General features: G+C 44.0%; 54 protein-coding genes and 1 rRNA gene (1 of these 55 running past the window's edge). 41 read left to right on the forward strand and 14 right to left on the reverse strand.

The genetic code is table 11. The features are described from left to right. The 8 genes from FQV26_RS00050 to dnaA all read right to left on the reverse strand — a co-directional run. Window positions 1-397 (reverse strand): 16S ribosomal RNA (locus tag FQV26_RS00050); the annotation flags it as partial. Between the two features lie 830 nt (window positions 398-1,227). Continuing rightward, entirely contained in the window at window positions 1,228-3,810 is a 2,583-nt protein-coding gene (gyrA, locus tag FQV26_RS00055; RefSeq protein WP_146555338.1) for a DNA gyrase subunit A, read from the reverse strand. Window positions 3,811-3,840: 30 nt separating this feature from the next. Beyond that, window positions 3,841-5,769, reverse strand: coding sequence for a DNA topoisomerase (ATP-hydrolyzing) subunit B (gene gyrB, locus FQV26_RS00060; protein WP_146555340.1), 1,929 nt, complete (start codon window positions 5,767-5,769; stop codon window positions 3,841-3,843). Window positions 5,770-5,813: 44 nt separating this feature from the next. Further along, a complete protein-coding gene (locus FQV26_RS00065; RefSeq protein WP_146555342.1) occupies window positions 5,814-6,023 on the reverse strand; it encodes a hypothetical protein in 210 nt (69 codons plus the stop codon). A 6-nt stretch (window positions 6,024-6,029) separates the two neighbouring features. Further along, a complete protein-coding gene (recF, locus tag FQV26_RS00070) occupies window positions 6,030-7,142 on the reverse strand; it encodes a DNA replication/repair protein RecF (protein WP_146555344.1) in 1,113 nt (370 codons plus the stop codon). After that, complete coding sequence (gene yaaA, locus FQV26_RS00075) at window positions 7,132-7,371, reverse strand: S4 domain-containing protein YaaA (RefSeq protein ID WP_146555346.1); 240 nt, start codon at window positions 7,369-7,371, stop codon at window positions 7,132-7,134. Before yaaA ends, recF begins: the two co-directional genes overlap by 11 nt. A gap of 106 nt (window positions 7,372-7,477) precedes the next feature. Then, on the reverse strand, window positions 7,478-8,614 hold the full coding sequence (gene dnaN / locus FQV26_RS00080; RefSeq protein ID WP_146555347.1) for a DNA polymerase III subunit beta: 1,137 nt from the start codon (window positions 8,612-8,614) through the stop codon (window positions 7,478-7,480). A 173-nt stretch (window positions 8,615-8,787) separates the two neighbouring features. Continuing rightward, window positions 8,788-10,131 carry a chromosomal replication initiator protein DnaA gene (gene dnaA, locus FQV26_RS00085; RefSeq protein WP_146555348.1) on the reverse strand — a complete coding sequence of 448 codons (1,344 nt, stop codon included), beginning with the start codon at window positions 10,129-10,131 and terminating at the stop codon, window positions 8,788-8,790. A 490-nt stretch (window positions 10,132-10,621) separates the two neighbouring features. Between dnaA and rpmH the strand changes: the two genes are divergently transcribed. The 15 genes from rpmH (at window position 10,622) to FQV26_RS00160 (ending at window position 23,892) form a co-directional block, all read left to right on the forward strand. Next, entirely contained in the window at window positions 10,622-10,759 is a 138-nt protein-coding gene (gene rpmH / locus FQV26_RS00090; protein ID WP_146555349.1) for a 50S ribosomal protein L34, read from the forward strand. A gap of 80 nt (window positions 10,760-10,839) precedes the next feature. Beyond that, window positions 10,840-11,181, forward strand: a complete 342-nt coding sequence (rnpA, locus tag FQV26_RS00095) for a ribonuclease P protein component (protein ID WP_146555350.1) — start codon at window positions 10,840-10,842, stop codon at window positions 11,179-11,181. A gap of 61 nt (window positions 11,182-11,242) precedes the next feature. Next, window positions 11,243-12,025 (forward strand): membrane protein insertase YidC, encoded by a 783-nt coding sequence (gene yidC, locus FQV26_RS00100; RefSeq protein ID WP_146555351.1) that lies wholly within the window; start codon window positions 11,243-11,245, stop codon window positions 12,023-12,025. Further along, window positions 12,022-12,771, forward strand: coding sequence for an RNA-binding cell elongation regulator Jag/EloR (jag, locus tag FQV26_RS00105; protein WP_146555352.1), 750 nt, complete (start codon window positions 12,022-12,024; stop codon window positions 12,769-12,771). Before yidC ends, jag begins: the two co-directional genes overlap by 4 nt. A gap of 323 nt (window positions 12,772-13,094) precedes the next feature. After that, entirely contained in the window at window positions 13,095-14,480 is a 1,386-nt protein-coding gene (gene mnmE, locus FQV26_RS00110; protein WP_146555353.1) for a tRNA uridine-5-carboxymethylaminomethyl(34) synthesis GTPase MnmE, read from the forward strand. Window positions 14,481-14,502: 22 nt separating this feature from the next. Further along, entirely contained in the window at window positions 14,503-16,392 is a 1,890-nt protein-coding gene (mnmG, locus tag FQV26_RS00115) for a tRNA uridine-5-carboxymethylaminomethyl(34) synthesis enzyme MnmG (RefSeq protein ID WP_146555354.1), read from the forward strand. A 164-nt stretch (window positions 16,393-16,556) separates the two neighbouring features. Then, complete coding sequence (rsmG, locus tag FQV26_RS00120; RefSeq protein WP_146555355.1) at window positions 16,557-17,270, forward strand: 16S rRNA (guanine(527)-N(7))-methyltransferase RsmG; 714 nt, start codon at window positions 16,557-16,559, stop codon at window positions 17,268-17,270. A gap of 87 nt (window positions 17,271-17,357) precedes the next feature. Continuing rightward, the gene (gene noc / locus FQV26_RS00125; RefSeq protein ID WP_146555356.1) at window positions 17,358-18,224 is read left to right on the forward strand and encodes a nucleoid occlusion protein; all 867 of its coding nucleotides are present in this window, start codon (window positions 17,358-17,360) and stop codon (window positions 18,222-18,224) included. A gap of 155 nt (window positions 18,225-18,379) precedes the next feature. Further along, on the forward strand, window positions 18,380-19,141 hold the full coding sequence (locus tag FQV26_RS00130; protein WP_006830554.1) for a ParA family protein: 762 nt from the start codon (window positions 18,380-18,382) through the stop codon (window positions 19,139-19,141). Then, a complete protein-coding gene (locus FQV26_RS00135; RefSeq protein WP_146555357.1) occupies window positions 19,134-19,967 on the forward strand; it encodes a ParB/RepB/Spo0J family partition protein in 834 nt (277 codons plus the stop codon). Before FQV26_RS00130 ends, FQV26_RS00135 begins: the two co-directional genes overlap by 8 nt. Window positions 19,968-20,127: 160 nt before the next feature. Next, complete coding sequence (locus tag FQV26_RS00140; protein WP_146555358.1) at window positions 20,128-20,841, forward strand: DUF554 domain-containing protein; 714 nt, start codon at window positions 20,128-20,130, stop codon at window positions 20,839-20,841. A gap of 18 nt (window positions 20,842-20,859) precedes the next feature. Next, on the forward strand, window positions 20,860-21,750 hold the full coding sequence (locus FQV26_RS00145) for a mechanosensitive ion channel family protein (RefSeq protein WP_146555359.1): 891 nt from the start codon (window positions 20,860-20,862) through the stop codon (window positions 21,748-21,750). 17 nt (window positions 21,751-21,767) lie between these two features. Then, the gene (locus FQV26_RS00150) at window positions 21,768-21,968 is read left to right on the forward strand and encodes a DUF951 domain-containing protein (protein WP_146555360.1); all 201 of its coding nucleotides are present in this window, start codon (window positions 21,768-21,770) and stop codon (window positions 21,966-21,968) included. Window positions 21,969-22,056: 88 nt separating this feature from the next. After that, window positions 22,057-23,157: a redox-regulated ATPase YchF gene (gene ychF / locus FQV26_RS00155; RefSeq protein ID WP_146555361.1), complete on the forward strand. Its 1,101-nt coding sequence runs from the start codon at window positions 22,057-22,059 to the stop codon at window positions 23,155-23,157. Window positions 23,158-23,511: 354 nt separating this feature from the next. Next, window positions 23,512-23,892 carry a gamma-glutamylcyclotransferase family protein gene (locus FQV26_RS00160; protein ID WP_146555362.1) on the forward strand — a complete coding sequence of 127 codons (381 nt, stop codon included), beginning with the start codon at window positions 23,512-23,514 and terminating at the stop codon, window positions 23,890-23,892. A 15-nt stretch (window positions 23,893-23,907) separates the two neighbouring features. Here FQV26_RS00160 and FQV26_RS00165 read toward each other — a convergent pair whose 3' ends face one another. Beyond that, entirely contained in the window at window positions 23,908-24,465 is a 558-nt protein-coding gene (locus FQV26_RS00165) for a DUF3267 domain-containing protein (RefSeq protein ID WP_146555363.1), read from the reverse strand. 178 nt (window positions 24,466-24,643) lie between these two features. Here FQV26_RS00165 and rpsF point away from each other — a divergent pair, with 178 nt between their 5' ends. The 16 genes from rpsF to rlmH all read left to right on the forward strand — a co-directional run bounded on the left by rpsF (window position 24,644) and on the right by rlmH (window position 40,870). Continuing rightward, window positions 24,644-24,931, forward strand: coding sequence for a 30S ribosomal protein S6 (gene rpsF, locus FQV26_RS00170; RefSeq protein WP_106533339.1), 288 nt, complete (start codon window positions 24,644-24,646; stop codon window positions 24,929-24,931). A gap of 50 nt (window positions 24,932-24,981) precedes the next feature. Then, window positions 24,982-25,455, forward strand: a complete 474-nt coding sequence (gene ssb, locus FQV26_RS00175) for a single-stranded DNA-binding protein (RefSeq protein WP_008427713.1) — start codon at window positions 24,982-24,984, stop codon at window positions 25,453-25,455. 49 nt (window positions 25,456-25,504) lie between these two features. Beyond that, on the forward strand, window positions 25,505-25,741 hold the full coding sequence (gene rpsR, locus FQV26_RS00180; RefSeq protein WP_006830564.1) for a 30S ribosomal protein S18: 237 nt from the start codon (window positions 25,505-25,507) through the stop codon (window positions 25,739-25,741). Window positions 25,742-25,999: 258 nt separating this feature from the next. Next, window positions 26,000-26,959 carry a YybS family protein gene (locus FQV26_RS00185; protein ID WP_146555364.1) on the forward strand — a complete coding sequence of 320 codons (960 nt, stop codon included), beginning with the start codon at window positions 26,000-26,002 and terminating at the stop codon, window positions 26,957-26,959. A gap of 14 nt (window positions 26,960-26,973) precedes the next feature. Further along, on the forward strand, window positions 26,974-28,950 hold the full coding sequence (locus FQV26_RS00190) for a DHH family phosphoesterase (RefSeq protein WP_146555365.1): 1,977 nt from the start codon (window positions 26,974-26,976) through the stop codon (window positions 28,948-28,950). Further along, window positions 28,947-29,396, forward strand: coding sequence for a 50S ribosomal protein L9 (gene rplI, locus FQV26_RS00195; protein ID WP_146555366.1), 450 nt, complete (start codon window positions 28,947-28,949; stop codon window positions 29,394-29,396). Before FQV26_RS00190 ends, rplI begins: the two co-directional genes overlap by 4 nt. A 12-nt stretch (window positions 29,397-29,408) precedes the next feature. Beyond that, window positions 29,409-30,764 carry a replicative DNA helicase gene (gene dnaB, locus FQV26_RS00200; protein WP_146555367.1) on the forward strand — a complete coding sequence of 452 codons (1,356 nt, stop codon included), beginning with the start codon at window positions 29,409-29,411 and terminating at the stop codon, window positions 30,762-30,764. Between the two features lie 131 nt (window positions 30,765-30,895). Then, window positions 30,896-32,182, forward strand: coding sequence for an adenylosuccinate synthase (locus tag FQV26_RS00205; RefSeq protein WP_146555368.1), 1,287 nt, complete (start codon window positions 30,896-30,898; stop codon window positions 32,180-32,182). Between the two features lie 561 nt (window positions 32,183-32,743). Then, window positions 32,744-33,451 carry a response regulator YycF gene (gene yycF / locus FQV26_RS00210; RefSeq protein ID WP_146555369.1) on the forward strand — a complete coding sequence of 236 codons (708 nt, stop codon included), beginning with the start codon at window positions 32,744-32,746 and terminating at the stop codon, window positions 33,449-33,451. A gap of 4 nt (window positions 33,452-33,455) precedes the next feature. Then, entirely contained in the window at window positions 33,456-35,282 is a 1,827-nt protein-coding gene (gene walK, locus FQV26_RS00215) for a cell wall metabolism sensor histidine kinase WalK (protein ID WP_146555370.1), read from the forward strand. Next, window positions 35,273-36,607, forward strand: coding sequence for a YycH family regulatory protein (locus FQV26_RS00220; protein WP_261384231.1), 1,335 nt, complete (start codon window positions 35,273-35,275; stop codon window positions 36,605-36,607). Before walK ends, FQV26_RS00220 begins: the two co-directional genes overlap by 10 nt. Continuing rightward, on the forward strand, window positions 36,594-37,403 hold the full coding sequence (locus tag FQV26_RS00225; RefSeq protein WP_146555372.1) for a two-component system regulatory protein YycI: 810 nt from the start codon (window positions 36,594-36,596) through the stop codon (window positions 37,401-37,403). The genes FQV26_RS00220 and FQV26_RS00225 overlap by 14 nt, the downstream gene beginning before the upstream one ends. Before the next feature lie 12 nt (window positions 37,404-37,415). Then, window positions 37,416-38,204: an MBL fold metallo-hydrolase gene (locus FQV26_RS00230; RefSeq protein ID WP_146555373.1), complete on the forward strand. Its 789-nt coding sequence runs from the start codon at window positions 37,416-37,418 to the stop codon at window positions 38,202-38,204. Between the two features lie 198 nt (window positions 38,205-38,402). Next, the gene (locus FQV26_RS00235) at window positions 38,403-39,611 is read left to right on the forward strand and encodes a S1C family serine protease (RefSeq protein ID WP_146555374.1); all 1,209 of its coding nucleotides are present in this window, start codon (window positions 38,403-38,405) and stop codon (window positions 39,609-39,611) included. A 525-nt stretch (window positions 39,612-40,136) separates the two neighbouring features. Further along, on the forward strand, window positions 40,137-40,301 hold the full coding sequence (locus FQV26_RS00240; RefSeq protein WP_146555375.1) for a CxxH/CxxC protein: 165 nt from the start codon (window positions 40,137-40,139) through the stop codon (window positions 40,299-40,301). An 89-nt stretch (window positions 40,302-40,390) separates the two neighbouring features. Further along, entirely contained in the window at window positions 40,391-40,870 is a 480-nt protein-coding gene (rlmH, locus tag FQV26_RS00245; protein WP_142830272.1) for a 23S rRNA (pseudouridine(1915)-N(3))-methyltransferase RlmH, read from the forward strand. 151 nt (window positions 40,871-41,021) lie between these two features. On the opposite strand, the gene FQV26_RS00250 is transcribed toward rlmH, so the two are convergent. From FQV26_RS00250 to fdhA, 3 genes are all read right to left on the reverse strand, one after another. Beyond that, window positions 41,022-41,864 carry a hypothetical protein gene (locus tag FQV26_RS00250; RefSeq protein WP_146555376.1) on the reverse strand — a complete coding sequence of 281 codons (843 nt, stop codon included), beginning with the start codon at window positions 41,862-41,864 and terminating at the stop codon, window positions 41,022-41,024. Between the two features lie 508 nt (window positions 41,865-42,372). After that, entirely contained in the window at window positions 42,373-42,792 is a 420-nt protein-coding gene (locus tag FQV26_RS00255; RefSeq protein ID WP_146555377.1) for a GlcG/HbpS family heme-binding protein, read from the reverse strand. Between the two features lie 42 nt (window positions 42,793-42,834). Continuing rightward, a complete protein-coding gene (gene fdhA, locus FQV26_RS00260; protein ID WP_146555378.1) occupies window positions 42,835-44,052 on the reverse strand; it encodes a formaldehyde dehydrogenase, glutathione-independent in 1,218 nt (405 codons plus the stop codon). Window positions 44,053-44,268: 216 nt separating this feature from the next. Between fdhA and FQV26_RS00265 the strand changes: the two genes are divergently transcribed. Then, on the forward strand, window positions 44,269-44,640 hold the full coding sequence (locus tag FQV26_RS00265; RefSeq protein ID WP_146555379.1) for a winged helix-turn-helix transcriptional regulator: 372 nt from the start codon (window positions 44,269-44,271) through the stop codon (window positions 44,638-44,640). Between the two features lie 252 nt (window positions 44,641-44,892). On the opposite strand, the gene FQV26_RS00270 is transcribed toward FQV26_RS00265, so the two are convergent. Continuing rightward, on the reverse strand, window positions 44,893-45,990 hold the full coding sequence (locus FQV26_RS00270; RefSeq protein WP_146555380.1) for a hypothetical protein: 1,098 nt from the start codon (window positions 45,988-45,990) through the stop codon (window positions 44,893-44,895). Window positions 45,991-46,230: 240 nt separating this feature from the next. Between FQV26_RS00270 and FQV26_RS00275 the strand changes: the two genes are divergently transcribed. From FQV26_RS00275 to FQV26_RS00285, 3 genes are all read left to right on the forward strand, one after another. Continuing rightward, window positions 46,231-46,530, forward strand: coding sequence for an NAD(P)H-binding protein (locus FQV26_RS00275; RefSeq protein WP_261384232.1), 300 nt, complete (start codon window positions 46,231-46,233; stop codon window positions 46,528-46,530). A 161-nt stretch (window positions 46,531-46,691) separates the two neighbouring features. Beyond that, a complete protein-coding gene (locus FQV26_RS00280; RefSeq protein ID WP_146555381.1) occupies window positions 46,692-47,174 on the forward strand; it encodes a nucleoside deaminase in 483 nt (160 codons plus the stop codon). Window positions 47,175-47,326: 152 nt separating this feature from the next. After that, entirely contained in the window at window positions 47,327-48,523 is a 1,197-nt protein-coding gene (locus tag FQV26_RS00285; protein ID WP_146555382.1) for a DUF4317 domain-containing protein, read from the forward strand. 91 nt (window positions 48,524-48,614) lie between these two features. On the opposite strand, the gene FQV26_RS00290 is transcribed toward FQV26_RS00285, so the two are convergent. Beyond that, a complete protein-coding gene (locus FQV26_RS00290) occupies window positions 48,615-49,583 on the reverse strand; it encodes a sugar phosphate isomerase/epimerase family protein (protein ID WP_146555383.1) in 969 nt (322 codons plus the stop codon). Between the two features lie 199 nt (window positions 49,584-49,782). On the opposite strand from FQV26_RS00290, the gene FQV26_RS00295 reads away from it, so the two are divergent. The 6 genes from FQV26_RS00295 to katG form a co-directional block, all read left to right on the forward strand. Further along, window positions 49,783-50,772: a LacI family DNA-binding transcriptional regulator gene (locus tag FQV26_RS00295; protein ID WP_146555384.1), complete on the forward strand. Its 990-nt coding sequence runs from the start codon at window positions 49,783-49,785 to the stop codon at window positions 50,770-50,772. A gap of 118 nt (window positions 50,773-50,890) precedes the next feature. Continuing rightward, window positions 50,891-51,874 carry a substrate-binding domain-containing protein gene (locus tag FQV26_RS00300; protein ID WP_146555385.1) on the forward strand — a complete coding sequence of 328 codons (984 nt, stop codon included), beginning with the start codon at window positions 50,891-50,893 and terminating at the stop codon, window positions 51,872-51,874. Window positions 51,875-51,938: 64 nt separating this feature from the next. Beyond that, window positions 51,939-53,453 (forward strand): sugar ABC transporter ATP-binding protein, encoded by a 1,515-nt coding sequence (locus tag FQV26_RS00305; protein WP_146555386.1) that lies wholly within the window; start codon window positions 51,939-51,941, stop codon window positions 53,451-53,453. After that, on the forward strand, window positions 53,446-54,420 hold the full coding sequence (locus tag FQV26_RS00310) for an ABC transporter permease (protein WP_146555387.1): 975 nt from the start codon (window positions 53,446-53,448) through the stop codon (window positions 54,418-54,420). Before FQV26_RS00305 ends, FQV26_RS00310 begins: the two co-directional genes overlap by 8 nt. An 11-nt stretch (window positions 54,421-54,431) precedes the next feature. Beyond that, complete coding sequence (locus FQV26_RS00315; RefSeq protein ID WP_146555388.1) at window positions 54,432-55,490, forward strand: Gfo/Idh/MocA family protein; 1,059 nt, start codon at window positions 54,432-54,434, stop codon at window positions 55,488-55,490. Between the two features lie 329 nt (window positions 55,491-55,819). Continuing rightward, window positions 55,820-57,671, forward strand: the 5' portion of a protein-coding gene (katG, locus tag FQV26_RS00320; protein WP_146555389.1) for a catalase/peroxidase HPI. Its footprint extends 395 nt past the window's final position; only the first 1,852 of its 2,247 coding nucleotides appear in the window; the start codon lies at window positions 55,820-55,822; its stop codon lies beyond the right edge, outside the window.

The following is a 57,671-nucleotide window of genomic DNA, read 5'->3' on the forward strand; positions in this document are numbered from 1 at the left end:
CGTCAGACTTTCGTCCATTGCGGAAGATTCCCTACTGCTGCCTCCCGTAGGAGTCTGGGCCGTGTCTCAGTCCCAGTGTGGCCGATCACCCTCTCAGGTCGGCTACGCATCGTCGCCTTGGTGGGCCATTACCCCACCAACTAGCTAATGCGCCGCGGGCCCATCCTGCAGTGACAGCCGAAACCGTCTTTCCGTGGCTCCCCAGGAGGGGAACCAAACTATTCGGTATTAGCACCGGTTTCCCGGAGTTATCCCGATCTGCAGGGCAGGTTGCCCACGTGTTACTCACCCGTCCGCCGCTAAACTCTTGGAGCAAGCTCCAAGGGTTCCGCTCGACTTGCATGTATTAGGCACGCCGCCAGCGTTCGTCCTGAGCCAGGATCAAACTCTCCATTATAGAGAACATTTGACTGCTCTGTACTTGCTGGCGTATCGCCGTCCGAAGACGCGCGATTCGCTTTGATCTGTTTGCACTGATCAGTAAGTTTTGCGCGGGCCGTTTGCGCGGCCGTTGCTGTTTGTTGACGTTTTGCTGTTCAGTTTTCAAGGTTCAGTTGGTGTGTCGCGCTCATTGGCGACTCAATTAATATACCATGCTGAAATATAAGAGTCAACAGTTTATGCAAAAAAACTTCACTTTAATAAAATAAGCTTCTATATGAAATGAATAAAGAAGAAAACATGTCTGTACTTAGTTATAAACTTCTTCTAATAGAAGCTTGATTTATCTTGCAAGGAGCCTCTCCCGAATCAAGCGCTCGGTTCGGAGGTTACATGTTTTATAATATAAAATCCCGAAGCCAATTGATTAGAACCAATCTACTCGATTTGAAATCAAGCCTGGCAGATAAATAACGCTGCACTCGATTTCTTAAAATGTTTAAGGCATCTTCCTGCTCAACTGAACGGAACTTTCTGGGCTTATATATTTTTTAGAAGCTGGACAGTATTCGTTCCTAAACAGATGGGACAAACGCTTTCGAGACATTCATTAAACTTTCTCATGAAAACGAATAGGCCATATTGATGAGGCTGAAGGTTTCAGAACTTCCTTGAGCAATGCAGATGGTCACAAAATCATCCTGCCGCTCCATCGTGTTCCTTTGCGACGTAGAACTTTAAGAGACTCTATCCATTTAAAAATGTCTATGGTCCTGCATCGATTGGTTGCTGAATTCGCTCATAAAAAAACCAGCTGAATTTAATCAGCTGGCTGCAAGTTTATTCTTATTCTTCGTCTTCTTCTAGCGTTTCTTCTACATCATCGATCTTTTCATTAGCAACAACATCTTCGTCTACATAGACATCTGCTTCTGCACTTTCTTCAATCAATGTTTTTTCGATATCGCCATCCATTTCTTCCAGATCTTCAGGGATATCGATGTCTTTCTTCACTTTAGCCACAGTCGCCACAATTTCATCTTCGCCCAATCGAATCAAACGAACACCTTGCGTGCTTCGACCAGTTGTAGAAATATCATTGACGTCCATACGAATCAAAATACCATTGACGGTGATTAGCATAATATCTTCTGTACCATTGACAGTTCGTACGGCAACAAGCGGTCCGTTTTTATCTGTGATTTGGCAAGTCTTGATACCCATGCCGCCTCGGGATTGAACACGGTACTCAGCTTCTTTCGTCTGTTTTCCGTATCCTTTCTCCGTAATGACCAATACATTGTCGTTAGGATCTAAAATCTCCATGCCGACCACTGCATCGCCTTCACGAAGACGGATGCCCCGGACACCACTGGCTGTTCGGCCCATGCTGCGAATGTCCGTTTCAGGGAATCTGATCAATGCACCATTACGTGTACCAATGACCATTTCTTTATTGCCATCTGTCAGCTTCACTGAAATCAGCTCATCTTCTTCCCGAAGACTGATCGCAATCAACCCATTTTGGCGGATGTTGGCGTAATTCGTCACAGGCGTCCGTTTGCTGATCCCTTCACGGGTCGTGAAGAAGAAGAAAGCATCTTCCTTGAACTCATCGACACGTATAACCGCGGTGACTTTCTCTTCCTTGCTGATCTCCAAAAGATTGACCAGCGGCAAGCCTTTAGCAGTCCGTCCGTATTCAGGAATCTGATATCCTTTTTTGCGGTAGACTTTCCCTTTATTGGTGAAGAACAGAATGGTGTCGTGAGTAGACGTGTACAGCAGGTGTTCCACAAAATCGTCTTCGTTGGTACCCATTCCCTGTACGCCTCGCCCGCCGCGTTTTTGGCTGCGGTAAGTATTGGCCGGCAAACGTTTAATGTAGCCATTATGAGTTAACGTCAATACTGAAGCTTCTACTGGAATCAGATCTTCATCTTCAAACATTTCCGCTCCGCCGGTCGTAATTTCCGTTCTCCGTTTATCGCTGAAGCGTTCTTTTATTTCAAGCATCTCTTCTTGGATGATTTCAAGAATTCGATGTTCGTTTGCAAGAATATCTCTAAGTTCATCAATCAATTTCACTAGGCTTTGGTATTCTTCTTCAATCTTGTCTCTTTCCAGTCCAGTCAAACGCTGTAAGCGCATGTCTAAAATTGCTTGAGACTGGCGTTCTGACAAATTGAAGTCGGACATTAACCCGTTGCGTGCTTGTTCAGCCGTTTGTGAGCCACGAATCAAGGCGATGATTGCGTCAATATGATCCAAGGCAATACGCAAGCCTTCGAGAATATGCGCACGGTCTTCTGCTTTATTCAGCTCGAACTGTGTACGGCGGCGAATGACCACTTTTTGGTGCTCCAAGTAATGGAACAGAACTTCTTTTAACCCCAAAACTTTTGGGTGGCCATCTACAAGTGCCAGCATATTGATACCGAAGCTTGTTTGCATCGCTGTTTGTTTGTATAAATTATTCAATAAGACACTTGCGCTAGCATCTCTGCGAACTTCGATGACGATGCGCATGCCGTTACGGTCAGATTCATCCCGCAAATCAGTAATGCCATCAATTCGCTTGTCTCTCACAAGTTCAGCAATCTTCTCGATCAATCGGGCTTTATTTACTTGGTACGGAATTTCATTGACAATAATGACTTCTTTGCCATTCGCTTTTGTTTCAATATCAACAACTGAACGAACCAACACCGAACCTTTACCTGTTTCGTAAGCACGGCGAATGCCGCTGCGACCAAGAATAATGCCGCCTGTCGGAAAATCAGGACCTGGGATATATTCCATCAGTTCTTCAGTTGTAATAGCCGGATTTTCAGCTAGCGCTAAAACTGCATCAATGGTTTCACCCAAATGATGTGGGGGTATATTGGTAGCCATACCGACTGCAATACCAGAAGTTCCGTTTACCAGTAAGTTAGGAAACCGGCTTGGCAAAACAATTGGTTCTTTTTCCTGGCCATCGTAGTTATCTCTATAATCAATTGTATTCTTATTTAAATCACGGAGTAATTCCATGGAAATCTTTGACATTTTAGACTCGGTATAACGCATTGCTGCAGCCGAATCTCCGTCAACAGACCCGAAGTTCCCATGTCCGTCCACCAGCATATAGCGGTAGCTGAAATCCTGTGCCATACGGACCATGGTTTCATAAACAGCTGTGTCACCGTGAGGATGATATTTACCAATAACATCGCCAACGATACGCGCTGATTTTTTATAAGCTTTGTCTGAAGTAATCCCCAAATCATACATTGCGTAAAGAATGCGGCGATGGACAGGTTTTAATCCGTCACGTACATCCGGTAAGGCACGGGATACAATAACGCTCATTGCATAATCCAAAAATGAAGTCCGCATTTCCGTACTTATGTTTATTTCTTCAACACCACTGCTCGGCCGTTCAGCCATATCCGCAGCCTCCTCTCAACTCTACATCACTTAAACGTCTAGATTTTTAACGTATTTCGCATTTTCTTCGATAAAGTTACGGCGTGGTTCGACGTCGTCTCCCATTAAAATATGGAAAGTTTCATCCGCCACCATCGCATCGTTTAATGTGACCTGCAACAAAGTCCGGACATCCGGATCCATTGTTGTGTCCCATAACTGTGTAGCATTCATTTCTCCCAAACCTTTATAGCGCTGAATATTTGGCTTCGGTGTTGGAGATAGCTTTTCAAGTGCCACTTTTAATTGCTCATCTGTATAGACATAGTCCACATGCTTGCCTTGTTTGATTTGGAACAATGGCGGCTGGGCAATATAAATATAGCCAGCTTCAAGCAATGGACGCATGTAGCGGAAGAAGAACGTCAACAGCAAGGTGCGGATATGGGCACCATCAACATCGGCATCGGTCATGATAACGACTTTATGGTAGCGCGCTTTTTCCAAATTGAATTCTTCGCCAATCCCTGTACCGAGCGCTGTAATAATGTTACGGATTTCAGCATTGGTAAGGATCCGGTCAAGTCGGGCTTTTTCAACGTTCAGGATTTTCCCCCGAAGCGGCAAAATGGCCTGGAAATGGCGGTCACGGCCTGATTTTGCTGAACCCCCGGCAGAGTCACCCTCAACAATATAAATTTCACTGATTTTAGGGTCACGTGACGAACAATCGGCAAGTTTACCCGGAAGACTCGATACTTCCAGTACAGACTTGCGGCGCGTAAATTCACGAGCTTTTTTAGCAGCCATCCGTGCATGCGAAGCCATGATTCCTTTTTCAACAATTTTTCGCGAAACAGATGGATTCTCCAATAAGAACCGATCAAATCCGCCAGAGAATAAATTATTGACGATAGTGCTGACTTCTGTATTGCCCAACTTGGTTTTTGTCTGGCCTTCAAATTGTGGATCCGGGTGCTTAATGGAAATGATTGCAGTCAATCCTTCACGCACATCGTCGCCAGTCAAATTCAGGTCCTGCTCTTTCAGCATGCCATTTTTGCGGCCATAGTCATTGACTACGCGTGTCAAAGCCGTTTTAAAACCGGATTCGTGCGTCCCGCCTTCGTGGGTATTGATATTATTGGCAAAAGAAAAGATATTTGCTGCGTAGCCGGCATTGTATTGCATCGCTACTTCAACTGTAACGCCTTCTCTTTCTGCTTCAACAAAGATTGCTTCTTCATGAAGTGGATCTTTTGTTTTATTCAAATGCTCGACATACGACTTGATGCCGCCTTCGAAGTGATAGACTTTCTCTTTTTCTTCGCCTTCGCGCTCATCTCTCACGACAATTTTTAATCCGCGGTTCAAATAAGCAAGTTCGCGTAAGCGATGATCTAGAATATCAAATTCATAAACAGTGGTTTCTTTAAAGATTTCCGCGTCGGCTTTGAAACGGATAGTAGTACCCGTATGATCTGAATCACCGATTACATGAAGATCTTCTGTTACTGCACCACGCTCAAATTTGATGTAATGTCTTTTTTGATCACGGTTGACGAATACTTCTGTCGTTTCGGACAGGGCATTCACTACTGAAGCACCAACGCCATGAAGGCCACCGGATACTTTATAACCGCCGCCGCCGAATTTACCCCCTGCGTGCAATACTGTCATAATGACTTCAACTGCGGGACGTCCCATTTTTTCCTGCATGCCAACGGGGATGCCGCGGCCATTGTCTTCTACGCGAATCCAGTTGTCGGATTCAATGGAGACTTTAATTTCTGTACAATGACCTGCTAATGCCTCATCTATACTATTATCGACGATTTCCCATACCAAATGGTGAAGTCCTCTTGAACCCGTAGAACCGATATACATCCCTGGTCTTTTACGGACGGCTTCTAATCCTTCCAACACTTGAATCTGACTCGCTTCATATGATTCCTGTAGACCTTTTTCTTCCATAGCCATTCCATTCACCTGCTCTTTCTTACGCATTTCTTCATATTACATCTTCACAATCTGTTTTCTTCTATTTTCTTCAGGAGCGCCTGTGTCCGGTAAGGCGAACCGTAAGTGAAATCTTCAGTGACAACCAACGATTTCACGGATTCCTTAGGGACAAGCAGCCGCACAAAAGCAGCCGGCATCTTATTTTCATATTGAATGACGGCTATAATTTCAGCTATTCGGAGGATTTGTGCTGCTCCAATCTGGATATACACGTATTTTCACTCCTTGACTGTCCCGTGAGAAACCTCAAAAAGACGAGCGTTTTGAATCGTTTCATGCTGGATTCCTTCAACACTTGTCGTAGTGACAAAAGTCTGGACGGATCCTTTGATCGTATTCAATAAATGAGACTGCCTGTAATCATCCAATTCAGAAAGTACATCATCCAGCAGCAGCACTGGCGCTTCTCCGACTTCCTGCTTGATCAGCTCAATTTCTGCTAATTTTAAAGACAGTGCCGTTGTGCGCTGCTGCCCCTGCGAACCATAAGTTTGAACATCGTAGCCGTTAACGAAAAACTGAAGTTCGTCGCGGTGCGGACCTACAAGCGTCACACCCCGTTCAATCTCCCGTTTGCGTACCTCTATCAGTTTCTGCTCTAAAAAAGACGCCATTTCTTCAGGCGTCCATTCAGGCTTTAAACCGCTGATCGGTTGATAGCGGATTTGAAGTTGTTCCAGCCCTCGGGAAATGCCGTGATGGATCGGTTCAGCCCATTTCTGCAAAAGTTCCATGAACTGATACCGCTTGCGGATGATTTTGACAGCCGATTCGATAAATTGTTCTGTGTATACATCGAACATGACGTCATTGATTGTTTGTTTTCCATAATGTTGCTTTAATATATGATTTCTTTGTTTGAGGAGTTTTTGATAAGTGACTAAATCATGCAGATAAACCGGTGAGATTTGTCCAATTTCCATGTCAATGAACCGTCTGCGTACTTGTGGACTCCCTTTGACAAGATGCAAATCTTCAGGGGCAAACATGACGACATTCAATTGGCCAATATAATCACTCAACCTGCGTTGCTCTAGATGATTTACTTTTGCTTTTTTTCCTTTTTTTGACAAGGTAATTTCAAGGGGCAGTTTACCGTATTTCCGATAAACATCAGCTTTTATTTTACCATAATCAGCTTCCCAGCGTATCAATTCCTTGTCATTGGAAGTCCGATGCGATTTCGCCATGGATAAAACATACAAAGATTCCATAACATTGGTTTTCCCTTGTGCGTTTTCTCCTATAAAGACGTTGATCTCTGGAGAAAAATCCAGTTCTAACGATTCGTAGTTCCGATAATTGACAAGCTCAAGGCGGTCAATCCGCATCGAAGCTCATGCCTTCAGCCGTCACGATACGAAAATCTCCAAACCCTGGAATATTTACGAGATCATCTGGACGCAACTTCCGACCTCTCCGATTTTCAGCTTCACCGTTTACAAAAACTTCATGTTCACCTAAAAACCATTTGGCCATTCCGCCTGAACTTATTGTATCCGTCATTTTCAACAATTGCCCAAGTGTTATATATTCAGTCTCAATCCCGATTTCTCTCAAAATGCACTCATCCTTCGATTCATAGTCTATCCCTCTATTTTACCCTATTTTAGCTAAAAAGTAAAAAGGATAGCCTATATGGCTATCCTGAGGGTCTGTTTTAATTTTAATATGTTCGGACAGGAAGAATCAGTTGCAAAATAGAGTCATCCAATGCCGATTTCAAGATGAATGGGCGCATGGCTCCAGTAAACTGGATGACGACATCTTGTCCATCAATTGCTTTTAGCGCGTCCATCATAAATTTGGCGCTGAATGAAATTTTCAGTTCTTCTCCTTCGATGCTATGAGCCTGCAGCTGCTCTTCTACTTTCCCGACTTCCGGTGAATTAGAAGAAACTTCGACTTCATTGCCTGCATTTGCCGAGAAGCGGACGACATTATTGCGTTCTTCTCTGGCCAATAGAGACGCTCGATCAATCGCCTGCAGAAGCGAACGGCCATTTACAGTAACCGTAGTCTTATATTCTGCAGGGATCAGACGGGTCGTGTCCGGATAGTTTCCTTCTAATAGACGGGAGAAGAATAGAATGTGTTTGGATTTGAATAAAACCTGCTGGTTGGTCATGACGATTTCGACCGCTTCAGAAGTATCGTCCAGAATTTTGTTCAATTCAGTCAAACTTTTCCCAGGAATTACAACACTGTACTCCCCCTCAGGCAAAGTTTCCAATTTGGTTTTCCGACGTGCCAAACGGTGGCTGTCGGTTGCTACGCAAACCAATTCTCCGTCTTTTACTTCCCAATGAACGCCTGTCAGTACAGGACGTGTTTCTGAACTTGATACAGCAAATACGGTTTCACGGTTAATGGTTTTCAATAGATCAGCTGGAATGGTAAACAACCGATCATCTTGAATATCCGGTAGTTGTGGATAATCCATTGCATCCAAGCCGATTAAATGAAACTCGGATTTTCCTGAGCGGATATGCGTCTGGAAATTTCCTGTGATTTCAATCTCCACTTCATTAGTAGGCAATTTACGGATGATTTCCCCGAAAACTTTTGCTTGAAGAACAATACTTCCTCCATCTGTTACCTGGATGATCTGTTCTCCATCTTCTTCTGCTGGAATGAAGGTTTGGATCGTGATGTCAGAATCACTGCCAGTCAACCTCATTCCATCAGAAGTAACATCCATTTTAATCCCCGTTAAAATCGGAATGGTGGTTTTTGAACTTACTGCTTTCATTACATCGTTTAATCCTTCAACTAGTCGCTCACGTTTTATCTCGAATTTCATTCTCGAACCTCGCTTATATATATATTTTATTTAAAGGCTTTTAAAGTAATAGTAGTAGTAGGGCCTGTGAATATGTGGATAAGCCCTTTAAAGTCAATAAAAGCAGCTTATCCACATGTAGACAGTCTGTGCATAAACTGCTTGCTAATTTATTGGTTTATCCACAGTCTTTTTTACTTGCCAAGCGCACTTTTAATGTCCTTGACGTCCTGCTGCAGCTGCTGATTGTCTTTCAGCATTTTTGAAATTTTATCATGGGCGTGAATAACAGTTGTGTGATCGCGTCCCCCGAATTCCTCGCCGATTTTAGGCAAAGAGAAATCGGTCATTTCACGTGACAAGTACATCGCGACCTGGCGTGGATAAGCAATATCCTTGGTGCGGCGCTTTGTCTTGAAGTCTTCCAGTTTTACATTGAATTGTTCGCCGACAGCGTTTTGAATATCTAAAATCGTAATAACTTTCGGTTTCGAATTCGGCATGATGTCTTTTAAGGCTTCTGCAGCCAATTCTGCGCTCATATCACGGTTGATCAAAGAGGAATAAGCCACAACACGGATCAGGGCCCCTTCAAGTTCGCGGATATTCGAGTCAATGGAATTGGCGATATAGGTCATGACATCGTTCGGTATATCCAGTCCATCAGCTTTTGCTTTTTTACGTAAAATAGCGATCCGTGTTTCCAGATCAGGTGGTGTAATATCCGTGATCAGGCCCCATTCAAAACGGGAGCGGAGCCGATCTTCCAATGTCGGAATCTCTTTTGGCGGCCGGTCACTCGAAATGATGATCTGCTTGGATTCTTCGTGCAGCGTATTGAACGTATGAAAAAATTCTTCCTGCGTCTGTTCTTTGCCCGCTAAAAACTGAATATCATCGATCAGGAGGATATCGACACCCCTGTATTTGTCACGGAATTCCCCAGTTTTATTGTCACGGATTGAATTGATGAATTCGTTCGTAAATTTTTCCGAAGACAAGTAAACTACTTTGGCGTTCGGATTGTGTTCGAGGACATAATGTCCGATTGCATGCATTAAATGTGTCTTACCAAGTCCTACTCCCCCATAGATAAACAGCGGGTTATAAGCTTTTGCTGGCGCTTCGGCCACAGCCAAAGAAGCGGCATGGGCGAAGCGGTTGCCTGAACCAATTACAAAGGTATCGAAAGTGTATTTAGGATTCAGCATGCCAGGCAAAAACTCTTGCTGCTGGTCTTGTCCCGGTTTAATACGAGGCGCAGGGAGTTGAAAATCATCCATATCCTGATCTTTGGGCACAACAAATTTAATCATCATATCGTCGCCAGTGGAATCTGATAGAATTCCGGTAATCAAATGCACATAATGGTTTTCCAACCAATCACGGGCAAAGGAATTCGGCGCTGAAATAGTGACAGTATCATCCTGGTAGGATAAAAGTTTTGTTGATTTTAACCACGTTTCAAAACTTGGTTTGGAGATTTTAGTTTCAACTTGGGCTAAGACACTCGACCAAAGTTCGTCTAAGTGTTCCAATAGCTCTTCTCCTTTATATGTAACTATATTTTAAAGTATATCATACACAAAATCACAGCTTGTGGATAACATTCATAAACAAGGTGGTGAATAACTATCCACACCTTACCCACAATTTGTGGATAACTTATTTAGGGTGAAAACTATTAACAAGTGAAAACAAGTTAATGTTACCAAAAAAGAATAGACAATACAAGAAGTTCTTTAAGTTATCCACATAATAATTTTTGTTCACATTGGAACTATCCACAAGGGGTTTGTATGTTAAAAAACTGTAGATAAGGCATGTGGATAATTATTTTTTGAAAAAAAACAGTGCACAGGCCATCAAGGGATAATTAAACAAACTGTGTATAACTTGAGCAGCGTGAAGGAAGGAGATCTGGAGGTGTTTTTTAATAAGACATTGACATTTATACCTTTACGCCTTTATAATAGTCGAGACTGTCTTTAGAAAAATAGTTAACTCTTATTATAGGAGGTGTCATATATGACATTGCGCACATATCAACCAAATACACGTAAACACAGCAAAGTACACGGCTTCAGAGCACGTATGAGCACAAAAAACGGACGCAGAGTATTAGCTGCACGCCGTCGTAAAGGAAGAAAAGTATTATCAGCTTAAGTCCACTGACCGCATCAGTGGTCTTTTTTTCTTTTCTGCTGCATTTTAGCGGAAATGTATTAAATTAAGCAGGTGAAAGAATGAACAAGCACCAACGGATCAAGAAGAACAAAGAGTTTCAGCAGATCTTTAAAAAAGGAAAATCTTTTGCGAATCGGCAGTTTATCGTTTATGTATTAAAGGTTGAGCAGCCTGAATTTCGCCTTGGATTATCCGTCAGTAAAAAAGTAGGAAATGCAGTAGCACGCAATCGCGTTAAACGTTATATCCGGCAAACTTTCCTGGAATTGAAAGACGATTTATTGCCGAATGCGGACTACATTATCATCGCCCGACCACAGGCGGCCACAATGGATTTTCACGAAAGCAAGAAAAGTCTTGAACACGTATTGAGAATCGCACGTGCATTGCCAAAGAAGTAGAAGGCAATGCAGAATAGATGTTATTATAGAAGTAATTGAAAATTAGTTTGGGGGAAGAAGGGTGAATAAGAAATTAGTTTTGCTTATTTCACTGATCGCAGTAACGTTGCTGCTTTCCGGCTGTACGGAGTTTGACAAGCCGATCAGTGACCAGAGTGAAGGATTTTGGAATGAATTTATCGTTTGGCCATTAGTATCCGCCATCACATACTTCAAAAATTTGCTGGGAACTTACGGTTTCGGGATTATTGCCGTCACTGTCATTATCCGGTTAGTGATGCTGCCATTGATGATCAAACAAACGAAAAGTTCGAAACGCATGCAGGAAGTGCAGCCTGAACTTGTTAAACTGAAAGAAAAGTACAAATCGAAAGACGCTGTTACGCAACAGAAATACCAAAAAGAAATGATGGCTTTGTTCCAGGAGAAAGGCGTCAACCCAATGGCGGGTTGTTTGCCGGTCTTGATTCAAATGCCGGTCTTGATCGGTTTTTATCACGCGATCAGCCGCATGAACAGTACGCCTGAAATCGATTTGGGAGCATTTCTTATTTTCCCGCTGGCAGAACCAAGTATTATCCTAGCAGTCATCGCCGGGTTGATGCAGTTTGTTGTATTGCGGACTGGACCAGCTATGGACAATCCTCAAATGAAGATCATGATGTATTTCATGCCGGTAATGATCATCGGATTCGGTGTTGTATTGCCATCTGCCTTGACGCTTTACTGGGTCATCGGGAACATTATTTCACTTATTCAAAATCTGTTTATCTACCGTCCATGGGAGAGAGAAAAAGTACAGCAGCAACCTGTTAAAACGAAAGCAGGAGGGGTTAAAAAGTGAAACAGATTACGCAGACGGGTACAACTGTTGAAAACGCGATATCTGAAGCATTAGAAAAACTCCAAGTTAAACGTGAAGAAACCCACATCAAGATCATTCAGGAAGAGAAAAAAGGTTTTTTCGGTTTTGGGGCCAAAAAAGCAGAAGTTGAAGTTACTGTAATTGAAAAAACACCGCTTCCTGAAAAAGAAAAAACGGATAAAACAGCTGAGACAGCTGCTGAAATCAAGGAAACATCTCAAATGCTCCCTGAAAAAGAGGGAGAAGAGGAAGAAATTCCTGCAGTCTCGAATGAACAAGCGATTCAAGAAACAAAAAATTACATTCAATCGATTGCCAAAGGCATGAAAATTGAAGATTTGTCGATTACCCATGAGCAACGCGGCAAAAAAGTGGATTTTTACTTGGAAAGCGAAAAAGTAGCCATGCTGATCGGCAAACGGGGACAGACTTTGAATTCTCTTCAGCAATTGGCCCAGCTTGTCGCCAATAAATACTCGAATCAATTCATGATGGTTCAATTGGACGCTGAAAATTACCGGGAACGCCGCCAGGAAACATTAGAGCAATTGGCAGACCGGATGGCGGACAAAGCGATTCGGACCGGTGGACGGGTTCAATTCGAACCAATGCCGTCATACGAGCGAAAGGTCATCCATCAGGCTTTATCAAGACGTTTGGACATTGATACGTATTCCGAAGGGAAAGATCCCAACCGCTATCTTGTCATTGAACCGCATAAATAATTGAAAGTCCGCCAATATGGCGGGCTTTTTTTGTGCCCAATTGATGAAATTTAGGAAAATGAAGCACTGTGTCTTTTGATTTCGGATGCTTTATGCTATTGTAGTATGTTAGAAAGCCATGTGCATTTACTGGTTGTCCACATGTGGACAACTTTTTTAAAGCGAAAATTAAAGTTATGAACATATATTTTGGTCATCAGGCTGCCGCGCTGTTTTGTTTGTTATCCACAGAGCTGCGCTGCCGCTTTTCAATTGGCTGGCTGTATCGGAATGCTCCTCTCAGGACATAAGCCGATGCCGCTTGTCTTAAGAGGAGGAACATCATGGAATTCGACACAATCGCAGCCATATCGACACCGAGCGGAGAGGGAGCAATTGCAATTGTCCGTTTGAGCGGTCCAGAAGCTGTAAACATTGCGGACAAGCTGTTTCGGGCTCCCAGCAAGAAAGCATTGGCTTCTCAAGCGACCCATACTATCCATTACGGACACTTAGAAGATCCCGCAACAGAGGAAGTAGTGGAAGAAGTCATGGTATCACTCATGAAAGCTCCTAAAACATTCACCCGTGAAGATGTAATTGAAATTAATTGCCATGGTGGCATTGTTTCAGTCAATCGGGTGCTTGAATTGGCATTGCGTGTAGGAGCAAGACTCGCAGAGCCAGGTGAGTTCACCAAACGGGCATTTTTAAATGGCCGCATCGATCTGTCTCAGGCAGAAGCAGTTATGGATTTGATTCGTGCGAAGACGGACCGTGCTATGGATGTTGCACTCAACCAGATGGAAGGGCGCCTGTCGAAGCTGATCGGTACGCTGCGCCAAGCCCTTCTGGAATCGATTGCCCAGATGGAAGTGAATATTGATTATCCGGAATATGATGATGTGGAAGAAATGACACGTCCGATTATGCTGGAAAAAGCAAAATGGGTCCGTTTGGAAATCAATAAATTGCTGCAGACATCTTCGCAAGGAAAAATCTTGAGAGAAGGGCTTTCAACCGTCATTCTGGGACGCCCAAATGTCGGAAAATCTTCTCTATTGAATAGCCTTGTGCAGGAAAATAAAGCCATTGTCACAGAAATAGCGGGAACAACCCGTGATATAATAGAAGAATACGTAAATGTCCGCGGTGTACCGCTGCGTTTGGTCGATACAGCAGGCATCCGGGAAACCGAAGATATTGTCGAGCGGATCGGCGTTGAACGTTCGCGGAAAGTTTTAAAGGAAGCCGATTTAATTCTTTACGTTTTAAACTATGCAGAAGCGTTGACTCCGGAAGACGAGCTGTTGTTTGAAACGGTCAAGGACATGGACTATATTGTGGTTATTAATAAAACCGATTTGCCGCAAAAAATCGATCTGGAACAAGTACAGAAGTTGGCAGGCGATAAGCTGCTGGTGACGACTTCCTTGATTGAGGAAGAAGGCATCGATCAGCTTGAAGAAGCTATAGCCGACCTGTTTTTCCAAGGAGAAATCGAAGCAGGGGACATGACCTATGTATCCAATGTGCGCCACATCGCATTGTTGCACCAGGCACATCAAACCATCTCAGACGCCATTGAAGCAGCTGAAATGGAAGTTCCCGTAGATATGATTCAAATTGATGTCACCCGAACATGGGAAATTCTTGGTGAAATTATTGGAGATACCGCAGATGACGGACTTCTGAACCAATTGTTCTCTCAGTTCTGTCTAGGGAAATAAAACTCGAAGGGAATGAACGAACATGCCACAATACGAAGCAGGCACGTTCGATGTCATCGTTGTAGGAGCAGGGCATGCAGGAGCGGAAGCCGCTCTTGCCTCTGCACGGATGGGCGCTAAAACGCTTGTTTTGACGATGAATCTGGATATGATCGCGTTCATGCCATGCAACCCATCAATTGGTGGGCCAGCGAAAGGCATTGTTGTACGGGAAATTGACGCACTTGGCGGAGCCATGGGCCGCGTTATCGATAAAACACACATTCAAATGAGAATGTTGAATACAGCTAAAGGACCAGCTGTTCGCGCGTTGCGTGCACAAGCTGACAAAGTGCTTTATCAGCAGGAAATGAAACGCCTGATGGAAGAGGAGCCGAATTTGACTTTGCATCAGGGAATCGCTGAAGAATTGGTTGTCGAAGACGGTAAAATTCAGGGATTAATCACACAGGTAGGGGGCATCTACCGGGCGAACTCCGTGGTCATCACCACTGGAACATTCCTGCGTGGTGAAGTCATTATTGGAGATCTGCGCTATTCAAGCGGGCCAAATAACCAGCAGCCTTCCATTAAACTGGCTGAAAACCTGGAGAAACTCGGTTTTGAAACGGTTCGTTTTAAAACAGGGACGCCTCCGCGTGTCAATAGCAACAGCATCGACTACAGCAAAACCGAAATTCAGCCCGGCGACGACGTACCGCGTGCTTTCGGCCATGAAACCACAGAATACATCACCGACCAGTTGCCATGCTGGCTCACTTATACCAATGAACAGACGCATCAGATTATAGATGACAATCTTCATTTGTCACCCATGTATTCCGGTATGATTAAAGGAACAGGTCCGCGCTACTGTCCATCTATTGAAGATAAAGTAGTTCGGTTCAACGACAAACCGCGTCATCAGATTTTCTTGGAGCCGGAAGGCCGAAATACGCGTGAGGTTTACGTACAAGGCCTTTCGACAAGTTTGCCTGAACATGTGCAGCGGAAGCTCTTAGAATCGATTCCAGGGCTTGAGAAGGCTGAAATGATGCGTGCTGGCTATGCCATCGAATATGATGCTATTGTTCCGACGCAATTATGGCCGACTTTGGAATCGAAACAGATTGAAAACCTTTATACTGCCGGACAAATCAATGGAACATCTGGTTACGAGGAAGCAGCAGGGCAAGGGCTGATGGCTGGAATCAACGCAGCAGCGAAAGTGCTGGGCAAAGAAGAAGTCATTCTAAGTCGTTCTGATGCCTATATTGGCGTATTGATCGATGATTTGGTAACAAAAGGAACCAATGAACCTTATCGTCTATTGACTTCCCGTGCGGAATACCGCTTATTGCTGCGCCATGATAATGCAGATATGCGTTTGACTGAATTGGCTTATTCAATCGGTATGATCAAGGAAGAGCGATATGTGAAGTTCCTTGCGAAAAAAGAACGCATTGAAGAAGAAATTAAGCGCTTAAGAGGCATTATGATCAAGCCGAATGAAATTACCCAGCAAGTGATCCGTGACGCAGGCGGTAGTGAACTAAAGGACGGCATTCGCGGAGCGGATTTACTAAAGCGTCCTGAAATGACTTACGATATGATTTCACAACTGACAACTTCTACGGTAGATCTGGAAGGTGAAGTAAAAGAGCAAGTCGAGATCCACATCAAATACGAAGGTTATATCGAAAAATCATTGCAGCAAGTAGATAAACTTAAAAAAATGGAAAACAAAAAAATTCCGGACAATATTGATTACCATGCAATTTCAGGAATTGCGACTGAAGCTCGCGGCAAACTTGCGGAAGTTCGTCCGCTTTCCATCGCACAGGCTTCCCGCATCTCTGGCGTAAATCCGGCTGACATATCCATCTTATTGGTGTATATTGAACAAGGAAAGATCGCAAAAGTTTCTGTATAAACTTGGAGGCGTTGAATCCGGAGGATATTTGATGCGGAAGCGCCTGTCTCATAATAGAACAACTGTTTACACAAAAGGCATAAGCTAGACAACAGAATGGGCTGGCTCACACCAGTCCATTTACTTTTTACATAAAAAATCATAAAGAGAGGGAGGAAGACAGCTTGAATGAACAACAGTTTAAAGATGCCCTCCATGAAAAAGGGATCCTCTTAAGTGAAGAACAACTCGAACAATTTCGAATTTATTACAAGGAATTGGTTGAATGGAACAACAAAATGAATCTTACGGCAATTACAGAACAGCCAGCTGTTTATTTAAAACATTTCTATGATTCTATTACTGCTGCATTTTATTTAGACTTTACAAAATCCATGAAGCTTTGTGACGTCGGTGCCGGTGCAGGATTCCCCAGTATCCCACTAAAAATTTGTTTCCCCCATATTGAAGTGACGATTGTGGATTCATTGAATAAACGCATTCAATTCCTGGAGCACTTAAGTGGAAAGCTTGGGCTAAACAAAGTGCAATTTGTTCATTCAAGAGCAGAGGATTTTGGACAATCCCTCCACCGAGAAAGTTACGACCTAGTAACAGCGCGTGCCGTTGCCAGACTGTCAGTATTGGCCGAATTATGTGTCCCACTTGTTATAAAAGGGGGAGTTTTTGCTGCGATGAAAGCTGCTTCAGCTTCAGATGAATTGGAAGACGCAGAAAAAGCATTGCAGAAGCTTGGAGTGAAGATCGAAGCCGTTCATTCTTTCCTACTGCCAATAGAAGAAAGCGAACGCTATATCCAGGTCTTTAAAAAATTCAAAGAAACACCAAAGAAATATCCACGGAAAGCTGGAGTTCCTAACAAGTCGCCAATTTCTTAATGTTCCACGTGAAACATTATACTGCCAAGGAATAGACGTGATAAAGATTCAGCAGCTAAGTGAGCTTGTAAAAGGTGGTGCTTGAGGATGAAAAGTCCTTTTTCTCGTTTCTTCGGAGGCGGAGATAAAGCAAATGAGACAGCGAAGAAAGGAGCGGCAGAACACAAAACTTCAGAAGAAGTTATGCAATTGCCGCTCGACAAAATACATGCCAATAAATATCAGCCGAGAACTGTGTTTGATGAGGAGAAGATTGAAGAATTAGCTAGGACAATTCATGTTCATGGAGTAATTCAACCGATTGTGGTCAGAAAATCCGACACTGAAGGGGAATATGAAATTATTGCTGGAGAACGGCGTTTCCGTGCAATGAAATCACTCGACTGGACAGAAGTGCCTGCAATCATTCGGAACTTGAGCGATAAGGAAACAGCGTCTATTGCCCTGATTGAAAATCTTCAGCGAGAAGAACTTACTTCAATCGAAGAGGCTCATGCTTACCAAAATTTGCTGGAAATACAAGAGATTACACAGGAAGCATTGGCACAACGTCTTGGCAAAGGGCAGTCTACGGTGGCCAACAAGCTGCGGCTGCTGAAATTGCCGGAAGAAATTCAAATGGCTTTACTGAATAGGCAGCTGACGGAACGTCATGCCAGAGCTCTTTTACAGGTGAAGAATACGGAGTTGCAGAAAAAACTATTCGATGAAACTCTTGAAGAAAACTTAAACGTAAAGCAGCTGGAAATGAAAGTCAGCAAGTTACTGTCCGATGAACCGAAAAAAACAAAAGCGCGCAGAAAAGCAGTCAGCCGAGATATGCGGATTGCTATGAACACCATTAAAGAATCTTTAAATATGGTCTCTAAAAGCGGTATTGATTTGACCACTGAGGAAGAGGAACACGAAGAGTATTATCAAATTACAGTAAAAATCCCAAAAAAGAAATCGTAAAGCGCTCTTTCCGTATGGAAAGAGCTTTTTTAATAGCATTGTCATCGTATTGTTGAAAAATTTTGATACAATAAGAAAATGGAAGCCTAATAAAATAGCTAAAATAAAGGTTCCGCAGTAAAATGAAGAGAGTATTAAAGAAAGTTGGTGCAAGTGTGGGTAGAACTATTGCGATCGCCAATCAAAAGGGCGGCGTAGGAAAAACAACGTCTTCAGTGAACTTGAGTGCCTGCCTTGCTTATTTGGGCAAAAAAGTTCTTTTAATAGATATAGATCCTCAAGGAAACGCCACCAGTGGGGTAGGTGTAAACAAAGGGGATGTCGATCAATGCATCTACGAAGTTCTGATTGATGATGTAGATGTAAAGAGTACGATAATGGAAACAAAAGTAGAGAACCTGCATGTGGTTCCCGCTACAATTTCTCTTGCAGGTGCTGAAATTGAATTGGTCTCAACTATTTCAAGAGAAGCCCGTCTGAAAAACGCCTTAGAAGAAGTCAAAGATATGTACGATTACATAATCATTGATTGTCCGCCGTCTTTGGGATTGTTGACCTTGAATTCATTGACCGCTTCTGATGCGATCATTATTCCGGTGCAATGCGAGTACTATGCGTTAGAAGGACTAAGTCAATTATTAAGTACTATTCGCTTAGTGCAAAAGCATTTAAATCATGATTTAATGATTGATGGTGTGTTATTGACAATGCTGGATGCACGGACCAACCTGGGAATCCAAGTGATTGAAGAAGTGAAAAAGTACTTCCAGGACAAAGTCTATAAAACAATCATTCCAAGAAACGTAAGATTGAGCGAAGCACCGAGCCACGGAGAGCCAATTATTATCTATGATCCAAAATCCAGAGGCGCAGAAGTGTATTTAGAATTGGCGAAGGAAGTGATTCATAATGGCTAAAGGATTGGGAAAAGGCATTAATGCATTGTTTCCAGGTGAAACAATCAATGAAGCAGACAAAGTAAACCAAATTAGCGTTGGTGAAATTCGGACGAATCCGTATCAACCACGCAAAATTTTTGATCAGGCTGCTTTAGAAGAATTGGCGGAATCCATAAAAGAACACGGGATTTTACAACCGATCGTCATCAGAAAAGCTGGCGAAAAATATGAATTAGTCGTAGGGGAACGCCGTTTCCGTGCTGCTAAACTAATAAAATTAAAAGAAGTTCCAGCCATTATTAAAGAGCTGACAGATCAGCAAATGATGGAACTTGCTATATTAGAAAATCTTCAACGTGAAGATTTAACGCCGATTGAAGAAGCGGAAGCCTATCAGAAATTAATGGAAGCTCTGAACTTAACACAAGAGCAACTGGCATTTCGTCTAGGTAAAAGCCGTCCCCATATAGCCAATCATGTACGCCTCTTAGCATTGCCTGAAAATGTACGCAAACTTATTTCTGATAAGGAATTATCCATGGGTCATGGCCGTACGCTTTTGGGATTGAGAAGTAAAAAACTTATTCCAGAAACAGCTGAAAAAGTGGTCAAGGAAAACTTAAATGTACGTCAATTGGAGAATTTGGTGCAGCGTTTAAATGAAGATGTTCCACGTGAAACAATTGAGAAAAAGAAAGATATTTTTATAGAAGAAAAACAATCGGAACTTAGAGAGCGTTTCGGTACGAAAGTTCAAATTAAGAAAAACAAGAACAAAGGCAAGATAGAAATCGAGTTTTTCTCGGAAGATGATTTGGAACGGATTTTAGAGTTGTTAAGCTGACATGTGCCTATTTCCCGAAAAGGGGAAATAGGTTCTGTTTTTGAGGTTTGAAATACTGGCTGTTAAAAAGCTTGAAGGAAATTCGGACACCGCTCTTAAAAGAGGGAGAAGAGGCCTTGCAGTAAATAAGGTGTATGCAAGGAGAGAGGGGAGAAATGCAGTGGTTCTCTTAGGAACGTTAATAAACGCGGTTTTAATTGTAGTGGGAACCATTATAGGAAGAGCTCTTCGTAATATTCCAGAAAAAATGAAAGAAACAGTCATGTACGTTATCGGCTTGGCGGTAGTTGTGCTTGGTTTGCAAATGGGTTTTGAAAGCCAGAACTTTGTCATTGTCATCATCAGTTTGGTGTTGGGTACAGTGATTGGAGAATGGTCAGATCTAGAAGGCAAGCTGAATGGTTTTGGTCATTGGATTGAACGAATGCTGGGAGCAAAAGAAAGCAAAGGCAGCATCGCTCAAGGATTTGTAACTGCAACTTTGATATTCGTGATTGGAGCAATGGGGATAATCGGTGCGATGGAAAGCGGGCTGAGCAATGAGCATGGTGTACTAATATCCAAAGGGATCATTGATGGGTTTACATCAATCGTTTTAGCTTCCACGCTGGGCTTTGGTGTCTTGCTGGCGGCAATTCCCGTATTCGTTTACCAGGGATTGATTGCTTTATTCGCAACTCAGATTAGCTTGATAATTCCTGCTGTTGCACTGGATATGTTCATTATGGAAATGAGTGCAACTGGCGGGGTTATGATTGCTGCCATTGGGTTGAATATGATGGGTGTCACGAAAATTAGAGTGGCAAACTTATTGCCGGGTATATTAGTTGTTGGAATAGTGGTTACCATTATTTATAAATTCAATTTGATGTAAATGCAGGAAGGTGAAAGAGTGAATGTTGAAAAAATAATACAACAGATTACAGGTGTACTTTCAGATGAAGCGATGTGGATAGGCTTGATCGTCATTTTTCTGAAAGTTATCTTGATAACAATAGCGGCGGTAGTTTTAGTGAAGGTGTTGCGCGTATTGATCCGCAAAACTTTTTCTGTCCGGATCAAAGGCCCCATGCTTTATAACGAACGGCGGCAGCAGACTTTGTCCAAATTATTATCGAATGTAGTGGCTTATGTCGTTTATTTCATTGCAGGCGTTTCGATCCTGTCGACATTTACAATTGATATTACCGGGTTGATTGCCGGTGCGGGGGTTCTTGGATTGGCGATCGGTTTCGGTGCGCAAAACTTAGTGCGTGATGTAATTACTGGATTCTTCATTATTTTTGAAGATCAGTTTTCCGTAGGGGATTATGTGCGCATAGGGGCTGCCGAAGGAACTGTCGAAGAGATCGGTTTGCGCACAACCAAAGTCAAGGCCTGGACCGGAGAGTTGTTTATATTCCCAAACGGTACGATAACGGATGTTGTAAATTTCTCCATCCACAATTCCATCGCCGTGGTCGATGTTAATATTTCCTATGAATCAGATATTACCAGAGTCGAAAGCTTGATCATGGAGTTTTTGGACAGCCTGCAGGACCGCTATGAACAAATCATTAAACCAGCGGAATTACTGGGAGTTCAAAATTTAACGACAACCGAAATTGTCATGCGGATTACTGCAGAAACTTTGCCGATGCAGCATTTTGCTGTAGCCAGAGGAATGCGCCGCGATTTGAAAGATTTTCTGGATCAACGTGGAGTCGAAATTCCTTATCCGCGTATGGTGATGATGCAACGCAATCCTGAAGAAGTCACACCACCAAAAACTGCTAAAACTTAATAGAAGGAGGCAAACTCATGGAAATGAAGGAGTTTGGACTGAATGATATTGTTGAAATGAAAAAAGGCCATCCATGCGGGGCCAATGCTTGGAAAATTATCCGCATGGGAGCGGACGTCCGGATAAAATGTGAGGGTTGCCAGCATAGTGTGATGCTGCCGCGTATGGAATTCAATAAAAAGATGAAAAAGGTATTAGTAAAAGCCGAAGCGGAATGAAAAATGGACAATTCCAAGTTCTATTCCTATAATGGAATGGTTGTGTAAAAAATAATTCGTTTGATATAGAGGAAAGGTTGTGCATCCTATGGCATTAACTGCAGGGATTGTAGGATTACCAAATGTGGGGAAATCCACATTATTTAATGCGATAACAAAAGCGGGCGCTGAAGCAGCAAACTACCCGTTCTGTACGATAGATCCGAACGTAGGAATTGTGGAAGTTCCCGATGAGCGTCTGACTAAATTGACGGAATTGGTGGATCCGAAAAAAACCGTACCAACGGCTTTTGAATTTACCGATATTGCAGGAATTGTTGAAGGGGCAAGCAAAGGCGAAGGATTGGGCAATAAATTTTTGTCTCATATCCGTGAAGTTGATGCCATTTGCCAAGTGGTTCGCTGTTTCGCCGATGACAACATCACACATGTAACTGGAAAAGTGGATCCGATCTCTGATATTGAAGTCATTAACCTGGAGTTGGTTTTGGCTGATATGGAAAGCATCGAGAAGCGCATTGCACGTGCAGCAAAATTAGTGAAGCAAAAAGACAAGGATGCGGTGGCAGAAGAGCCGGTTCTGATGAAATTACGTGAAGCTTTTGAAAACGGGCAATTAGCACGTTCAATCGATTTCACGGAAGATGAGCTGAAAATCGCGAAAAACTTGAATTTATTGACACTTAAACCAATGTTGTATGTAGCAAATGTCTCGGAAGACGAAATAGCAGATGCCGACAACAATGAATACGTTCAAAAAGTGCGTGATTTTGCCGCTAAAGACAATGCGGACGTCATCGTAATTTGTGCAAAGATTGAAGAAGAAATGGCTGAGCTTGAAGACGAGGAAAAAGAAATGTTCCTTGAAGAGCTGGGCATCCAGGAATCCGGGTTGGACCAATTGGTCAAAGCATCATACAGCTTGCTTGGATTAGCAACTTACTTTACAGCGGGCGTTCAGGAAGTACGGGCATGGACATTCAAAAAAGGCATGAAAGCACCACAATGTGCCGGCGTTATCCACTCTGACTTCGAACGCGGATTTATCCGTGCCGAAACTGTAGCCTACGAAGACCTGGTTGAAGCAGGATCCATGGCAACAGCAAAAGAAGCAGGAAAAGTACGTCAAGAAGGTAAAGAATACGTCGTCAAAGACGGCGACGTCATGCTATTTAGATTTAACGTCTAAAAGCGGAAACGACCGTTATGCTCTGACAGGCGTAAGATGATCTGGCGAAGCGGCGTTTTTCAGCCGCATAGCCAGAGTGGCTTACGACCCGAAGAGCAGGTCGTTGCAGCTGGATAAGTCTAAAAGCGAGGATGGTCGTCAAGATTCGACAGGCATAAGGCGAACCAGCAGTGTGGCGTTCTTTGCCACGCCGCTGGATTGACTTATGACCCGAGAATCTGGCCACCGCAGCTGGATAAGTCTAAAAGCGGAAACGACCGTTATGCTTACTGGGAATTTGGATTTGAAGCACCAAAAAACTAAAAATCAGCCGGGTGCCTTGCCGCATCCGGTTTTTGCATGGAGGAATAGGAAATGTTGTTATTTGCATACGGAACGCTGAAACAAGGCGGGAAGTATCATTGTTATTTGGAAGAGGCTGAATTGGTGGAAGAACAAGCGACAGCAAAAGGAACGTTATACGATACAGGACTGGGTTACCCGGCAATGGTTTTATCGAATGATGGACGAATTGAAGGGGAAGTTTACGAAATCCCTGATGTTCTCTGGCCGGCTTTGGATTACCTGGAGGATTATTCTGGAAATCCCGAAACGGATCTGTACGACAAAGTGAAGATCCAAGTGGAAGCAGGAGGTAAATCTCTTGAAACAGTCGTTTATATAGCAAAAGACGACAAGCTGCTGAAAGAACAGATTCAAACAGGAAAATGGGATATTGCCCATTCCATGGCATAGAAAAAAGCGTCGACATCAGTCGGCGCTTTTGTTTTTGGGAAAATGATCGTAAACATGCAGGCGCGGCAGTAGAGGGTCATCAACGATCCACGCCGTGTTTTTTTCTTTGCGCAATTCATGGTACATGATGAAATCTCCAAAAGCTCCAGCTGTCAGCATGGCGCCCAGCAGAACCAATACCTGACTGTCGAACCAAAAGCCCATTACCGTTGGAATGAAAGCTGTTGTCCAAAAAGGGAGCAGCAGCACTTTTCGCATGGCATGATTTTGTATAGGCCTGCTGGTACTAGCATAAGCAATTCCCATTTTCAGGTTAATCCCATAATTCAATGAAGAAACAGGAAGTTTCCCAAACACCATAAAGCCGATCAAGTGAAAAAATTCATGCACAATGATTAAAACCACATAGCCGATCAGAAACATTAAAATTCCAAGCAAGGAAAAACGGAATGATAAAGGTTCATTCAATAGATGATAGGCGAGAGCAAAAGCCACCAGTAAAAAAACATTGAACCAAAGCGCTTTCGGAGCTATTTCGTCCAATTTCAACTCGATGATATGGCTGGGAGTCATGGCTACACGTCCTTTAGAGTTTATAAGAAAAAGTATAGAGGATTCCAAATGGAAAATCATGCTTGCGGGTCTTTTGTATTTATGATACAATACTGTGATGTGAGTAATATTTATGAATTGCTTGCTCCTTGCCCGCTGGATACAGCAGGGCCCAAGTCCATGAGGAGGTGACAACACGATGAGAGAATATGAATTAATGTATATCATTCAGCCTGCAATTGAAGAGGAAGCGAAAAAAGCTCTAGTTGAGCGTTTTAACGACATCCTTACTTCTAACGGTGCTGAAATCATCGAGTCGAAAGAGTGGGGTAAACGTCGTTTAGCTTATGAAATCAACGATTTGCGTGAAGGTTTCTACCAGATCGTAAAAGTAAACGCTGGTTCTGAAGCTATCAACGAATACACACGTCTTGCGAACATTAACGAAGACATTATTCGTCATATCGCTGTACGCAAAGACGCGTAAACAGGATACTGGCACTAAAATTTTTTTGACTTGAAGGAGGTTGAATTCTGATGATTAACCGAGTTGTTTTAGTCGGAAGACTGACAAAAGATCCAGATCTTCGTTACACACCAAGCGGCGCGGCAGTGGCCCGTTTTACACTTGCTGTAAACCGGACATTCTCAAATGCTCAAGGTGAACGCGAAACTGATTTCATTAATTGTACCGTTTGGCGCAAACAAGCTGAAAACACAGCGAATTTCCTGAAAAAAGGAAGCTTGGCTGGCGTTGAAGGCCGCATCCAGACTGGTAGCTACGAGGGACAAGACGGAAAACGCGTCTATACGACAGAAGTAGTAGCGGACAGTGTTCAATTCCTTGAACCGAAAAACGCCAACACAGACCGTTCACAAGGACAGCAGCCTTCCTATCAACAGAACCAATCACCGAGCCCAAGTCAGCAAAACCATACTCGTGTAGATGAAGATCCATTCTCAAGCGGCAGCGGCCCGATCGAAGTATCGGATGACGATTTACCGTTCTAAGATGGACTGAACCTGACGATCAACTATTAAGCAAAGGAGGTAATTCGATATGGCACCACGTCGCGGAGGAAAAAAACGGAAAAAGGTTTGTTACTTCACTTCCAACAACATCACGCACATTGACTATAAAGATACTGACCTTTTGAAGAAATTTATTTCTGAAAGAGGAAAAATCTTACCACGTCGTGTTACAGGCACTAGCGCTAAATGGCAACGTAAGTTGACAATCGCTATCAAACGCTCACGTATCATGGCACTTCTACCGTTTGTTGCGGAAGAAAGATAATTACTATTTCAAAAAGACCGGGAAACCGGTCTTTTTTTTGTGTTGCAATAGATTTGGATTTGGCTATCTGAGTAAAAGGATGAAAAGATGGTTTAACTCTTCCCGCTGGGTTAGAGAGGGAGTTAGTTTCTGCAGCTTGTCAGCTTTCTGCCATTTATGGATTCCTTGTATTGGACACGGCTCGTTTTGTTCAGGTTCTTGAATCATGGTACAATTACAAGGATGAAATCTGCCCGAAAGAAGGGGAAAAACAGTCATATGCAAAATCAACAAACGCGACAACTTACAAATGGGGCGATGATGGCGGCGGTGTTTACAGTACTGTTGGCAATCTCGGTATATGTTCCTGTTTTAAGCATAGTGAGTACGTTAATTTTGGCTTTGCCGGTAGCCTGGTACAGCGCAAAATATCCATGGAAAGCCTCGGCGCTTTTCGCATCGGTCTGCCTGGTGCTGTCATTTATCATCGGCGGGCTTTTGTCATTGCCGCTGGCGTTAACTTTTGTGCCGTTCGGATTGGCGATCGGAATTTCAATTTATTATAAGAAAAGCAAATTATTCATGTTCATGGGTGCCGGTATTGTGCTGTTGCTCTCATTAATGGTTCAATATGTGGCTTCCATTGCACTTTTCGGCATCAATGTCTTGGAAGAATCTATAGCCACTTTTGTTGGCGCCTTTAAGCAGGTGGGTTCAACCATGGAAAGCATGGGTGCTTCTGAAGAGTCGATGGAGCAGTATAATGAGTTGTTTTCGCAATTGCAGTTTTCAATCGAAACGTTGATGCCGGTGTTATTAGTGATGAGTGTTTTCATGACGGTTTGGGTGCTTTTCTTGATCCTGCTGCCGATTATGAAACGCCTCGGAATAGCGGTTCCTAAATTTCCGCCATTCCGGAATATGAAATTGCCGAAATCCGTTTTATGGTATTATTTAATCGTGTTGCTTGTCTCGTTATTATCGGAGCTTGAACCAGGAACAATGGCGTATATGATTTTCATTAACGCCACCGTACTGCTTCAATTCCTGCTATTTCTGCAAGGTATTTCTTTTTATCACTTTTACATCCACCAGGAAGGCTGGCCAAAATGGGTGACAGTGCTGGTGACGTTGTTGGCGTTGCCGCTCCAGTCATTTACGAGTATAGTCGGAATCGTAGACCTTGGATTCGATATTCGGGGTTGGGTCAAGCGGGCACACGAGTTTAAAGGAAAATAAGGAGCTGAAGAATAATGTCGGCTTTTTTTAGAAAAAGAAAACTTCGATATCCGCTTATCGCGCTGTTGTCACTTGGCATGGCCGCAGCGATTCTGATTTCATTTTGGTCGGAATGGGCAGCTGGAATTTTTGCGCTGCTCTACGCGCTGGCTTTTAGTATGGCGTGGGTGACGGAAAGAAGAGTCTATGAAGCCACCGAAAAACATATTGAAACCTTATCTTATCGAATGAAGAAGGTCGGGGAAGAAGCGCTGCTCGAGATGCCGATCGGAATTTTGCTGGTCAATGAGAAATATGATATTGAATGGGCCAATCCCTTTATGACTTCGACACTCGAATACGATACGCTGATTGGCGAATCTCTTTATACACTGTCTGATGATTTCCATACGCTTGTGAAATCTGAAGAAACGAAAGAGCTTACCATTACGTTGGGAGACAGAAAATACCGCGTGTATTACAAGACAGACGACCGCTTGTTCTATCTTTTCGATATTACCGAACAAGTGGAAATCGAAACGCTGTATTATGCAGACCGTACAGTAATTGGTATTTTATTCATTGATAATTATGATGAACTTGCACAAGGGATGGATGATCAGACAGGCAGTAATTTAAACAGTCTGGTAACTTCACTTGTAAATAAATGGGGTGCTGATCAAGGAATCTTTGTAAAACGCATTTCGTCTGACCGCTTTATGGCTGTCTTTAATGAGTCGATTTTAAAAGAGCTGGAGCTGTCGAAATTCGCTATCTTAGATGATATCCGCGAAGTCACCGCTAAAGATAATTTGGCATTGACCTTGAGTATCGGGGTGGGTGCAGGTTCTGCATCGCTGGTTGAACTTGGCAGTCTGGCTCAGTCAGGGTTGGACCTGGTTCTCGGGCGCGGAGGAGACCAAGTTGCCATTAAGCATCCGAGCGGAAAAGTGAAATTTTACGGCGGCAAGACCAACCCTGTTGAAAAAAGAACAAGGGTCAGGGCGCGTGTTATTTCACACGCTCTGCGTGATTTGATTGAGGAAAGCGATCAGGTCTTTATTATGGGCCATAAAATGCCCGATATGGATTCTATCGGCGCTGCAGTAGGTGTCGCCAAAATGGCCGCCATGAACAAAGTAAAAGGCCGGATCATCATTGACTTTGATGAATATGACCGCAGTGTCATGAGGCTGATGGAAGCAATTGAAGGAGATCCTGAGCTGTTTGAGCAGTTCATCACGCCTGAAGAAGCGCTGGCGGATATGACGGAGCATTCCTTGCTCGTCATCGTAGATACGCATAAGCCTTCAATGGTCATTGATGAGCGTGTGCTGCAGCGGATGGAACGGGTTGTGTTGATCGACCATCACCGCAGAGGCGAAGAATTTATCACCAATACCATGCTGGTCTATATGGAGCCCTACGCTTCATCAACAGCCGAATTGGTGACCGAGCTGATCGAATACCAGCCAAAACACGAAAAACTGTCTATGCTGGAAGCAACAGCGATGCTTGCTGGGATTATCGTAGATACCAAGAGCTTTACATTAAGGACAGGTGCCCGGACATTTGAAGCCGCTTCTTATCTGCGTTCGAATGGGGCCGATACGGTGCTTGTCCAGCGCATCTTGAAAGAAGATTTGGAAACCTATATTGAACGTGCGAAAATTGTTCAAACAGTGGAATTTGTCGGCGACGGAATTGCCATCGCAAAAGGCGACCCTGACCGCGTTTACAGCCCAGTGTTGATTGCACAGACAGCAGACATCTTGCTGACGATGAAAGACGTTAACGCGTCCTTCGTGGTGGCGGAGCGTGCAGAAGGCGGCGTCCGCATCAGTGCCCGTTCGCTTGGTGAAGTGAATGTCCAGATTATCATGGAAAATCTCGGCGGAGGCGGTCATTTAACAAATGCTGCCACCCAGATGCCGGATGCAACAATAGACGAAGCCGTTGAACAGTTGAAAGCGGTCATTATGGAAGATGATGAAGGAGGAACAAACGAATGAAAGTGATATTTTTAAAAGACGTTAAAGGCAAAGGCAAAAAAGGTGAAATCAAAAACGTAGCAGATGGCTACGCGCATAACTTCCTGTTGAAAAACAATTTAGCGATTGAAGCCAACCAAGCAACGATCAGCAAATTGGACGGACAAAAGAAAAAAGAGCAAAAAGAAGCAGATCAGGAGCGCCAGGAAGCTGAGCAGCTGAAAGAAAAACTGGAAAGCCTGACAATTGAATTGACGGCTAAATCCGGAGAAGGCGGACGCCTTTTCGGATCGATCACCACCAAACAGGTAGCGACAGCACTTGAGAAAAAACACGGCATCAAATTGGATAAGCGCAAAATGGACTTGGACGATGCGATCCGTGCGCTTGGCTACACCAATATCCCGGTAAAATTGCATCATGATGTGACCGCTACGCTTCGAGTTCATGTTACTGAAGAAGCATAAGGTGGGAGACCGATGAACGAGACGATAGATCGTGTCCCCCCGCATAACCATGAAGCCGAGCAATCGGTCATTGGCGCCATCTTTTTAGAACCGCCGTCTCTCATCACGGTTGCTGAAATCGTGATGGCGGAAGATTTTTACCGGATTGCCCATCAAAAGATTTTCCAGACGATGCTGAATTTATCGGATCAGGGAAAAGCGATTGATGTGGTGACTGTGACAGAAGAACTTTCTGTCAAAAAAGAGTTGGAGGACGTTGGCGGCTTATCGTATTTGACGGAAATCGCCAATGCCGTTCCTACGGCCGCAAACGTTGCGCATTACGCTCATATCGTCGAAGAGAAAGCGCTGCTGCGCCGCCTTATCCGGGTGGCGACTACGATTGTGGAAGATGGCTTTACACGCGAAGATGAAGTGGAAGCGTTGCTTTCCGAAGCGGAAAAGAAAATGATGGAAGTGTCGAGCCGGAAAAAGGCCGGTGACTTTACCCATATCAAAGATGTCCTGGTCAAGACGTATGACAACATCGAATTGCTGCATACCCGCAAAGGAGACGTTACAGGCATTCCTACGGGCTTCCGTGACCTCGATAAGGTAACTGCAGGGTTTCAGCGGAATGACTTGATTATCGTAGCTGCACGGCCTTCTGTCGGTAAGACGGCTTTCGCTTTGAATGTCGCGCAGAATGTGGCGACAAAAACAGACGAGAACGTTGCCATCTTCAGTCTGGAGATGGGTGCTGAACAGCTGGTCATGCGTATGCTCTGTGCGGAAGGCAATATCGATGCACAGGTGCTGCGGACAGGGGCGCTTCAAAATGAGGATTGGCGCAAACTGACGATGGCCATGGGCAGCTTGTCGAATGCCGGAATTTTCATCGACGATACGCCGGGGATCCGGGTCAATGATATCCGTGCAAAATGCCGCCGCCTGAAACAGGAATACGGCCTCGGCATGATCATGATCGATTATCTTCAATTGATTCAGGGACCTGGTAAATCCGGCGAAAACCGCCAGCAGGAAGTATCGGATATTTCCCGTTCCCTAAAAGGGCTGGCGCGTGAGCTGGAAGTTCCAGTTATCGCCTTGTCGCAGCTATCACGTGGAGTGGAGCAGCGGCAGGATAAGCGGCCGATGATGTCGGATTTGCGTGAATCCGGAAGTATTGAGCAGGATGCCGATATCGTATCCTTCCTGTACCGCGAAGATTATTACGACAAGGAAACTGAAGACCAGAACATGATTGAGATCATTATTGCCAAACAGCGTAACGGTCCGACCGGTACGGTAAAGCTGGCGTTTGTGAAGGAATACAATAAATTCGTCACGATCGACTGGAGTCAGCACGAATCTGGCGGAGACTTTTAAACACGAACATTAAATGTGGTAACACATTTATATGTTCGTGTTTTCTTCTATATTGTATTGACGATTGACGGTTCTATTGGTACAATAAACACTGTTTGAGATAGGGCATATGCCTAACGGAGGTGCGGACGATGACATCAGTCGTAGTAGTAGGAACGCAATGGGGAGACGAAGGAAAAGGGAAAATCACTGATTTTCTATCTGAACATGCAGAAGTAATTGCACGTTACCAAGGCGGGAACAACGCTGGACATACCATTATTTTTGGTGGAGAAACGTACAAATTGCATTTGATTCCTTCAGGAATTTTCTATAAGGATAAAACATCCGTAATCGGAAACGGCATGGTCGTGGATCCGAAAGCGCTTGTGAAAGAATTGAAAGGCCTTCACGATCGTGGAGTGACAACGGAGAACTTGCGCATTTCCAACCGTGCACACGTCTTGTTGCCATACCACATCAAGCAGGATGAAGTGGAAGAAGCACGCCGCGGAGCGAATAAGATTGGAACAACAGGCAAAGGCATAGGACCTGCTTATATGGACAAAGCAGCTCGTGTCGGAATTCGCATGGCGGATTTATTGGATCACGTTGTATTTGAGGAAAAACTGCGCATGAACTTAAAAGAGAAAAATCGTCTGTTCGAGAAATTTTATGAGACAGAAGGATTTACTGTAGAAGAAATTATGGAAGAGTATTATGAATATGGCCAGGAAATCGCAAAATACGTAACGGATACGTCAAAAGTATTGAACGATGCATTTGACGCAGGCCGCCGCGTCCTGTTTGAAGGCGCTCAAGGCGTTATGCTTGATATTGACCAAGGAACCTATCCGTTTGTAACGTCTTCCAACCCAGTGGCAGGCGGAGTGACAATCGGTGCAGGTGTTGGACCGACGACCATTCAGCACGTTATTGGTGTATGTAAAGCGTACACTTCACGTGTTGGCGACGGACCATTCCCGACTGAATTATTCGATGAAGTGGGTCAAAAGATCCGTGAAGTCGGCAAAGAATACGGCACAACGACTGGACGTCCGCGCCGCATCGGCTGGTTTGACAGCGTTGTTGTGCGCCATGCAAGACGCGTCAGCGGCTTGACAGACTTGACTGTCAACTCGATTGACGTGCTTACAGGCCTTGAGACGGTGAAGATTTGTACAGCTTACCGTTACCAGGGAGAATTGATCACAGAGTACCCAGCGAACTTGCGTATGCTTGCGGATTGCGAGCCGGTTTACGAAGAACTTCCAGGCTGGTCGGAAGATGTAACAAGCTGCAAATCGCTGGATGAACTTCCTGCCAATGCACGCCATTACCTTGAGCGCATCGCTCAATTGACAGGTGTACAGATTTCGATTTTCTCTGTCGGTCCTGACCGCAACCAAACGAATATTGTCACAAGTGTTTGGAGATAATTTTTAATTGCACTAGGGAATTCGGCTGCTATTACGCATAACAACTCCGCTTTCGGGCCCACAGGATGTGGGTCATGCAACTGGCGCGACAGGACGTCGCGGTGCCAGTTACCAAGGGCTTGCGCCGAACTAACTCGGCCTTAACGTCCGAGTGGATTTCGGCACTTCGCTATCCCGCGGGAGTCTCGGTTGTTATGCTCCATAGCTAAGCTAAGTGTTTACATCATGATAAAATTATTATTTCTAATAATCTAATAACGAGTAAACTATTTAATTTATCATTACTGTTTTCATCAAGCAGTCGCCTTTAGGCGGCTGCTTTTTACGGTTTACTATTTTTCTGTAAGTAAGAAGAAACACGGAAGTATGAAAATGAGAGGCTGAAAGCAGGTAATTGCAAGAAACCTTATGGAGACTATTCCAGGTTTCCTAAGGCGCAGCAAGGGCTTAGCCGCTGATAGGTGCGAAAAGGCTTGAACAATGATAAAGTATAGGGTAGTTAAGAGTGTGCAACGGCAAGGAAAATAGGGTGTAAGCGGGAAGAAAAAGGGGAGAATAATGATGAGCAAAACCATTTTGGTTGTAGACGATGAGAAACCGATTGCGGATATTCTGCAATTTAATTTAAAAAAAGAAGGCTTTAACGTAGTGTGCGCTTATGACGGAGATGAAGCGATCAAGATTGCGGGAGAAATCCAACCGGACTTGATGTTGTTGGATATTATGCTGCCGAATCGCGATGGCATGGAAGTATGCCGCGAAATCCGGAAGAAGTTTGATTTTCCTATTATCATGTTGACGGCAAAAGACTCGGAAATTGATAAGGTTCTTGGCTTGGAATTGGGCGCGGATGATTATGTCACAAAGCCTTTCTCTACGCGCGAACTGATTGCGCGCGTCAAAGCGAATTTGCGCCGCCAAAACATTGCACCAGCTGAAGAAGAAGGCCAGAATTCGAACGATATCCAGGTAGGATCATTGACGATCCAACCGGATGCTTATCTTGTATTAAAACGCGAAGAAACTATTGAATTGACTCACCGTGAATTTGAATTGCTTCATTACCTCGGGAAGCATATCGGCCAAGTGATGACGCGCGAGCATTTGCTGCAGACTGTATGGGGATACGATTATTTCGGCGATGTGCGGACAGTGGATGTTACCATCCGGCGCCTGCGTGAAAAAATCGAAGACAACCCAAGCCATCCAGCATGGATCGTGACGCGACGCGGCGTAGGGTATTATTTGCGGAATCCCGAACAGGAGTAGCTGAATGTCAAAAGTAAATGTTTTAAAATCAATACATGTAAAATTTGTTTTAATCTATATTCTGTTGATTCTGTTGGCGATGCAGATTATTGGACTTTATTTTGCCCAACAGCTTGAAGAAACCTTGAAAGGGAACTTTGAAAGCTCTATTGAAGACCGAATGGAAATTATCGAGTTCAGTGTGCGGGAAGAAATGATCAAAGAGCGTACAGATGAAGATTTGACGCTTGAACAGACCTTGCGCACCGTTTTATATGGTTTTCAGTCGGATGATATCAATGAAATACGTGTCGTCAACACGCGCTACAGCATCCTGGCATCTTCGGTCATCGAAAACCAGTCATTGGTCGGTCAACGTTCGACAAACGACCTGGTGAGGCAAACAATCGTCGGGGAAACTGAAATGGAGCAGACCTATGTTGATGAGGAAAGCGAAGAGCGTATTTGGGTGCGTACCCAGCCGATTGTGGCAGCGGGTGGAGAAGTTCTTGGGACTTTATACGTCGTAGCGGAAATTGAGAATGTCTATGATCAAATGGATGACATTAACTCGATTCTTGCAGTTGGTACCGCCATATCTCTGGTCATTACAGCAATTTTAGGTATTTTAGTTGCACAAACAATTTCACGGCCGATTGCGGATATGCGGAGGCAGGCTCAAGCAATGGCAAAAGGAAATTTCTCGCGCAAAGTGCGCGTTTATAGTGATGATGAAATCGGCCAGCTGGCCCGCGCTTTCAACCACCTGACAAATAGGCTGCAGGAATCCCAGCAGTCTACAGAAAGTGAACGCCGCAAATTGGCATCCGTTCTTTCCAATATGACGGATGGGGTGCTGTCCACCGATAGAAGAGGCCGAATTATCCTCATTAACGATCCTGCACTTCAGTTGCTGAATGTTTCACGTGAAACGGTCATTAACCGGCCAGTAACAAGCATATTGGGGCTGGAGGAAGAATATACGTTTGAAGATCTGATTGACATGAAAGAAGCTGTCACACTAGATTTTGGTTCGCACGAACAAAGCACATTATTGCGGACGACATTTTCAGTTATCCAAAAAGAAACAGGCTTTGTCAACGGGCTGATTGCAGTTCTGCATGACAACACAGAGCAGGAAAAAATCGATATGGAACGCCGCGAATTTGTGGCCAATGTGTCGCATGAATTGCGGACGCCTTTGACCACCATGCGGAGTTATTTAGAGGCTTTGGCTGATGGTGCATGGCAGGATCCGAATTTGGCGCCAAACTTTTTAAACGTTACACAGACGGAAACAGAGCGGATGATCCGACTTGTCAACGACTTGCTGAAATTATCGAAAATGGATTCCAGTGAAACAGAAATGAGCAAGGAAATGGTTGAGTTCACCGTCTTTTTCAACCGTATCATCGATCGTTTTGAAATGTCGAAATCACAAAAAGTACGCTTTGAACGGCATTTGCCAAAAGAGCAGTATTTTGTGGAAATCGATCCAGATAAGCTGACACAGGTGATTGATAACATCATATCAAATGCGTTGAAATATTCTCCGGAAGGCGGCAAAATACGTTTTACCATGACTGTTGAAGAAGGGTTTTTATTGATCCAGATCAGTGATGAAGGGATGGGGATCCCGAAAGAGAACGTAGACCGCATTTTTGATCGTTTTTACCGCGTCGACCGCGCCCGATCCCGTGAAATGGGTGGCACAGGCTTAGGACTGGCCATTTCAAAAGAAATGATCAATGCACACGGAGGCGTCATTTGGGCGGAGAGCAAGTATGGAAAAGGGACGACTATTTTCTTTACCTTGCCTTTCGAGATGGACGATGGGAGTGAGTGGGATTGAAATACGTAGAGCAAATTAAATCGTTTGCGTTGCTTTTACTAATCCTGCTTAGTCTAGCATTGACCTTTACTATCTGGACCTTCACGCCTACACACGACACCATTGAGCCATCAACTACTGTTGACGAGCCAATAGCAGAAACCAAGAATACAGAAGAAGTTGTTCGACCCGTAAAACTGCTGTTCCATAATAAAGATGAAGCGACCGGTACGATCGAACAAGACAATATTCAAACATTGATTGATGCTTTAGAGTTATGGGAGATTCAGGATGTGAGAGTGGTGCAGGAAGAAGCGCCTCCTGACACCCTAGAATCTTATATGCATAGCTCGAACCGGGCAGTCATCTATTATCCTGGACTGGTGCCTTTCCCTGTATTTGATTCGATCACGAATATTGTGGATACAGCTATTCCCGAATCATCATTTGACCGGATTGTCATCGAATGGGAAGCCCCCGCTAATGATCGACCGGCTCTTTATTTCATCAATACCTTATCGGGAAGAATTTACAAAGCTGCTATTCCAGCAGAAGATTTAAGGCAATTCCAGGCGGAAATTTTGAGTGAGGCTGCTGAATATGAGCAGTATGTTACCAATGACAAAATTGGCGAACTGCCGATTTATGTACAGGAAGGCGAATTTGAGGGAGAAAGCGTTAATTATTATGTGGATGACACCTCGACATCGCTATTTGCTGAAGCTTTATTGGACAGTCCAGAATTGGGACTGTCAGCAGATTTAACGACGCAGGAATACATGGATGATACCGGCGCCTTTATAAGAGAAAATTCAGGCACCAAAAGCATCAGCTACATCCAGCCGAAAGCTGAAACCACGGATCCGGCGATTCCTTCAGATTTGTTGTTCGATTCTTTTGGTTACATTAATGCCCATGGCGGATGGACGGATAAGTATTTCTATGCCGGAATGAATTCAGTGACTCAGCAAATCAAATATCAATTATATGTAGCCGACTTGCCGGTTTTCAGCACAACCACAACTACGAGCTTGGACATTACGTGGGGTTCTGATTCGGGTGAAGAACAGGCTTACAGTTATATTCGTCCAATGTATCAGCTGGATTACGAACTGGAAAAAAGAACGGCAGTACTGGCATCCGGTAAAAATGTTCTGAATGCCCTTGGACAACTGGATGATCAGGACCTGTCGGCTGTAACGGATATTACACCTGCTTATAAATTGACGAGAAGCGAAGGAAATTCTGTGATGATTTTTGAACCAGCCTGGTATTTCAGAATAAATGGTGTTTGGACAGAACTGACGAGTGAATTGACAGGAGGGAGCATACTTGGATTGGAATAAAACCAAGACCATCTTTATCATTGTCTTTTCCATTTTGAACGTCTTCCTGTATTCTTTGTATTTAGACCGTTATACGGAATCCAAAAACACAGAAGTTCTTTCGGAATCTTCGGTAGAAGAAAAAATGAGTGTCGATGAAATCACTTATCCGAATCTACCGGAGAATATTGTAGATAAGCCTTATATCCGCGGAGAAACAAAAGTATTCACGGCTAAAGAAGCACCGAAAGAAAATGTTCAGGTCAATATTCAAGGCGACAAACAGCTATTGGTGGCCTATGAAAAGCCTGTTTCGCTGACAGGTGAAGCCGAAAGTGCCGAAGCATTGACTTCTTTCGTTGAGGAAAACGTCCATCAAGGTACTTCCTATGAACTATGGGAAATTGACAGTGAACAAAACAAAGCAGTCTTTTTTCAGTCTTTCGATGACGATGTTCTTTATTTGAGCAAGGATGGAAAAGTAACAGTTTACTGGAACAGTGAAGGCAATATCATTCGGTACGAACAAACGATGTTCACCGATATTATCGAAAATCAAGAGCCCAAAAAATTGGTGACCCCAATTCGTGCGATTCATACGCTTTACCAAAAAAACATGCTGGAACGTGAAACGACCATTATTAAAACAGAATTGGGTTATTCGGTGCATGTTCAAGTATCTGATAATCGGCAAATGTTTGTACCGACCTGGCATATTCAAGCAGAGCTTGCGGATGGCAGCCGCCAGGACTATTTCGTAAACGCAGTAAAAGACGGCGTTATCGAGTTGAACAAACAACAAGAGGAAGAACAATAAGGAGATTTTGCTATGCAATTCAGTGTATTAGCCAGCGGCTCAAGCGGCAATGCCACTTATATAGAAAACGGGGAACATTCCTTTTTGGTTGATGCAGGACTTAGCGGTCGCAAGATGGAAGAACTGTTTGCAGCAATCGGCAAAAAAATGAGCGACTTGGATGGCATACTGGTTACACATGAACACAGTGACCATATCAAAGGGCTCGGAATTGTGGCACGCAAGCATAAGGTGCCCATTTATGCCAATGCCAAAACTTGGACAGCGATAGACGGCTTGGTCGGAGCGATTCCGACAGAGCAGCGTTTCCACTTCGAGATGGACACCATCAAAACTTTTGGTTCTATGGATATTGAATCATTTGCTGTTTCTCACGATGCGGCAGACCCGATGTTTTATGTCTTCCATGCGAATGGACGCAAGCTGTCGCTGATCACCGATACCGGCTACGTCAGCGACCGAATGAAAGGCGTGATCCAGGGATCAGATTCCTACGTATTTGAGAGCAACCATGATGTCGGCATGCTGCAAATGGGCCGCTATCCGTGGTCTGTCAAACGACGGATTCTAAGCGACGTCGGCCACGTTTCAAACGAAGATGCAGCAGTGGCCATGAGCGAAGTGCTCGCTGAAAAGCCGACGCGCATTTACTTGTCGCATTTGAGCAAAGACAACAATATGAAGGATTTGGCGCGTATGAGCGTCGAGCAGACCTTGCAGACAAAAGGCATCATCGTAGGCGAGTACGTAGATCTTCTCGATACCGATGCCAATGTCCCAACTAAATTAGTTCTTGTGTAATAACATCAGCCGGAAGCCGAAAAGCTTCCGGCTGTTTTTGTCTAAAAAATGAACACGGTTCCTCCAGCTTGCTTTGTCTGTTTGAACTTTCTAAACTAAGGTTAAAGAGAAACTTCAATCAGGGAACTTTATTCCCGCTGAGTCTTATAGAGTGTTGAAGCGGGGTAAAGAGATAGAAAATGAGGAAGGATGAACGCAATGGGCTATTACAATCAAACGCCGAACGGCAGGCAGAAACCGAGCCGTTTGGGTGCATTTGCTGCAGGGGCAGCGGGAGTAGCAGCAGGTGCTTTATTGGTATGGTTATTGTTTTATTCGATGCCTGGCTTAATACCTGACAATGGCAATGAAACGCAAATCGTTCAACAGGAGTCTGAAGGACGCTCTGAATCAGTTTCGGTTGACATCACCACGGATGTAACAAAAGCGGTCGAGATTGCGGCGGATGCTGTTGTGGGAGTCACTAATCTTCAAACAGCCGGGGATTTTTGGTCACAATCGCCTCAAGCCGAACAGGAACAAGCTGTTGGGACAGGCTCTGGAGTGATTTATAAAAACGAAAACGGTACGGCCCATGTAGTCACCAACCATCATGTGATTGACGGCGCCAGCGGCATTGAAGTAACCCTGTCGGATGGTTCCAAAGTTGAAGCAACGGTAGTAGGCAGCGATATTTGGACCGATCTTGCCGTTCTTGAAATGGATGGAGCCAAAGTGCAGGCAGTTGCACAATTCGGTGATTCGGACGCCTTGAAACAAGGAGAGACGGTCATTGCCATCGGAAATCCGCTTGGTTTGGATTTTTCCGGGTCAGTGACGACCGGTGTGGTATCGGGGACGGACCGTGCAGTTCCGGTGGATTTAAACGGCGATGGCCAGGAAGACTGGCAGGCTGAAGTGCTGCAGACAGATGCGGCGATCAACCCAGGCAACAGTGGTGGTGCATTGGTCAATCTGGCTGGACAGCTGATCGGTATCAACTCAATGAAAATTGCCACATCGTCTGTAGAAGGCATCGGATTTTCCATCCCGATCAATTCGGCGATGCCTGTTATCAGTTCAATTGAAGAAAATGGAGAAATGATTCGCCCGTCAATGGGCATTACCTTGATGGATTTGATCCAAGTGCCTCGTGTAGACCGGGAAGAGACGTTAAACTTGCCTGAAGACGTTACAGAGGGTGTCGTGGTCAATTCAGTGGTAGAAGGATCAGCGGCAGCAGCAGCGGGCATGGAGCAGTTTGACGTTATTGTGGAGATGGATGGTGTGCCGGTAGCGGATATCATCGAATTGCGCCAGCATTTGTACAATGAAAAGGAAATCGGCGATACGATGACGGTAAGTGCTTATCGCGACGGAGAGTTAATGGAGTTTGAATTGGAGCTTGTGGATAACTCAGCTTTATAAAAAAGATGCAGCCCGTGTAGAGTTTTTATTCTATGCGGGTTTTTTGGTGTTGAATTTAAGAAATCACTCCAGGCGTACAAGGTAAAGGCCGAAGGTAGTTCGGCCTTTACCTTTGCGACGAAGCTAGCGTAGCGATGCAGGAGCAGTATTATCATGACCCGTTTACTTATATAACCGCCGCCTTACGTTCTTTCTTCTAGAGATTGTAAGTTTCGTAAAAAATTTAGTACTTAGATAGAACCGATATAAAATTTTGAAAGAGATTTATGAATATGAGGTTAAGCTTTCGCGTAATACTATTCAAATGTGAGAATTTGAGAGACAAATCCAGATGGTTATATTCAAGACTGGCAATAAAGGTGTGTGGATAACTTATTTCTGCTTAATATCTTATTAACAATCCACAGAGGGAGAAAAGCTTCGCTATCCGTAGGTCTTTTCTTCTGTTAAAATGGGTTGTGGATAAAAGAAGATAGAATGTGTATAACTATGTGGAATATTCGGAAATCGAAAGGAGTGGTAAAAATGGAGATTAAATGCTGTAAAACCCACGTGGAGCATGCGTTAGACATGTTTGTAGCGGAAACAAAAAGCTATCCCATACTTACAGAATTATCAGAAATAGAAAAGTTGTCCACAGCGTGTGACTACTGTAAAGAGGCTGCGACTTATCTTGTGGCAAACGCTTGATCGGGCACAATATGTAGGAAATGCTGTGGATATGTGTATAACATTTGTGTATAACTTGTTTGTAAATTTATTGTGAAGGGGGATAACATGTGAATATCTCAATAATCAGTGTCGGAAAGCTAAAAGAGAAATATTTAAAGTCTGGCATTGAAGAATACACAAAACGGCTCGGAAGCTATACAAAAATCAATGAAATAGAAGTGGCAGATGAAAAAGCGCCGGAACAATTGAGCGAGGCGGACATGGAAATCGTCAAAAAGAAAGAAGCCGAACGGATTTTAGCGAAAATATCGCCTGATGCCTATGTTATTGCGCTGGCGATTGACGGCAAAATGAAAACGTCCGAACAGTTGGCGAAAGACATCGAATCGCTGATGACTTACGGCCGCAGCAAAATCGTCTTTGTGATTGGCGGATCTTTGGGGCTGCATGATGAAGTGTTGAAGCGGGCGGATGAAAAACTGTCATTTTCGAAGATGACGTTTCCGCATCAGTTGATGAGATTGATTTTGGTGGAGCAGGTGTACCGGGCTTTCCGGATAATGAAGGGTGAGCCTTATCATAAGTAAATAAAGCGTTAAAAAAATACGGAGAAGGGCGATAAATAACCCTTCTCCGTATTTTTTATACCTTAAATTTAAAGTAGACTTAACAAGGGACTTTTTATAAACTGTCCATTGAATGAAGTTCACTTCATACCGGCTATCGTTTTCTTTCACGTTACGGATAAGAAATTCGTTCTGCCTCGGCAGTTAATTTCATAGAACGCAATTGTTCTTTTAAAAAGGATTTGATATCTTCGTGGTCCCATACCAAAGCTCTTGAATAAGTGTCACGAAGAAAGGCTAATTTGGCTTCGTAAGCAGCGGTTTCAAAAAAAGATTTAACTTCCGGAAGTGTGATATCCTCTCTATTCTCAAGATTTAATAAAGAAATATTGGTTGGTGTGCCTTCAGCAGCATCGCTTTTCTTTGCAACTCCAATATAATCTATTGTAGGAAGTATAGTTTCCATATTGCGCTGTTGTTGAACTAGGTTAAAGTAGTCTTCAAAATTTTCAAATGGGTTCAGGTGAAGTGTTTCATAGACGATACGGTGGACGTCATATTCCTGATCTGATTGGATAGTTTCTGTTTGCAGCATCGGATATTCATCTAAAAAATTCAAAACGTCTTTATGTGTGGACCTCATGTCTAGCAGATCCATCGCATTGGGGTAAAAACAGATGGCGCTGATGAAATCTTCAATGTTTCTGGCGACAATATGGACAGGATTATCGGAATCCATTGGCGAAACACGCACAATATAAGCGTCATGCAAATCTTTCACCTGACCGAAATCCGTAAGGAAACCAAAGTGAACACCGTCGCTCCCAGGGTTTGCAAAAGGAATTACATCCAGAGGGGTATTCAAATAACGATCGTCAATTGGTGCATATGAGAAATAATAGCCTAGAAAATACCCATGCATTGATTTCCCTATTTCGTTCAGGTGCTTCTGCAATTCAACTACCTGCTTCAGTCTTTTAGGAATTACATACTTTCCATAATTCATTTCAATCACACCGGATTCTCCTCCTATAGGAACAAGCTGTTTGGTAATTTTCTATATAGACCTCCATAAATCCTTTTTTGATTCAATCCCTGGGTGATAATTTATATAAAATGGTATCCCTGGTTCATATTTGATGAAATCATTAGGGAGTAGGACAGCTAAATAGAATTGAAAGCACACAAAGACGGGCTCAAAAATGATCAGCGAGATGGATTTGAAGTATTTGCGATGTGTGGAATCGACAAAATTGTTAAGTTACTTTGAGGATGTTTACTATAGAAAATTTTAAGCAAACATTTTCCAATGACTAAAAAGTATTGATGGAAATTTGTTAAAACCTTACTTAGGCATAGCACGAAGGATCTTATTATATAAGTGAGTGAAGTTTTCTGTAGTATACACAGGAAGACCTAGGGCAAGTTCCGTTCTCTTGTTTTGCCTGTCCTTCCCAAAAAAGAAGAGTCAGGATACTAATCCTGACTCTTCCTCCTATCAAAAAACCAAATATAGAGATTTGTTACGAGCGTTGTTTCTGATTAAATACATTTGCGCCGGCTTCCGCAACTTGAACATCATGAGGCACTGAACTCCCACTGACGCCTATTGCTCCCACTACTTGATCATCAATGACAAGGGGGATTCCTCCGCCAAAAACGACAAGGCGACCGTTGTTGGTTGTGTTTAATCCATACAGTTCTGCTGCAGGAACAGTTGCATCTGCCAGGTTTCCGGTAGGCATTTTCAGAGCGACAGATGTCCATGCTTTGTTTTGAGCAATGTCAATACTCGCCAACCACGCATCATCCATTCGGTGAATGGCCATTAGATTTCCGCCATCGTCCACAACCGCAATCACCATAGCAACGCCAATTTTATTGGCTTCTTCTTCAGCACCAGCAATAATTTCTTTTACCAATTCTAAAGTGATTTTGTCCATTAGAATGAACCTCCTTGTTTTCTATAAGCATATAAAAACAGGTTACTTATTGAAATGTCCGTGGGGATCAATGACAAACTTTTTGGAAGCTCCTTGGTCGAATTCAGCATATGCTGCGGGTGCTTGATCTAAAGAAATCACCGTTGCGTTTACCGCTTTGGCAATTTGTGCTTTTCCGCTTAAAATGGACATCATCAAGTCGCGGTGATATTTCATAACCGGCGTTTGGCCCGTCACAAACGTATGTGCTTTTGCCCAACCCAGTCCTAATCGTACCTTTAAGGTTCCAGTTTTTGCATCCTCATCGGCGGCACCAGGATCACCGGTTACATAAAGTCCGGGTATGCCTAGACGTCCCCCTGCACGAGTCACTTCCATAATGGAATTTAATACAATAGCTGGTGCTTCACCGGCTCCCTCGCCATGTCCACTAGCTTCAAAGCCGACGCAATCAATGGCGCAATCAACTTCTGGGACACCCAGGATTTGAGCGATTTGCTCTCCAAGATTCGAATGTTCCCTTAGGTTTACTGTTTCACAGCCGAAACTTCTAGCTTGTGCAAGGCGTTCACTATTTAAGTCACCAACAACTACAACAGATGCACCCAGCAGTTGGGCAGAATGGGCAGCGGCTAAACCTACCGGGCCTGCCCCAGCAACATAGACAGTAGATCCTGGTTTTACACCGGCACTCACTGCACCATGATAACCTGTTGGAAAAATATCAGAAAGCATCGTTAAATCAAGTATCTTTTCCATTGCCTGGTCTTTATCCGGAAATTTCAGCAGTTGGAAATCTGCATAAGGGACCATCACATATTCCGATTGGCCGCCGACCCATCCACCCATGTCTACGTAACCATAAGCAGATCCGGGACGATCCGGGTTTACGTTTTCGCAAATGTGGGTGTCTTGCTCTTTGCAACTGCGGCAGCGACCACAGGCAATATTAAATGGTACGGATACCAGGTCTCCTTTTTTAATAAATTCAACATCGCGACCCACTTCAATGACTTCGCCGGTAATTTCATGACCCAGGACCAGCCCTTCAGGCGCTGTCGTTCGCCCCCGCACCATATGTTGGTCACTTCCACAAATATTGGTTGTAACGATTTTTACAATAACGCCATGTTCACATTTACGTCCTACATTTAAAGGATTTACCCCGGGTCCGTCTCTTACGATTAATTCAGGGTAGCTAATATCTTCAACGGTTACATGTCCAGTACCTCTATATACCACCGCTCTGTTTCCTGCCATTTCCGTCATCTCCTATCCCATTTTTCACCTATGAAATGAACGCTTGCCACCAATTCAGCATCGAAGAGAGAATCAAAACATTTTTGTTAAGAAACAAATAAATCTATTTATTCTGTTTATTCTAAATTATAATTCTTTTTATTGGAAGAACGCACTTTTTTGTGAGAAGGTTACCAAAAGGATACTTTCAGGAAACAGAAGGAAAGGGGCAGGCTCATGGATGATTTACGGTCAGAAATCAAAAGAGAAATTGAGGATGGCGAATTTAATTGTGAAAAAGAACTGACCTTATCTATTATCAGCGGCAAATGGAAAATTATTATCATTTACTATTTGGGAACAGAAGGTACTTTACGATTTAGTGAGATCAAACGATTGCTGCCAAAAATCACACATAAGGTATTAACTACTCAAATTAGAGAGTTAGAAGAGGATGGGATTGTTCATCGAAAAGTATTCCCTGAAGTTCCATCGAGGGTGGAATATTCGTTAACAAACTTAGGGGAAAGTCTAATTCCAATTGTCTTAATGATGGATGAATGGGGAAAGAAAAACATAAAACTTTACCCTATTACAAAACATGTATGAGGATTCCTTCGTGGGGTCCTCTTTTGTTTTCAAAGTATTGCGGGCCTCCGATTGATCGAAAAGCTTCATTTGGATATGCTCCAGAGCCCTCTCATAAGTAAATGAGGTTCCTTGCCTTGATAAATTAAGTTAATCTAAAAAAGCTAACAAAATTCGTTAGCTTTTTTCGTCATATCACAGGATCAACGAAGGAGGTATACCAAAAAGTTAAGGATACCTCCTTATTTTACGCATCGATGAGTACCGTCCCTTTTAATCAATCTCCACAAAAATTTCCTCTAACCCTTCCTTATTTAAAGTCGCAAAATATACATTTTGCGCATCTAAAAACATGCCTGTAGTTCCTGAAGTTCCCCAATCCACATCCAATTCTTCAGATGGCTGCAGCTGGAGTTGGTCGTCAGAAACTTGGACGGTAAAGTAGCTGGAGGGCATTTGTGGGAATATAAGGGTATTGTCTTGTATAGCCGGATCCGCTTCTCTTACCAGGTCGGGGGCATCAATTTGATCGATGCGTTCCCCGTCTTTCGAGAGCAATAGCAAAATACCTCCTTTTTCTGTCTGTGCTGCGACCACATATTGTTCGGTTGCTTGTACATAAGAAACGCTGTATATATAAAAATCCACTTGTGGCAAGAGTTCCGATGGTGCAACAGTCAGTGCATTTGTTTCAGGATCATAAATGGCGAAATGGAGCGCTGCTTTGGTTGCTTCGTCATTGAATTGCTGCCAAACGAGCAGCGCATTGTCGTCAGAAGCCGCAACCATTGGCCAGCTGTCGCGGACATTTTCTTCTGAAAGCTGGATTTCATGTAATAGCTCACCTTCATTTGAAATCGTCGAAACAAAGACTTCCTTACCGCTGCCAAGGTCGTTTACACCCCCACCGTTGACCCAATCATTGGACCAAAAAATGACGTGATGCGTATCGGTTGAATCAACATGCCCTGAATGTCCTCCTTCAAGCAGCGTTCCTTCTTTTAATAGCTGCCAATTGTAATCATAGAGCTTATAGCGTTGGGAAACGTTCCGATCTGTATCGTAGCCATCCTCGTAGGTAATGATGATGGATTCCTCAGTCGAACTTGCACTGACGGGTTCCTGTGCTTCAGGATTTGAAACGAGTGTTTCTACCTCAGATTGTCCGATTTCCTTTTTATAGATATCATGGTTCCAGCCATGCTTGCGCTGTTCATCACTTTTCTCAGACCACAGCACCGAATTTTCAATAATGGAAACCCCATGCGCATATCTTCTTGTGTCCTCACCCGGTTGAGCTTGCTCTTGCTCTTGCTGCGATGAACAGCCAGGCAGTATCAAGAGGCCGGTTATTAGCAGCCATTTTTTCATTGTCATCCCGCCTTTTGCATTATTTCTACTATTATCATATGTTTATACTATACTAACTTACACGAAAAAGACTGCTCTTAAACTTATTAAAACCAGAGAAAGTGGTTTTCAAGAGGGATCCTTTCTTTTCTCTATCTTAAATAAGGTTACAATGATGGAGTGAAATCTGCATTTACTGGGTAAGGAGAAATAATCTTAGTTTAAAGAAAAAAGATAGGTGAAGTTCTTTGAACATTATGTTTGTTCAGACAGACACCATCGAAACTTGAAGTTACACATGAGAAGTTAAGTGTAGTCAAAGGAGATGCCTTCAATCCGGCAGAAGTCGCAGCAAGAATAGCAAGCCATGATGCAGTCGTTTCAAGCTTGGGCTCGAACCAGGGGATGAAAAAATCGACAGAGTTTCAAGAGATGGTGAAAAATATCGTGACAGGAATGGAGGAGCATGATGTGAAACGGATCGTCTGCACGCCTCTGCAGAAGGTGTACCCAAAAAGCCGAAATCCATATCGCGTGTGGACATTGCCCATGTCATCTTAAAAGCATTAAACAATCCACAATATGAAAATACCTCGATCGGAATTGCTAATTAAACCGTTATAAACTTCTATTGACCTCAAAAATTCCGGAAGTTTTTTAGTAAGGTATAGATATGCAGGGCAACTAGATGGAATAGGAAGCACACGAAGGAGGAGTCAAAAATGATCAACGAGACGGATATGAAGCATTTGCGGCGTTGTGTGGAATTGGCTGAAACGGCTTTAGAGAAAGGGGATGAGCCGTTCGGTTCTGTCCTCGTTTCCGCTGCTGGAGAATTGCTGTTTGAAGACCATAACCATGTGGCAGGCGGCGATCATACCCAGCATCCGGAGTTTGCGATAGCCAGGTGGGCGGCAAATAACCTGTCTCTTGAAGAAAGAAGCAGAGCGACGGTTTATACTTCAGGGGAACATTGTCCGATGTGTGCGGCCGCTCATGGAATGGTCGGCTTGGGACGAATCGTGTATGCAAGCTCTTCTAAGCAATTGGCCGGCTGGCGAAGTGAAATGGGCGCCGCCTCATCGCGTGTCCGGAATCTGTCTATCCAAGAGGTGATTAAAGAGACGACAGTCGATGGTCCTGTCCCCGAACTGGCAGAACGGGTTCACCAACTTCATCAGCGGTTGCATGCAACGAGCCGTTAAACAGGAAAACTCTTTGGCTCAAGTGTTGGCCGTATTCCTTTCCTCGACTCAAATATTGTTATAATGAAAGAGCGCCAAAAGCCAACCATCGCTTTGGAGGCTCTTTTTTTGTATACATCATGGACTGAACAGTTAGGGAGTTGGAATTTTAGATGAATAAAAAAGATATAGCGGATATCCGCAAACGATTTAAACTGGATACGGATTTATTGAAAATCGCTGAAATTTACAATATCTACATCCAGCAGGAAAGCAGTGAAATCTTTCACGAAGAAAGCCGCTCATTTGCGATGTTGGACCGGGACCAGCAAGAGCTGTTCCTCAACAATTTTAAAAAGGTATTAGGTGGAAAACTGGATGCCAAGATGTTTGAAGTGAAGTTCCAGCCTCAGGAAGAAGGCCAGGCAGACCACACGCAGCGGCTCCTGTATGAAGGGCTCGAGGCAGACGAAGTCACGGAATGGAAAGCGAATATGCAGCGCATCGCATTGAAAATGGTGGAAGACAGACCTTATGAAAAAGATATGGTGGTTACATTTATTCGGGGAAATTATCACAAAACGACAAGACGTCAGCCTGACGAAACAGAAATAGATATGCGGGATGAAGTATACACCACTTCGTTTATCCTATGCAGCATGAACCAAACCGAATTGCCGAAAAGTTCGCTGGTGTTTGATTTTATCGAGAAAGAGTACAAAGCGAATGTACTGGTCGATCCCGTTATCAAACTAAGCTCACCCATCGGTGGATTCTTGTTTCCGAGTTTTACAGACAATGCAGCGGATATTCATCATGTTCTCTATGCAGCAGGCAAAGCGAACAAACCGGATTTCCAATTTATCGAAAATGTCTTGAATGGTGATGAAATCGTCACTGCCGAAGAAGAAAAAGCAGTGTTTGAGGAAATTGTTAAAAACGTAATTGGTGGTGATGAAGTCGATTCGAGAACTTTAGCCGGCGTATACGATGAAATCAATCAGATGTTAGTCGTGGCAGAAGAAAGTGAAGACGACGAAGACAGTGCCCCTATTTTGGATACGACAGAAATTACCCGAGTGCTGAAAGCGAGCGGTGTAAAAGAGGTAAGTGCGGAAAAAGTCGAACGGGCTTTTCAGCACGTAGTCCAAGACAAAAGCTATGAAATGAAAGCGAGTCACATCGTACCAAGCTATGCGTCCAAGTCCATCAAAATCAGCACGAAAGTCGCGAATATCGCGATCAGTCCTCAAGACTTACGTTACGTCAAACAAGTCAATTACAACGGCAAACGCTGTATTTTGATTGAGGTTGAAGAAGATACGGTGATTGAAGGGTTTAAGCTGATTTCGGAAGAGCTGTTGGAATAGGCGTGTCATCTGTTAATTAAAACAAAAAGGAAATAAACCTCATTTTGCCCTTATGGAAGGAGCTGAATGAGGTTTATTTTTTTGTAAGCGGTTATGTCCACCACATCTCACCAACAGACTCCTTAACTATCACTGGCTTCAAATTCTCGACAGCCTTGGTAAAACCTTCGTTGATCGACATCAACCCATCTTCGTGTTCAATGCTGACGACGTAATCGTAATCGTAGAGGCGTAATGCACTGATGATGTCTGCCCATGTTTTTTGGTCATGTCCGAATCCGACTGTGCGGAAATACCAGGCTCGGTCTTTCATCTGGGAATAGTCGGTCATATCGGTCAATCCGTTTCGGTTGGTGTTTTGTTGGTCGATAACCGTATCTTTGGCATGGAAATGATGGATGGCGTTTTTGCGTCCCAGAATTTTGATGGCTTCCACCGGATCAATGCCTTGCCACCACATGTGGCTTGGGTCCAGGTTGGCGCCAATGGCAGGACCGCATGCTTCTCTGAGCCGCAGCATGGTTGCCGGGGTATGAACGGAAAAGCCGCCATGCAGCTCGAGTCCGATTTTGACCTTGAGCGATTCGGCCAGCTTGTTTTTTTCTGTCCAGTAAGGAATCAGTTTTTCTTCCCATTGCCATTTCAGGACTTCCTGAAAATCGTTCGGCCAGGCCGCAACTGGCCAGTTGGGATATAGTGCGTTCTCGTGGTCGCCTGGACAGCCGGAAAAGGTGTTGACGACCGGAATTTTGAGTTTAGATGCCAGTTGCATAGTCTTGATGAGCAGCTCATCGGCAGGGCCCGCAATCTGTTTTTGCGGATGGAGCGGATTGGCGTGACAGCTGAGCGCGCTGACGATCAAGCCGGCGTCTTCGATTTGCTGCTGGAAGACTTGCTGTTTTTCTTCGTCTTCAAGCAATTCGTCCAATTTGCAATGAGCATCCCCAGGGTAGCCTCCGGTGCCCAGTTCAATTGCCTCGATGCCTTTAGAAGACACATAAGCCAGCATATCTTCAAAGTTCCTGTCGGAAAACAATACAGTAAAAACTCCCAGTTTCAATAAAATCCCTCCATTCAAGATTTCTGAATATACTGTCATGTAAACCATTACATTATTAACATATAGAAATAGTGGTCGTAAATCAACGTATTTTTAAAGAAAAAATAGTTATTGACAGATAATTCTGAATAAATTAAGATAAAAATGTAATCGATTTCATTTCGAATTCAGAGGGTTCTGTCAGAAAGAAGGAAAGAATATGGCAAACATCCAACAAGTGGCTAAGCATGCAGGAGTTTCAGTGGCAACTGTCTCTCGGGTGCTCACTGGGAAAAATAAAGTAACAGCAAAAACAAAGCAGAAGGTAGAGGAGGCGATCCAGTACTTAAATTACGAGCCAAGCATGCTTGGCCGGAATCTGAGAAATTCTGAAAGCCGCATTGTGCTGATTTTAATCCCGACAATCTCCAATCCATTCTATTTTGAAATCATCAAAGGAATTGAAAACATGGCACTCAGCCAGAATTACAGCATTTTGCTATGCGAAACGGATTCAAAGCCTGAAAAGGAGGAGATTTATTTCGACTTGGTACGGAAGAAGATGGCAGATGGCATTATCTCGATGGACCCGGCTGTAAATGTAGAGACTTTGAAAGAGCTTTCGGAGAACTACCCCATTATCCAATGCAGCGAATATGGAGGAGGCATTGGAATTCCGTACGTCACCATCGATAGTGAAGAAGCTTCTTACCGTGCTGTGAAGCATCTGATTCAAATCGGACACCGGAAAATCGCATTGATGAATTCTGATGAGAAGTTCCTTTATGCCCGTGAACGGCGTATGGGATATGAGCGGGCACTCCAAGAAAATGGCATTCCGCTGAATAAAGATTACATTTTTTATACGCAGGAATTGGGGTTTGAACCAGGGCAGCTGACGATGAAAAAAATCCTTCAGCTGGAAGACCGGCCGACCGCAGTATTCGCCGTATCGGATTTGCTGGCTATTGGGGCACTTAAAGAAATCAATGCCGCCGGCCTTCACGTGCCGGGAGATGTAGCCGTAGTGGGTTTTGACAAAATCGATTTTTCCAATATGACAAATCCGGCACTGACAACCGTTGCTCAGCCGATGTATAAAATGGGAACCGTAGCGGCGCGAATGCTGATTGAGAAGATACAAGGAAAAACAGTGGATAGTGTCGTTTTGGGGCATGAACTGGTCATAAGAGAATCAACAACGGGATAAGGCAGCTGAGACCAGCGCTCTATTATTAAAAGGATTGATGATAGAGCGCTGGCCTTAGTTGTAAATGTAATCGTTTACATTAAAAGGGAGCTTTTAAAAATAAAAAGGGGTGAATAAAGTGAAGAAATTATGGATCATTTTATTGTCTTTCGTTACAATTTTTGGTTTGGCAGCTTGTGGTGGCAGTACAGAAAGCAACAGTTCAGACGCAGCGGAAGAAGGCGGAGGAGACGAACAGTTGACGATCGGAATTTCCCTTCCTTCAGCAACGCATGGCTGGATGGGAGCGTTAATCGACAGTGCTGAAAAACAAGCGATGGCTTTAAAGGAAAGTGAAGGCATTGACTACGTCATGACCAATGCGGCAGACCCAAACAAACAGGCAAACGATGTGGATGATTTAATCGCGCAGGAAGTGGATGTCATTGTCATGCTGCCGATTGAATCTGCGGCTTTGAGTCCAGTTGGGCAAAAGATAAAAGATGCGGGCATTCCGTTGGTTATCGTTGACCGGGAACTTGAAAATGATGCTGCAACCGTAGTGGTCAAAGGGGACAATGAAGGAATCGGCATCAATGCCGGCAAATATTTTGTCGAACAATTGAATGGCGAAGGCAAAATCGTTGAAATTTCAGGCCCTCCAAGTTCGGTGACAGAACAGCGGGGTTCAGGATTTAAAGAAGCGGTTGAAGGTGAACCGGGAATGGAAATCATCGCATCACAAAGCGGCGACTTTTCCACTGAGAAGTCCTTGGAAGTAATGCAGAACATTTTGCAGGCAAACCCTGAAATTGATGCAGTCTTCACACAGGATGATGGCATGGCCTTAGGTGTACTTCAAGCGATTAAAGAAGCTGGTCGTACGGACATTCAGTTTGTCACTGGTGCAGGAGGAGCAAAAGGCGTTTTTGAAGATATTCAAAACGACGGGCTTATGAAGGCTACGTTCCTTTATTCGCCGACCATGGTAGAAGATGCAGTGAAAATTGCGGCAGATATTGCCCAAGGGGAAGAACCGGCTGAATCGATGGTCGTTAAAGAAGCGACGCAAGTGACAAAAGAAAATGTCGATGAGTATTACGATCCGGAATCGAAATTCTAAGTGAACTGCCAGGAAATGCAATGGCACCATTGCATTTCCTCTTTTCCTATAAGGGGGATAAAACATGACTTCACATCCTTTTGTGGCAATGAACAACATCAAAAAATCGTTTAACGGCGTGCCGGTTTTGAAGAATGTGACGCTGGAAGTGGAACAAGGGGAAATTCATGCGTTGCTTGGAGAAAACGGAGCCGGCAAATCGACGCTGATGAATATTTTAGGCGGTGTCCATCAACCTGACAGCGGACAGATTTTCATCAACGGGGAAGAAGTTATCGTAGCGAATCCGCATTTTTCACAAGCGCATGGCATCAGTTTTATCCATCAGGAACTGAATATGGTTGGCGACTTAAGAGTCTATGAAAACATGTTTCTAGGTTCAGAAATTCGCAATACAATCGGATTTTTGAACGTGGAAGAAATGTGCCGCCAAACCCAGGAAATTTTAGCGGAACTTGGCGTTTCGATCAATCCGAAAGAATATGTGCGTAATCTTGCAACCTCCTACAAGCAATTAATCGAGATTTCAAAAGCCCTGCTCCACAAGTCGCGATTGATCATCATGGATGAACCGACGACTTCACTTGCCGAACACGAAGTGAACCGCCTTTTCGTACTGATGAAGAACTTGAAAAAATCCGGGGTTTCCATCATTTATATTTCACATAAGTTGAAGGAAATTCAAGAAGTATGCGACCGCTATACCGTATTGCGGGATGGGCAGCTGGTTAAGACGGATACTATGCAAAACGAGAATTTGGAAGTGATCACTAAGCTGATGGTCGGGAAAGCTATCTCCCAAGAGCGGTTTGTGCATGACCACGTATATGGGGATATGGCATTGGAAGTAGAGGGATTGACGAGCGCAGGCTTATTCAAGGATATCGATTTTACTGTCCGGCGAGGGCAAATTGTCGGATTTACAGGTCTTGCGGGCGACGGCAGGACGGAGTTGTTTGAAAGCTTATTTGGATACCGCAAGAAATATGCGGGCATAGTGAAAGTAAAAGGCAAGACCGTTAAAATCAACCACCCCCGAAAAGCGTTGCAGGCAGGGCTCGGCTATGTACCGAAAGACCGAAAAGAAAATGCCATCATCAAAGATTTGAGTGTGATTCATAATATGAGCTTGTCATCGATGGGCAATTTTGAACGGATGGGGTTTATACAGGATAAAAAGGAACAGCAGCAGTTCCATACCTATAAAGAAGCCTTGAACATCAAAGTGCATAATCCGCGCATCACGATCGACAAATTAAGCGGTGGGAACCAGCAGAAAGTCATCATCGCGAAATGGCTGGAAGCGGAAACAGACATCCTTATTTTCGACAACCCGACCCAAGGAATCGATGTTGGGGCCAAACAGGAGATCTATCAGCAAATCCTGACGCTTGCAAAGCTTGGAAAAGCCATCATTATTCTGTCTTCTGAAGCACCCGAAGTGATGAGAATTTGCCATACAATCCATGTCATGTACCACGGGGAAATCACAGCGAGCTTCACAGGCGAAGAAGCAAACGAAGAAGAAATTATGCATTACGCTACAGGAGCGAAAAGGGAGGGAGAAAAAATTGGCTAACATCGACACGAAACAATACAGTCCGGAATCCCCGAGCATGAAGAGCCGCATGTCCTGGCTATGGTCGGAATACAGTGTCATTATTGCGTTTGTCATTATTTATATCGGCGCCTCGGCGATGAACCCCCGGTTTCTCGATATGAATAATCAGCTGAATATCCTGATGCAAGTGTCGATAATTGGGATCATCGCACTTGGCATGACCGTCGTTATGCTGTCGGGCGGAATCGATTTGTCGGTCGGCTCTGTTCTGGCACTCGCCGGTGTCATCTCGGTGCTGGCGCTAAACGCATCAGGAAGCATTTTAATAGGGATCTTCACAGCGCTGCTGGTCGGTTCATTTGCCGGCTTCTTGAATGGCTTGATGGTCGCGAAAGGAAGAATCGCTTCATTTATCGCCACGCTCGGAATGATGGCGGCCGCGCGTTCGATAGCCCTTTATATTGCTGAAGGCGGCAGTGTATCAGGGGAAGTCAGCGGATTTACTGCCATCGCCAACAGCGATTTTTGGATTTTTGATTTTCCCGTCCTCATTTTCTTCGTGATGGCGGTGCTGATTTATATATTGATGCACAAAACCCGCTTTGGCAGATATGTTTATGCTCTAGGGTCGAACGAAAAAGCAGCGATGCTGTCGGCGATCCGTGTAGACCGCATTAAAATTGGCGTCTATACGCTGATTGGAACACTGGTCGGAGTTGCGGCCGTCATTGAAACTTCGCGCCTGAATTCGATATCTTCTTCAAGTTCGGGTGCACAATACGAACTTGATGCGATTGCAGCCGTCATCATTGGCGGCACGCGCATGACCGGCGGACGCGGAAAAATAATCGGAACGATTTTCGGCATCCTGATTTTGGGTATCTTGAACAATATGATGAATTTGATGAATGTCTCTCCTCATCTTCAAGGGTTCGTAAAAGGATTGATCATCATCATTGCGGTTGTATTCCAAAAAAGAGAGTAGGGGGAGATGGTATGGGCATCAAGGTAGGCATTATCGGGTGCGGGTCCATTACAAAAATGCGCCATGCACCGGAATATTCAGCAAATCCATATGTTGATGAAATCGTTTTTTACGACCGAAACCTCGATCGTTCAGAGGCGATGGCGAAGCTTTTCGGCGGCACTGTCGTTCAAACTGTCGAGGACTTGTTTTCAGACCCTGACATTGTGGCAATCAGCGATTGCTCATCGAATGAACATCACCATTTATTCTCTACCCAGGCGTTGTTGAGCGGAAAGCACGTGCTGTGTGAAAAACCGATTTCATTGACGGTGGAATACGCCAGAGAAATTCTGGCCGCTCAGAAAAAATCCGGCAAGAAACTGATGGTGGACCATAACCAGCGATTTACACGTGCGCATCAGAAAGCAAGAGAAATCATTGCGAGCGGCGAACTCGGAAAGGTCCTGACGTTCCGTACGGCATTCGGACATTCCGGTCCTGAAGCCTGGGGCATCAACAAGACCAAATCAACCTGGTTTTTCAAGAAAGAGCGATCCGGCTTTGGCGTCGGCGGCGATCTAGGCATTCACAAAATCGATTTGCTGCATTACTTGCTGGATGATGAAATTGTTCAAGTAAGTGCCTTTCAGGGAGCGCTGCATAAAGTAGACGAGAACGGGGAACCGATTGAAGTATGCGACAACCTGGTTTGCAGCTTGGCAACTGAAAAAGGCCGTCTCGGAAACGCCGCTTTCTCCTGGACGTATTACGGAGAAGAAGATAACAGCACCATTGTCTATTGTGAGAAAGGCATCATGAAAATTTATCATAATGAGGAGTACCAACTTGAACTCATCATGCAGTCCGGCGAGAAGGTAAACTATCAGCTGGAAGCCATCCAAACGAACGAGAACCAGACACCTAGTGGCGTTATCGATGCGTTTGTCGATTCCATCCGTTTGGATCAAGAGCCGATTGTTACGGGCGAGGATGCGCTCAAGTCGCTGAAAGTCATTCTGGCAATCATGGAAGCTGCTGAAACAAAGCAGGTGGTCAGCATCGAAAAAGAGTCTCTCCTTTACAAATGAAGCCAGTTCAACGACTAAACTGTCGCAAAAAAAGCGGACAAAACTGAAGAGTGGTTTCTTGAACATGCGTCCGGTGTAATACCAGGTGCATGTTTTTTATTTTTTTGATAAATTCTATGTGTATTAAAACTGAATTTGAAGCGAGATGTGTCATTATTCTTAAAAATTATTCGGTCTTCTTCATATCTTCGTGTGTATTGCTTCCTAATCTGCCGCTACTTTAGTAAAATTCTAATGTAAGAATGATTATTAGTCATAGAGGAGATCCAGTATGGATCACCAAATCTCGACTAGTATTATTTTCATTATAAATGAGGGGGATTTAAGCAATGGATAACAATGAGCAAAAACGCCACACAGCTGCATCAGATGCACAGTGTCCAATAACGGGCGCTGGCGGGCAGCCGAGCAGCCAAACAGGCGGCCATAAGGACAGTGCAATCACCACTTCGAACAAACCAGGAAAAACACAAAATAAAGACTGGTGGCCGAACATGCTGAACGTCAACATTCTTCATCAGCATGATAAAAAATCGAATCCTTTAGGTGAAGAATTTGATTACCAAGCAGAATTTGAAAAATTGGATTACGATGCATTAAAGCAGGATCTTCGCGAGTTGATGACAAACAGCCAAGACTGGTGGCCGGCTGACTATGGCCATTACGGCGGTTTATTTATTCGTATGTCATGGCACGCCGCAGGTACTTACCGTGCAACAGATGGCCGCGGAGGCGGGGCTACCGGAAACCAGCGTTTTGCACCGCTTAACAGCTGGCCGGATAACGTAAACTTGGACAAAGCACGCCGCTTGCTATGGCCAATCAAGAAAAAGTACGGAAACAAAATTTCTTGGGCTGATTTACTCTTGTTAACGGGCAACGTGGCACTTGAATCAATGGGCTTCAAAACTTTCGGATTCGGCGCAGGCCGTGAAGATATTTGGGCACCGGAAGAAGACGTTTATTGGGGCAATGAAAAAGAGTGGTTATCGGATAACCGTTATTCAGGAGACCGTGAATTGGAAGAACCGCTTGCTGCAGTTGTAATGGGCTTGATCTATGTAGATCCGCAAGGACCAAATGGCAAACCAGATCCTCTTGCAAGTGCTTTCGATATTCGTGAGACATTTGGCCGTATGGGAATGAATGATGAAGAGACAGTTGCGTTGATCGCAGGTGGACATACATTCGGTAAAGCTCACGGAGCTGGAGATGCCTCTCACGTAGGCGACGATCCGGAAGCAGCTGTAATGGAGAACCTGGGAATGGGCTGGAAGAGCACATACGGTTCAGGAAAAGGCCGCGATACGATTTCAAGCGGCATCGAAGGCGCTTGGACTGCCAACCCGATACAATGGGATAATGGCTATTACGAGCAATTGTTTGGCTATGAGTGGGAATTGACAAAATCTCCTGCAGGCGCTTATCAATGGACAGCAAAAGATCTGTCAGAAGAACAAATGGCACCTGATGCGGAAGATTCGTCCATCAAAGTGAAAACAATGATGACAACGGCAGACATGGCACTTCGCATGGATCCAGCATACGAAAAGATTTCACGCCGTTACTATGAAAATATGGAAGAGTTCCAAGATGCCTTTGCTCGCGCATGGTTCAAACTTCTTCACCGCGACATGGGACCAAAAGAGCGTTATTTGGGACCAGAAGTTCCAGCAGAAGATTTGATCTGGCAAGATCCAGTACCGGCAGCACCGGGTACATTAAAAGACAAGGAATTGGATGAGCTGAAAGTGAAGATCCTTGAAAGCGGAATAAACCCGCAGCTATTGGTCAAAACAGCTTGGGCTTCTGCCAGCACATACCGTGATTCAGACAAGCGCGGCGGTGCAAATGGAGCACGCATCCGTTTTGCTCCTCAACGCGAGTGGGAAGTAAACGAGCCGGAAGAATTGGAAAAAGTTCTTTACTTCTACGAGCACTTGAAAGCAGGCACTGACAACAAAATCAGCATTGCTGACTTGATCGTGTTGGGAGGAAATGTTGCAATTGAACAAGCTATAAAAGCAGCTGGATTTGATATTGCGGTACCATTCACTCAAGGCCGTGGGGATGCACTTGAAGTGCAAACCGATGCAGAAAGCTTTGAAGTGTTGGAGCCGATTTCAGACGGTTTCAGAAACTACCAGAAGAAAGAATATGCGACAAGCCCGGAAGAAATGC

The organism is Planococcus sp. CPCC 101016 (assembly GCF_007859295.1).
Taxonomy (GTDB): Bacteria; Bacillota; Bacilli; order Bacillales_A; family Planococcaceae; genus Planococcus.

Excerpts from the sequence above, each read along its gene's own strand:
- gyrA (WP_146555338.1), bottom strand. The coding sequence starts at position 3,810 with ATGGCTGAACGGCCGAGCAGTGGTGTTGAAGAAATAAACATAAGTACG.
- gyrB (WP_146555340.1), bottom strand. The coding sequence starts at position 5,769 with ATGGCTATGGAAGAAAAAGGTCTACAGGAATCATATGAAGCGAGTCAG.
- recF (WP_146555344.1), bottom strand. The coding sequence starts at position 7,142 with ATGCGGATTGACCGCCTTGAGCTTGTCAATTATCGGAACTACGAATCG.
- dnaN (WP_146555347.1), bottom strand. The coding sequence starts at position 8,614 with ATGAAATTCGAGATAAAACGTGAGCGACTAGTTGAAGGATTAAACGAT.
- rpmH (WP_146555349.1), top strand. The coding sequence starts at position 10,622 with ATGACATTGCGCACATATCAACCAAATACACGTAAACACAGCAAAGTA.
- rnpA (WP_146555350.1), top strand. The coding sequence starts at position 10,840 with ATGAACAAGCACCAACGGATCAAGAAGAACAAAGAGTTTCAGCAGATC.
- mnmE (WP_146555353.1), top strand. The coding sequence starts at position 13,095 with ATGGAATTCGACACAATCGCAGCCATATCGACACCGAGCGGAGAGGGA.
- mnmG (WP_146555354.1), top strand. The coding sequence starts at position 14,503 with ATGCCACAATACGAAGCAGGCACGTTCGATGTCATCGTTGTAGGAGCA.
- noc (WP_146555356.1), top strand. The coding sequence starts at position 17,358 with ATGAAAAGTCCTTTTTCTCGTTTCTTCGGAGGCGGAGATAAAGCAAAT.
- FQV26_RS00135 (WP_146555357.1), top strand. The coding sequence starts at position 19,134 with ATGGCTAAAGGATTGGGAAAAGGCATTAATGCATTGTTTCCAGGTGAA.
- FQV26_RS00150 (WP_146555360.1), top strand. The coding sequence starts at position 21,768 with ATGGAAATGAAGGAGTTTGGACTGAATGATATTGTTGAAATGAAAAAA.
- ychF (WP_146555361.1), top strand. The coding sequence starts at position 22,057 with ATGGCATTAACTGCAGGGATTGTAGGATTACCAAATGTGGGGAAATCC.
- FQV26_RS00160 (WP_146555362.1), top strand. The coding sequence starts at position 23,512 with ATGTTGTTATTTGCATACGGAACGCTGAAACAAGGCGGGAAGTATCAT.
- FQV26_RS00165 (WP_146555363.1), bottom strand. The coding sequence starts at position 24,465 with ATGACTCCCAGCCATATCATCGAGTTGAAATTGGACGAAATAGCTCCG.
- rpsF (WP_106533339.1), top strand. The coding sequence starts at position 24,644 with ATGAGAGAATATGAATTAATGTATATCATTCAGCCTGCAATTGAAGAG.
- ssb (WP_008427713.1), top strand. The coding sequence starts at position 24,982 with ATGATTAACCGAGTTGTTTTAGTCGGAAGACTGACAAAAGATCCAGAT.
- rpsR (WP_006830564.1), top strand. The coding sequence starts at position 25,505 with ATGGCACCACGTCGCGGAGGAAAAAAACGGAAAAAGGTTTGTTACTTC.
- FQV26_RS00185 (WP_146555364.1), top strand. The coding sequence starts at position 26,000 with ATGCAAAATCAACAAACGCGACAACTTACAAATGGGGCGATGATGGCG.
- FQV26_RS00190 (WP_146555365.1), top strand. The coding sequence starts at position 26,974 with ATGTCGGCTTTTTTTAGAAAAAGAAAACTTCGATATCCGCTTATCGCG.
- rplI (WP_146555366.1), top strand. The coding sequence starts at position 28,947 with ATGAAAGTGATATTTTTAAAAGACGTTAAAGGCAAAGGCAAAAAAGGT.
- dnaB (WP_146555367.1), top strand. The coding sequence starts at position 29,409 with ATGAACGAGACGATAGATCGTGTCCCCCCGCATAACCATGAAGCCGAG.
- FQV26_RS00205 (WP_146555368.1), top strand. The coding sequence starts at position 30,896 with ATGACATCAGTCGTAGTAGTAGGAACGCAATGGGGAGACGAAGGAAAA.
- yycF (WP_146555369.1), top strand. The coding sequence starts at position 32,744 with ATGAGCAAAACCATTTTGGTTGTAGACGATGAGAAACCGATTGCGGAT.
- walK (WP_146555370.1), top strand. The coding sequence starts at position 33,456 with ATGTCAAAAGTAAATGTTTTAAAATCAATACATGTAAAATTTGTTTTA.
- FQV26_RS00230 (WP_146555373.1), top strand. The coding sequence starts at position 37,416 with ATGCAATTCAGTGTATTAGCCAGCGGCTCAAGCGGCAATGCCACTTAT.
- FQV26_RS00235 (WP_146555374.1), top strand. The coding sequence starts at position 38,403 with ATGGGCTATTACAATCAAACGCCGAACGGCAGGCAGAAACCGAGCCGT.
- FQV26_RS00240 (WP_146555375.1), top strand. The coding sequence starts at position 40,137 with ATGGAGATTAAATGCTGTAAAACCCACGTGGAGCATGCGTTAGACATG.
- FQV26_RS00255 (WP_146555377.1), bottom strand. The coding sequence starts at position 42,792 with ATGGACAAAATCACTTTAGAATTGGTAAAAGAAATTATTGCTGGTGCT.
- fdhA (WP_146555378.1), bottom strand. The coding sequence starts at position 44,052 with ATGGCAGGAAACAGAGCGGTGGTATATAGAGGTACTGGACATGTAACC.
- FQV26_RS00265 (WP_146555379.1), top strand. The coding sequence starts at position 44,269 with ATGGATGATTTACGGTCAGAAATCAAAAGAGAAATTGAGGATGGCGAA.
- FQV26_RS00270 (WP_146555380.1), bottom strand. The coding sequence starts at position 45,990 with ATGAAAAAATGGCTGCTAATAACCGGCCTCTTGATACTGCCTGGCTGT.
- FQV26_RS00280 (WP_146555381.1), top strand. The coding sequence starts at position 46,692 with ATGATCAACGAGACGGATATGAAGCATTTGCGGCGTTGTGTGGAATTG.
- FQV26_RS00285 (WP_146555382.1), top strand. The coding sequence starts at position 47,327 with ATGAATAAAAAAGATATAGCGGATATCCGCAAACGATTTAAACTGGAT.
- FQV26_RS00295 (WP_146555384.1), top strand. The coding sequence starts at position 49,783 with ATGGCAAACATCCAACAAGTGGCTAAGCATGCAGGAGTTTCAGTGGCA.
- FQV26_RS00305 (WP_146555386.1), top strand. The coding sequence starts at position 51,939 with ATGACTTCACATCCTTTTGTGGCAATGAACAACATCAAAAAATCGTTT.
- FQV26_RS00315 (WP_146555388.1), top strand. The coding sequence starts at position 54,432 with ATGGGCATCAAGGTAGGCATTATCGGGTGCGGGTCCATTACAAAAATG.